Here is a 57,671-nt window from a genome sequence, read left to right as displayed (position 1 = left end):
CACAGTGATGTCTTATGAGCGAGATGTTATACCTGCATATTCCAGCCCGGACATCAGAGTAGATGGCACAAAGTGCGGGGATAGCAAATACCACAATAATGCGAGAGTGCTTAGAGAGTTCGCACAAGCTTATTTAACCCCATGATTGCCTAGCTGCTAGATTGGTAGTCATCCGATTTAGTTACTTTATTATTAATGGTTATTATGAGATTAATGACTGCTGTGGTCGCGACTAATCCCTCTAGAACTTAGACCAAGAACCATACCTAAGCACCAAACCAAGGAGAGAAAATGCAGGTAAGTATTAGGCCCGCCATGCCAAGTGAATTGGCAGCCATTTATTCCTTGGTTATCTCAAACGATGAGTGGACGAAGTTTAACGGCCCTTATTTTCCATACTCACCGCCATCACTAGAAGAGTTTGAAAGCCGTTCGTTTCAACGGTTACTCAATGGATCCGACTTACAGTTGGTGGTTGTAGACGATGTGCCTGTAGGAACCGTCAGTTGTTATTGGGAGTGTGAAGAGACACGTTGGCTTGAAGTCGGAGTAGTCATTTATAACTCCGACTATTGGGGGAAGGGTATTGCTGCGTTAGCTCTTCCTCTTTGGGTATCTTACCTATTCGAAAACAAGCAGATAGAGCGTGTCGGTTTAACCACTTGGTCGGGTAATCCGCGGATGATGTCACTAGCTCTTAAATTAGGCTTCCAGCAAGAAGCTAGGCTAAGAAAAGTGCGTTATTACCAAGGCGAGTATTATGACTCGATTAAGTATGGTCTATTGCGTTCTGAGTGGCTGGAAAGCAAATAGCCATAATTTGAGTTAGCTTGTTGTTTTACTGAACTTTATAAGTCGTGGAGTTCAAAGTAGTCACTTGTGATCTTTAAATCTAAGACGGGCGTATTTCTTCCAGTTTATTAAGGAAGAGTATGCATGATGCTATCTAAAGAGAATGAATCAAGAATTATCGAAATGGCGTGGGAAGACAGAACGCCGTTTGAAGCAATAGAACTGCAATTTGGTTTAAATGAATCGGAAGTGATTCGTTTTATGCGTAGCCATCTCAAGCTTGGCAGTTTTAAGCTGTGGCGTTCACGTGTTTCTGGGCGCTCGACCAAGCATGTAAAACTACGCAGTTCGGACGTTTCGAGAGGTTATTGTCCGACTCAATACAAGCACCGCTAGATAGGGACTTATTTAGTCAGCCCAAATGACTTTGATTGTGGAACAATAAAGGTGGCGCAATGCACTGGACGCACAAAGACCCTCGTAATCATCACTCTCATGGTTGGTTGAAGCATAACGGGAAAGTATACGAGTAAACACCTCCGAGACTTTTCCCTTCAAGGCTATAAGATAAAAAGGAATTTTGATGTTTAAGCTGGAAACTGACAGGTTGATTCTTCGAGATATGAGTATCGAAGACGAGTGTGCCTTTGTTGCGATCTCTCAAGACGCAAAGTATCAGCGTTTCTATGATGAAAGTGATTGCGAACCTAACAAATATCGAGAGCTAACTCAGTTGTTTGTTGCACAGGCTTTGGAAGTACCACGCCAGTCCTATCAGCTAGCTGTTGAAAGCAAAGATTCGGGGAAGTTTATTGGAACCGTTTGTTTACGTCTTGAACGCGATAAACAAGCTTCAATGGGCTGTGCTTTATCGAGGGAAACTCAGGGAAAAGGGCTTTCTATAGAAGCATCTTAAGCCCTCGCTGATTTTGGTTTCTCAGAGTTAGGCATACACCGTATCTACGCCGAAACCATCAGCAAGAACTTGGCTGCGATTAAATTATGTAAGTCACTGGGAATGAAACAAGAAGCGTGTTTTAAAGCTCATCGATTCTTCAAAGGTCAATGGTGGGATACAGTTGTGTTGGCGGTTGTTCGATCTGATTGGGGAAAGGCTTAGTGATGGAAAGTGAAAGGCTCAAATTAACCCCTCCATCATTAAAATACAGCGAAGAGATGTGTGAGGTGATAAATGAGTGCAAGGCCGAGTTTTCCCCATTCTTACCTTGGGTTTCTGATTCTCTAACTAAAGAGCAGCTAGAACTTAACATTCAAGATGCTACCAATAATTTCGCCAACTTTACTGGCGAGTTCTGGTTCAATATTATTGAAAAGCAAACAGGGGCATTTATCGGGGCTATTGGCTTTATGATCAGAGACGATACTGTCCCTTACTTTGAAATCGGCTACTGGTTGCAAACATCAAAAACGGGCTTGGGTTACGTGAGTGAAGCTGTCCGAATTATCGAAGAATATGCATTCACTCAAAAAGGTGCGAAAAGAGTCGAAATTAGGATGGCAGGCTCGAATCTTAAAAGTCAGGCCGTCGCCAAACGATGTGGCTATCAACTTGAAGATCGCTTAGCCAATGATCGACGTTTGCCATCAGGAGATATGGACAGCACGTTCGTTTACGCCAAAATAAGCCATTCTTAAATGTGTGCTGTTGATTCTTAATGTGTGGCACTTTTATTGAGAGAAACCGTAAATTCCCAAGTACTCTGAAAGACCAACATTTAGCGCTTAGTTATCTGGCTCATCGTCTACAGTGACGTCACCATTCATTGAGTTGTAGTCAATGGAAATTCCCGGTACGACTCGATAATGATAGATACACTGATCCGTCTGTATATATTCAGCAATGTAGTCGGTTTCTTCTGGTGAATTGAAACTTGAAATACTAGGTGGATCGAGGAGCAGTGCGCCCCATACCGAAATGCAATCTTCAGCGTTATCTAATCTTGGAGATTCTTCAGGTAAGTGCCATTGCTGGGCTGGATATCCCCATTCATTGAAGTCAAGCTGGCCGGTCGCGGAGTCATCATAGATAGGGACGTTTGTGGAAGCACCGCCACCGTTTGAGGTTAAATTTTTTGAATAGGCAAGATCGACACCTGTTTTAAAAGAGGCTCCAGTGCCTTTTACAACTGCAATATGAGAATCAGTACTTACGTTGAGGAACCTTGGAGCAGCAGTTACGGCGAGTATTCCAAGGATCACAATAACGACAACAAGCTCAATAAGTGTAAAACCGTTCTTTTTCATTTAGCACCTCTTTTTAAGGTCGCTAGTATGCATTATAAGTTACTATTACCAAAGGGAATGTCCTTGTTTTAGTGGTAATTTAAATGCTCAATAATGAATGTTGTGATTAAGGTAACTTATATTTTATAAATCCCATGCGTATGGTTTAAGTGCTGTGTATCTCACTTTGATATTAATTTTAGTTCTATGAAGGTTTGGCAATTAATGAATATCGTTGAAACGGTAAAGCTTCATCTTTCAGACGTTGGTTATCCAGAGGCTAGTGTTAAAACAGGGCTGGTTCGATCTATATCGGCGCTCGTTTTTAAAACCATCAAAAATAAAGATATCTCTAATGTTTTGTCCCTGTGTACTCAATTGCTTGAAGAAAGGGATTGGGCGTTAGGTGTTATTGCTTACGACTGGGCTTTTAGAGTAAGAAAACAATATTCGAAAGAAACGTTTCCAATCTTTGAGCATTGGTTAATGGAGTATGTCACTGACTGGAATGATTGTGATGACTTCTGCACTCATGCGTTTGGTGAGTTACTGTCTCAATACAATGAGTTGTTCGAACTCACAACCAAATGGGTCGAGCATTCGAATTTTGCTGTACGTAGAGCTGCTGCAGTCATCTTAATTTATCCGATCAATCAGAATCGATACTCAGCGTTGGCTCCGCTTTGTGTAGCAGACCTATTGCTAGAAGATGGACATGACCTCGTGCAGAAAGGATATGGTTGGATGCTTAAAGTCCTCAGTAAAAAGGAACCTCAACAGGTTATTGGTTATTTAAACGCTAAGCATGCCGCAATACCAAGAGTTGCTTTTCTCTACGCGATTGAAAAGCTGGACGATAAAACTAAGCGAGAGTTAATGTTACTTTAACCACTGGCACTCCTCAAATCATCATCAGAATCCGGTGTGATTAATTATAACGATTAAATAGGAACCCAAGGTGCAAGAACAAACTAGAGGACTCGATCGAGAAGGGTTCATTCAAAATCTTTATTCGCCAAAGAACATTGCGCCTGAATTTCAAGAAGTGGTGTCAGCAGTCGTTGATTCGTTGCTAAGAGAACTTCCAAGTCAAGTTGATGGTATCTACTTGTATGGAAGCGTGCCTAGAGGAACGGCCATTGTTGGTCGCTCTGATTTGGATGTTTCTATCGTACTCGCTACGCCTGTTGGTCAGAGAGAAAAGGAAGTATTTAACCTACTTTCCGACACCATACCCCAAACCTATCCTCAAGTGACTAAGCTTGATATTGATCCAGGGTCTCTCTCAGAGGTTCTGCAGCCCAACGAAGAATTCCATTGGCAGTTTTGGCTCAAGCATTGCTGCTGTTGTGTTTGGGGGAATGATTTATCTAATGAGTTCCCACTATACAAACCAAGCATTGAAATCGCTCAAGCTCTCAATGGTGACTTGTCTACTTTTCTTGAGCAAATGCCCTCGAGTTTCAAAACAATGACTGATGCGGATGTCGCTAAGGTGATTGGAAAGAAGTTGGTTCGAGTTGCGTATTACTTTGTGGCTGAGCAAGACGGCAGCTGGTACACCAACCTGAGCCAGTGTGCTGCAGTCGCCAAGCGCTATTACTCCAATCAAAGCGACGATATTGAGCTAGCTCATCAATACGCTCTCGGAAATTTGATATCTAAAACAGAAGCTTTTGAATTGTATGAAAGGCTGAGTAAAAAGCTTGTTGTAAATTAAGCATTAACACAAGCTAGAACAACAAACTTAACTACCTTTGTAACGGCTTTAGGAAAATTAGATGGATGTCCACGAGTGTGTTTCTTTTATCATGCTGAAGGAATCGCAGGTATTACTAGAAAAGCGTAGTGAGTCTAGGGAGACCGATCCCGGTTTAATCACTATACCTGGCGGCCATATTGAACACGGTGAAAACCAGGTTCAGGCGCTGTTTCGTGAACTTGATGAAGAGCTTAATGTTGTTCCGATTGATTACCAATACTTGTGTTCGCTTTACCATCCTACGAAGGAACTTCAGTTGATTCATTATTTTATCGTGAGTGACTGGAAAGGAGATATCACCGCTCAAGAGACTGATGATGTTAAGTGGTATTCACTAGGTTCAGCTCCTGTTGGTATAGCAGCCGATGGTATTGCTTTGAAAGAAGTAGAGCGCGTGGGTAGGTATCTTTAGTTTGGATTCGATAAGATGTTTTGGACGTTTTTTGAGGGCTCAAAAACGGTGAAACCCCGATGTTGGTAGCATCGGGGTTTCGAATTTCTAGATTTCTCGACTGGTAAGATCGATTATCTTTTCTATGCAGAAGGCTGGATTAATCCAATCTTATTCCTTGGTAGGGAATTAGATGCGGATGAAGTCCATGTGCTCAACTTTTGGCTTGAACGCGTGACGTTGAACGTCTTGTGGCTTAACCTTAACTTCTGCGCCGTCAATCAGTAGAGTGATTGCTTCGTAGAATTCAGGCTTGTCCATTTGGTTGATCACGTCAGCGTGAACAAGTTCGATAGCTACAGCTTCAGCTTCGCCACCGTAGATTACAGCTGGGAATTTACCAGCGTGACGTAGGCGGCGGCTCGCACCTTTACCTAGTTCAGTACGTACTACTGCTTCAAATTTCATAGTTTTACTCTCAAATTAGTAAAAATTAACTTCACACCTCAATGCGACCTTGAGTGTGTGGTAATGCTTAAACATAAAAGTTCATGCTTAAGCGAGCGCGGATACTAACATCACATTCCAATATGAGCAAGTCAGAAGCCCATCTCAAAGTGAATTTCCTTCGATAATGGGTTCGTTTGGAGATAAAACGTTCGCTAACGCTTGTTTAGCGCATTTTACTCCCTTTTACATCGCAATCCTTATCTATTTATATCACTGCTAAATCATCAAGTTAATGAACGGAAAATGAATGTTTGCCTAAGACTTGGTTAAGTCTTAGTTCGTTAATCTTAGTGTTAATTAAACAGCAGAATGAATAGGTGAAAATATGAAACCGGTAAGCATTGTCGTAATTACGCTAAACGAAGAGAAACGCATTAGCCGCTTAATGGAAGAGTTGAGCGTGCAAACCCACCAAGAGTTTGAAGTGATTGTTGTCGACTCGAACAGTGAAGATAACACCAGAGAAGTGGCGCAAGCTTATGAAAACGCGTTGCCAAAATTAACGGTGCATCACATGGAAAACCGTGGTGTGAGCCTTGGCCGAAACACGGGTGCTTCATTGGCGCAATACAACCGAATCCTTTTCTTAGATGCTGACGTGAGCTTGCCTCGAAACTTCCTTGCGAAAGCGCTTTATGAACTAGAAGAGAAGAAGCTTGAAGTGGCGGGTGTGTACATGAGCTCGAAAGGTTTGCCGCTTGTACACAAGTTTGGTTACGGGCTATTTAACGCAGGCTTGTTTACTACTCAGTTCTTTTTCCCGACGGCGATTGGCGCATGTATTTTCTCGACTAAACGAGCGCATGATGAGATCGGCGGTTTCGATGAAGAGATCGTCCTGTGTGAAGACTGTGACTACGTAAAACGTGCGAGCAAAACATGGCGATTTAGATTCCTGAATATGACCTTTGGTTTTGACCCACGTCGTTTAGACCAAGATGGCGTTGTGAAGACAGGCTCAACTTATCTTAAAGCCAATGTAAGACGCTTCTTCAAAGGCGAAATGCGTAACAACGAGATGAACTACAAGTTTGGTCACTACAAAGAACAGTAAGTATTGAGGTTGTTATGTTTGATGGACTAGGGCTGTTTCTGGGGGCATTGGGTGATGCTCTCATTGGCCCAAACCTATTTGTACCGGGAGAGCCCTTCTTTATCGCAGCGGGCTTTCAACTGTATTCAGGTGCATGGATGGCGTTGGTTTTGGTGATGCTAGGCGGTTTGCTTGGTGACCAACTCAGTTATTTCATTGGTTATAAATACGGTGCTAAGGCGCAACGAAGGCTCATTAAGTTTCGTCCTAAAACCAAAAGATTGATCGCGCGCTGCCGCTATCTGGTTGCTCGTAAAGGCACATACATCATTCTTTTTGCTCGCTTATTAGGGCCTATCGCTTGGGTTGTGCCATTTATAGCTGGCTCGCATCGTGTACCGTGGCGTAATTTTAGTGTGTTGGCGTTTATCGGTTTGGCCCTTGGTGGAGGGCAGTTCATTGCTTGGGGCATGTTACTGGCGCACGGCGTTGAAAACTTCCCGTGGCTTAATAGCCTTAAGATATTTATCTCGGAGCATAATAGCTTGATCGTTGGTGTGTTCGCGGTATTAGTCTTCACCATTATCGGTTACCGAATGAAGTGGCGATGCTTAGTACTTAAGTCTAGTGCGCTGTTGTTGGCGTGGGTATTGTTTGCGAACTACGCTCACTTTTTCTGGAAAGCGGATGACTTTCAGAATCAACCAGAGACGGCTCAAATAAACAAAGTCGACTGGAACTCGGTTACCTATAAAGCGTTCCCCGGTAAATCTTCGTTCTACTCGGCGCAAGCGATCAACGTAATTTATGTTGGAGCAACCCCAAGAGATTTAATGAAGCAATTAGGCTGGATAGAGAATCAAACCTTCTCTCGAAATGAGATTGAATGGGTTGGTTATCTCGCATTGCTTAGAGAAAAAACGCCGCCAGTGTCTGATTTATATTGGCGAGACAAGCCGCAAGATATGGCTTTTCAATTGCCGGGTAACCTGATGAAGCGCAGCCATATTCGTTGGTGGCGTGCAGGTGTTGATATTAAAACTAACCAGCCTCAGTGGTTAGGCGCAATTAGCTATGATGATGGCCTTAAAGTCACGCCTTACTCAGGCATTGTGACCGTGCTTCATAACATTGACCCTAATGTTGATGAAGAGCGAGATCGGCTTGCTAATCAGATACGAACGTTACTACCAGACATCGAGTTAGACAAGTACCCATTAGCAACGGTGGAAGTGATCAATGACGATCATGACTATTACACTGATGGCCGGGTATTAACGATTGGAGCAACGACCCTTAGTGATAATTCACAAACTTTGGATGTTGCTGTGAACGATATATAGAGTTGTATATAAGGTCGATAGAATTAAGCCCTAGCATTACGTTAGGGCTTATTGTGTTTAACTTTTACTTTGCTTGTTCAGCCTTTACTTATTTTAAGCACCAGAGAAGCTTTTAAGCCGCCCATTGAGCTCTTACTGAGCGTTAGGCTGCCTCGGTAACTGTGTGCCATTTCATTTACGATATTAAGTCCTAAGCCTGTTCCTGGTGTGGTTTCATCAAGTCGAACGCCACGTTTGGTCACTTGCTCAAGCTTCTCTTCAGGAATGCCTTGGCCATCATCTTCAATCACCAACTCTATGTTGCCATCGTCGAGTTCATTTGCATGGACGCGAATAACGCTGCCCGCCCACTTGTAACTGTTCTCGAGTAGGTTGCCGACCATTTCATCAAGGTCGGTTTTTTCTACTGCCACTTCAATCTCAGAGTCTAGCTCGTTAATCATGGTGACTTCATTGGCGGCATAAACTTTATCAAACGCCATTGAGATCGCTTCGACACGCTCACAAGGTGAAGACTTCACCGAAAGAATGTTCATTGCACCTGCCATACGAGCGCGGCCAAGGTGATAATCGATTTGGCTTTGAATCTGATTAATGGGCTGTCGTAGCAGTGCCTTGTCATCCTCTGGAAGTCGCTCTATCTCATTTTTCAGAACTGAAAGCGGTGTTTTCAACGCGTGAGATAAGTTACCCGCGTGGTTACGAGCTCGTTCTAATAGTTCTTGATAGTGAAAGAGCAGGGCATTGAGGTCCGAGACTAATGGAGAAACTTCTTTTGGGTAGTTATCGCTTAACCCTTGTTGCTCGCCGTTTCTTAGCATTACCAGTTCGCGTTGCATCTTGCTGAGCGGTAATAACGACCAACTGACTTGAATACCGATCAACATCAGCACGCCAACAAACAGCAACATTAGGATCAACCAGACTTGACCAGTAAGCTCGGTCAGTGTGGATTCTAATGGATCTTCATCAATACCAATGGTGATCGTGACAGGGTCGCTCAGTTCAGGCAGGTAGATATCTTGCTCGATGTAAATCAGCTTTTCTTTCTCTGGCCCTTTGACTGATGTGTGAATCGGTGAACGCTTGATGGTGAGGTCTTTATCCCATAGCGAGCGAGATCGAATGATCTGCTCTTGGGTAGCGGCGCGCCAATAAATACCACTGTAGGGCTGGTTGAACCTAGGATCAGACAGACGCTCTGCCATGATCAGGTTACCACTGTCATTGGTTTCGATATTGGCGGTTAACTCATCCATGGTTAAGCCAAGCTGCTGCTTCATGTCATCGACGAGGTAGTCGTTAACCAGTTTCGGAATCCCGACACCAGCCGCTAATATCATCGCACCTAGCCAAAAAGCCGCAGCAAGGAGCAAGCGGCTTTTTAAACTGATGTTTTTAAGTGTTCGTTTCTTTAGATTCATGCATTTCCAACCTGCCTTTGCTCATCGTAACTTATCGTATTGCGATGATCAGAACAGGCTGTCCACTTAATTAATGGTTGCTCTTGGCGTGATTGACGACTGAGCTATTCAGCATTCAGTTGGTAGCCAAGGCCACGAACGGTTTTGATGATCTTTGGTGCGATTTTCTTACGAATACGACCGATGAACACTTCAACCGTGTTTGAGTCTCGGTCGAAGTCTTGCTTGTAGATATGCTCAACCAACTCAGTGCGCGAGATAACCTTATTTTGGTTATGCATGAAGTACGCAACAACTTTATATTCTAGCGCCGTGAGGCTAACCGCTTGACCTTGCCACAACACTTTAGAGCTGCGTGTGTCTAGGCTTAAATCACCAATTTGAAGTATAGGAGCAGCACTGCCTGACGCTCGGCGTAGTTGAGCACGAATGCGGGCTATCAGCTCGACCATTTCGAATGGTTTAGTTAGGTAGTCATCAGCACCGGCGTTCAAGCCCTCAACACGTTGAGTTAGCGTGTCACGAGCACTTAAGATAATCACTGGCGTGTTGATGTTTTCGTCTCGAATGCCTTTTAATACCGTTAGGCCGTCAAGCTTAGGTAAACCTAAATCGAGGACAATCGCGTCCCATTCTTCTGACGTTGCACGGTAGAGTGCGTCGATACCATCTTGAGAGAGCTCTGGAACCCAGTCGGCCCCCTCAAGTGTTTCAATAATTTGTTGGCCCAAACGAGGCTCATCTTCAACGACTAAAATTTTCATAATTGTTCTTCTAATTTCTTCTAATGACTGTTCGTCGTGCTTAGCTCTTCGTCGTACGTAACTAGTCGCCGTGTTTAATTGCGTCTTTAAAGTTGCGGCCTTTGATCATAAGCATTTCTAACGTCTCAGCGTTGTATTCGACTTTGATGATGTTGTTTTGGTAATTGATTTTTAGTTCATACACCCAAATGTCGTCATCTTCTTCTAGTTCTACTTTAATGATTCTGCCATGAAGATCGTTTTCAACCGCCGCATACATTTCTGAGAAAGGGCGAATGTAGCCTTCTCGTACGGCTTCATAGACTTCGTCTTGATCTTCTTCAAATTCGATACGGGTTCCCGCTTTATGGACATCTTGTACAAGATCATGACCGTTATGATCTAAGTCAGCCCACGCACTAGCGGCGACACATAAGCCTAAGCTTAAAGAAAACATAGAAATCATAACTTTACTAAACATAGCGAATCCTAGAGAAGGTTGATAGCGTTCAGTATAAAAAAGTAATTCTGAACAGAAAGTGAACCTGATGAATAATGAGATTTAGGTTCTCAAAAAATGAGATGTTAACGTTGCTGAAGCTCGTCTTCGAATATCTTGTCTCTCATTTTCCAAAAACGCCCGACTTTACGTGCAATCACGAATTGAGGTGGGCGGAATCTATGTTGGTGAGCAACCACTTTCGTTGGTGAAGCTTCCTCAAAAGGGCGGTGTCTGTCAGCAAGGTGAGGGCGAACAAACTGGTCTTTAAAGTTCTGCTTCTGTTTCTTGGTGGTTAATGACCAAAATTCATGCACTTGTGCTTGGTTTTCGCCACGGTAAGTGACTTTAAGTTGCGACTTACCTTTGTCGCCCTTGAGAACGTTCAAGTCCATCTCTAAACACTCAAACACCAAGGCATCTTTTAAGTTCAGTGCTTCTTTAAGTTTTTTATCTGGGTCGACTAAGGTTGCATCGCACTCATGGCAAATGCGCGCGGCAATGTCGTTGTCAGCGCCGCATTCACCGCAGTATTTGGCTCGGAAGCGATAATTACAGTGCTCGCGCTCGCCCGTGTCTTCATCGGTAAAGTAGCCTTGGCATTTGCGCCCAAAGTGCTCAAGCAAGAAGCCATTGCTGTCTAGCTTGCCCCAAAAGTTATTATTGAAGCCGCACGCAGGGCAAGGGATGGTGATGATTTCACTGTCTGAATCGGGTTTAGGGTCGCCAACCTCAGGTTGGTAGAGGTCGTAACTGTTGCCCGCATAGTCGAGCACCAAACACTCTTTTTTACCCGGAGATAGGCGTAAGCCACGGCCAACGATTTGTTGATACAAACTGATGGATTCTGTCGGGCGCAAAATCGCGATTAAATCGACGTGTGGCGCATCAAAACCTGTGGTTAATACCGATACGTTAACCAAAAACTTGATTTTACGTTCTTTGAAGTCGCTGATAATTTGGTCACGTTCGAGAGTTGGTGTATCACCAATCACAATTGAAGCTTCACCTTCTGGCAATAAGCCGAGGATCTCTTGCGCGTGTCGAACGGTCGCAGCGAATACCATGATGCCTAGTTTATCTTGGGCTAGGTGAATAATCTGATCGACAATCTGTGGGGTCGCTCGTTTCGATTGCTCGATCACCATGTCGAGTTCTGCTTCTTTGTAGCGACCAGTGCTCGCGGGCTTTAACTGCGAAAAGTCATAGCTCAACACGGGTGCATCAATCATGCGTGCAGGAGTTAAGAAACCTTCATCGAGCAGGTAACGAATCGGCAGCTCAAAGATACAGTCGCGGAAGAAACGTGGCTCATCTGAACGCACTTGACCGCGAGTGTGGTATTGATAAATCCAACCCATCCCAAGACGATATGGGGTCGCTGTTAATCCAAGCACCTTGATGCCCGAATTATTCTCGCGTAAGTGAGTGATGACTTTCTGATAACTACTGGTCTTTTCATCGGGAACACGGTGGCATTCGTCGATAACCAACAGCGAAAATTGGTTAGAGAATGAATCGAGATTTCGCACCACAGATTGCACCGAAGCAAACACGACTTGTTGGTCGGTCTCTTTGCGTCCTAAACCCGCAGAGAAAATCGAGCCTTTCAGCCCGTAACCTTCATACTTTTCATGGTTCTGTTCAACCAATTCTTTTACGTGAGCAAGCACCAACACTCGACCTTTCGCAAGCCTTGCTAACTCTGCAATCACAAGGCTTTTTCCTGCACCTGTCGGAAGCACGAGCACTGCCGGAGTTTGGTGTTTTCTGAAGTAATGAATCACTGATTTTACAGAATCAGCTTGGTACGGGCGGAGTGTATACATATCGCGTCTTGTAAGAAGGAAAACAAATAGTGTGAAATAGCTCAACTAATTGAGCAAAGGTGACTATAATACCCGACTTAGATTAGTTGAGGTATTCATGCGTTTAGATAAATTTCTGTGCGATGCATTAGGCGTCACTCGAAGAGAAGCAACACACTTATTAAAATCCAAGGCAGTGACAGTAAATGATGTCATTCAAAAAAGCGGTTCACTCAAGGTAACTGAAGAGTGCGTTGTCGAATGGCAAGGCAATGAACTGAATGTTCACGGCCCACGTTACATCATGCTTTATAAGCCAGAAGGCTTTGTTTGTTCGCATGAAGATGGCGCAAATCGTATCGCGTTTGAATTACTTGATGAAATCAAAATGGACAAGCTGCACTTTGCTGGTCGTCTAGATATTGATACAACAGGTCTTGTATTGATTACCGACGATGGTAAGTGGTCTCACCGTATCACTTCGCCAAAGCACAAGTGCGAGAAGACGTACCGTGTGTGGTTGGTTGAACCTGTTGAAGACGATTACGTTGAAAAATTCAAAGAGGGCATCCAGCTTAAGAGCGAAGATGGCCTAACACTTCCTGCACACCTAGAAGTTCGTGCAGAGCGTGAAGTGCTACTAACGATTCACGAAGGCAAATACCACCAAGTTAAACGTATGTTTGCTGCTCTTGGTAACAAGGTAGAAGCACTACACCGTGAACGTATTGGCGAAATTGAGATGGACGAATCTTTAGAGTTAGGTGAATACCGTTACCTAACGCAAGAAGAAGTCGATTCAATCTGGAAGTAGTCCTTAGCTAGAAGTTGCTCTTAACAAGAAATTGTTCTTAACAAGAGACCACTTTTGCTGGAAATAGCCCTTTCGTTGTAAAGCCGACCATGGATAGCGTCGGCTGATGATGTTGACTGGTACTAGGAAAGTCTCAGCCAATCTTTGACTCGCGTACTCACGCTAGTCCCTAGCTCTATCAGTTGAACATTCGGAGAACCATGCAAACATCGACCTCACAGAGCCAAAGCTCCCAACTAGAAACACCTCAATTAGGCTTAGTGCTGTTTTTGATTCTAGGTGCGATTGGTGCACTTACTCCGCTAGCCATTGATATGTATCTGCCAGCGATGCCGACCATTGCTAAAGATCTTGGTGTGACGGCGGGTGAGGTACAAATCACGCTAACAGCCTATACCGCAGGTTTCGCGCTGGGGCAGTTGCTGCATGGCCCGTTGGCGGATAGCTATGGTCGCAAGCCTGTACTGCTTATTGGTGTGTTCTTGTTTGCTATCGCTTCTATGGTGAGTGCGACAACTCATGGCATTGAAGCGCTGACTTACATCCGTACCGCTCAAGGTTTTGCTGGTGCTGCGGCGGCCGTTATCATCCAAGCGGTGGTAAGAGATATGTTCGATCGTGAAGATTTCGCAAGAACCATGTCTTTCGTTACTTTGGTGATGACAGTTGCGCCATTGGTTGCTCCGATGATTGGCGGTTACTTAGCGTTGTGGTTCGGTTGGCGTTCAATTTTCTGGGTTCTGGCTATTTTTGCGGTGATCGTGATTCTGGCGGTATCGATGAAGATCCCAGAAACGCTTCCTGCAGAAAACCGACAACCATTGCGCTTTAAAACAACGATTCGTAACTATGCTCGACTGTGTAAGAACCCAACGGCGATGGGCCTGATTTTCTCTGGTGCATTCTCATTTTCAGGGATGTTTGCGTTCTTAACGGCAGGTTCATTCGTTTACATCGATATCTATGGCGTTCGCCCTGATCTGTTTGGCTACCTGTTCGGCTTGAATATTGTTGCTATGATCTTGATGACGAGCATCAACGGTCGAATCGTTAAGAAAGTGGGCTCTCACGCTATGCTCAGAGTCGGTTTAACCATTCAACTGTTTGCGGGCTTAGGTCTGTTAGTCGGTTGGATGTTAGATATCGGTTTGTGGGGTATTGTGCCATTCGTGATGCTGTTTATCGGCACACTGTCTACCATTGGTAGTAACTCAATGGCGCTACTTTTAAGCGGATACCCGAATATGGCAGGCACAGCATCTTCGCTTGCGGGCACATTAAGATTTGGTACTGGTTCTGTGGTGGGAGCAATTGTTGCAATGCTACCAAGTGACACTGCAGGGCCAATGGCTATGATGATGGCAGCATGTGCAATACTGTCAGCATTACTATATTGGACATTAGGAAAGAAGGCATAATGTCAAAATACTATATTGAAATTCAGAAGTTAGTGAACGATGCGCTGGGCGAGCTGTATGCTCTGCATAAGTCTGGTAAAGCGATCGACGCACCTATCGCGAACAACCTTTATCTTGTTCGTTGGGTAACAAAAGCGATTAAATCTCAAGCTTATGATCGCGTGATTGTGCCTGACTTAGTTCGCTGGCAGAAACAGGGTCGCTCAAAAGGCAACAACTCTGATTTAACTTTTACCTTTAAACGTATTTCTGCGTTTTACGGACGTTTTTTCCCTGAAGGCGAAGAGCCTAAAACGCTAAAAGACAGTGATGTTGAAGCGTTCATGGACAAAATGTACGAGATGGGTTGGAGCGTATCGAGTGAAGACGAGCTAACGACTGGCGGCAAGATTCAATTCTTCACCGATGGCGAGCACTCTTTTGCTTTATGCGGTAAACAGTGTGACGACTCTTTCGACGGGGAGTTGATGGTTAAGCCAATGAACTGGTTTGTTCGTGGCAACCATGCTGAGTTCATCCAAGCGGCGATGGAAGCGGGCTTCATGCTTCACAAAGTAACGGACTATAAGTCTGCGGTGAAGTATCACGGTGAATACATCGTTTACCCTGCTAACCAAGGCAACCAACTGGCTGAGATCCCAATTAGCGTTATCGGCTAATAGCGGATTCGAGATGAGAGATACGAAGAGCGGAATTATCCGCTCTTTTTTGTCTCTCATAGCGCGTGTCGCTAATTTGCTTTTAATCTTTTCGCATCTCGTCACTCGAATCCCGCATCTGCTTTTAATCCTGTTCTTTAGCCTGCTTCTCAATTCCCTTCACCATGCCTTTAAAAATAAACAGGTGGGCTGGCATCATAGCAAACCAATACAGTAACCCTAGAAACCCCTTTGGATGCCACCAAGCCGAGATATTCAGCTCGCGAGAGTCACCGTGGTCAGAGACAGTAATCTCGAGTCGCCCTAAACCGGGGCCTTTCATACCGAAAAGCAGAGATAAAAACTGATTCTCTTCACAGCGAATGACCTTCCATGAATCGATTTTGTCACCGACTTTTAGGTTGGGCCCTTCTGGCATTTGTCGAACCGGTACACCGCCACCGAAAAGAACATCCAACCATTCGCGTGTGCGCCATAAAGTGTTAGCAAAGAAGTAACCTTGCTTCGGGCTTCCGATTTGCTGAGCAACATGCCAAAGCGATTCCAATGAAGCGCTTGAGGTGATACTTGCGCCTGTTTTCTTCGGGTAATAGCCATACCCAGCTTGCCAGCGTTTGAATGCGGTTTTATCAAAGCCCCATACATTGCTTTTGACAAAGTTTCCTTCAGCGTGAATGGCTTGTTCAACCATATTTTCGAACGAGATAAGCTTCTGAGGGTACTTTTCTCTAATGATGGTCGAACTGGCGATGAAGTCGTGCTTTAAGCCTGCAAGTAGTGCTCTACCTATGTTAGACGGTACAGAAGTCACCACACCTAACCAATATGAAGCAATCTTTGGTGTCAGTAGCGATGTCGCCCATAGTTTGAGTGGACGATCGGCGGTTTTGGCAATATGAGCAAATTGGTTTCGGTAAGAGACAATATCCGGCCCGCCAACCTCAAAGGTTTGGCTTTCGCTAGGCGTGTCTTGTGCGAGTTTTAGTAAATAGTGGTTCAGGTTCTGCAAAGCAATCGGGTTGGCTTTAGAGTCAACCCATTTTGGCGCAATCATAATCGGCAAGTTGTACACGAAATCTCGCATGATCTCGAATGCCGCAGATCCTGGGCCAATGATCACGCCAGCTTGAAGTTCGGTAACGGGTACAGGCCCTTTACGAAGCAATTCGCCGGTTTTCTTTCTCGCTTGAAGGTGCTCTGAATCACCAGTCTGAGGCTGTAAAGAACTCAGGTAGATGACGTGTTGATTCTTTGGCCCAAGAGCAGAAACAAAGTTACGGGCTAAGTTCAGCTCATAATCGATAAAGTCGTGGCCTTCCGCCATGCCATGGACGAGAAAGAAGATAAGATCAAAGTCGGGGACTAAGGCTTGTGTCGCAGCTTGATCGGCCAGATCAAGATACTCAAGCGATAAGCTTTCGTGAGGCTCGGTCCGTGCCTTTAAATAGTCGATATGCCTTGCTGCTGCCGTGACTTGATAGCCTTGCTCAAGCAGGAGAGGGAGGAGTTGCGAACCAACATATCCAGAAGCGCCTAAAACCAGTACTTTCTTCATTGTTACTCCATTTATATCTGTGGTTAAAAACCGAACATTGATATAATAGCGCGATATTTATCTTTATTCATCAATACGTTCCGTTTAGGTATCTCTCTATGTTGCTCTCTTCAATTATTCATCACACACGAGGTGATTTTGTTCGCAGGCTTATTGCGATTGCACTGCCCATCACCTTGCAGAGCATTATGTTTTCAAGCCGAGGCTTGGTGGATGTATTGATGTTGGGCCAACTTGGCGAAGCAGACATCGCAGCTGTGGGGGTGGCGAGCCGAGCGATGTTCGTGACGACCATTATGCTGGTGGGTGTTACCACGGGCGGTGCTCTTCTTACTGCTCAATATTGGGGCGCGGGTAACAGACAAGGTGTGAGAGAAAGCACTGCGCTGACGTGGCTGGTGTCGACACTGTTTGCTTTACTGACTATCGCGTTTTTCGTTTCATTTCCTGCACAAATCATGGGCGTGACGACCGACTCTCAAGAGGTCATCAACTTAGGCGTTGAATACATCGTAATTACGTCATTTAGCATGCTAGCGGTATCGTGTGTCAGCAGTATGGCTGTGGGTTTGAGAGCGATGCACAAACCCGGGCTAAGTACATTTTTCAGCGGTATCGGCATCCTGTCTAACGTGTTCTTAAACTGGGTGCTGATCTTCGGTAACTTAGGCTTTCCTACGCTTGGAATCAAAGGTGCGGCGATTGCGACGGTACTGAGTGGCGCGATTGAAGTCGCGACTTTGTTTGGTTATCTCTATTTCTCTAAGCATTTATTAGCATTTAAGTTTTGCGATATTAAAGCGGCAGCTTCGATTGATAAGGTGGTTCGCTTCTTGAAGCTGTCTCTGCCGACCACGTTTAACTTCTTAGCATGGGCGGGTGGTTTGTTTGCTTACCACGCGATCATGGGGCAATCGGGCGTTCAAGGTCTGGCTGCGCTATCGGTCATGACGCCGGTTGAATCTATCTCATTGAGTTTATTGATTGGCCTTTCGAATGCGGCAGCTGTTTTGGTGGGTAATCAACTTGGTGCGAAAAACAATGAAGCGGTTTACTATCAAGCGCTTGGCTTAACAATTTTGTGTTTCTTAACTAGTATTGTTGTAGCCGTTTTTCTCTATTTCGTTCAAACGCCAATACTTAATGCCTTTAGCGCACTGACGGAAGAAACCAGAGCCCTCTCAGAGAAGTTCATTCTGATCCTCTGTGTGGGTATTGTCATTCGCTCGGTGCCATTGACTGTGATCGTTGGGGTGTTGAGAGCGGGTGGTGATGTGAAGTTCTGCCTCTATCAAGATTTGATTGCTCAGTGGGTGATCGGTATCCCATTGGCAGCCATCGCGGCTATCTATTTTAAGTTTCCACCTGAGTGGGTATATCTGCTTTTCCTAACGGAAGAAGTCCTCAAGTGGGGCGGGTCGCTCTATCGCATGAAAACAAGAAAATGGATTAAAAACTTGATAGGAAGTTGAAGTAGGGCGCACCAATCGCATCACTTTATCGTTGGCGTGTGATCTATCTTTCAAAATACTTCCTCCTAACAGGGAATTAGTGTAGATTCTCCTTCCAAATTCTAACTAATGCGAGCTGTTTAATGTTAAAGCTGTCAGACCTATGTAAAGGCTATGTCGATGGGGGGGAGTTTCACCCTGTTTTGCAAGGTGCTGAATTAACATTAAACCAAGGTGACCAGCTGGCATTAATGGGAGAAAGCGGTTCAGGTAAAAGTACTTTACTGAATCTTATCGCGGGCTTAGACCTAGCGGACTCAGGTGAAATCGCTTTTCCTCACTTCAATATGCACGACTCAACCGAGCGTGACCGCACCGCTTATCGCAGAAACAACATTGGCCATATTTTTCAGCAATTCAACTTACTGCCAACGTTAAATATTGCCGATAACATCCGTTTTTGCCGCCAGTTAAAAGGCTTACCTGAAGACAAAGGTCTCTGGAGACAGATTCTCTCTGCTTTAGATCTTATGCCTTTACTTGGCCGTTACCCTGAAGAAGCGTCTGGTGGCCAACAACAACGTGCGGCCATTGCGCGTGCGCTTTATATGGAACCAAAAATATTGCTGGCCGATGAGCCGACCGGTAGTTTAGATGAGCGTAATGCAGAAGCGGTAATGCGTTTGCTGACCTCTTTGGCTCGTCAATTAGAATGTACGTTGCTGTTGGTAACACACAGTGAAAAAGTAGCTCTGCATATGGATGGTAGGATCCGTCTACAAGGAGGACAACTGCATGTTATGGCCCGTAGTTAAGGCACTACTCGGTCACTATCGACGTTACCCACTGCAGATTATTTTGGTATGGCTTGGTTTAACCCTCGGCGTATCACTTTTGGTTGGTGTTACTGCTATCAACCAACACGCCAAGCAAAGCTATGCACATGGCGAAAAGCTCTTTTCGAATCCTCTTCCTTACCGCATTCGACCAAAACACAACGCCAATAAAATCCCGCAAGGCTTTTATATCCAGCTTCGCCGTGAAGGTTTTCAACAGTGTTCTCCTCTTGATCACCATCGTATCACTGATGAAAATGGCGCAAACTTCATGGTTGTCGGTATAGATCCTGTTTCTATGCTTCAGCTACAACCTGGTATAGCGTTAAAAGATCTCACCGCTTTGAACCTCATGAAGCCACCATATCCAATCCTTGTCAGTGATGATCTTGCTGAACACATGGAATGGCACAACGGCGATTACATCCCTTTGATGGATGGTTCTGAACTTGGTCCTGTGGTTGTTGATCAAAATAATATGATTAATGGTACAAGGTTGATTGCGGATATCTCCTTGCTCCGAATGCTTAAACGCAGTGCTGGGCTTTCAGTGATTGCTTGTTCAGACATGCCCACTGAGAAGTTTGAACGTCTTAAAAATATGTTACCTAATGGTTTGACGATCTCTCGTAGCTCTAAGGCAGAGCTTGAGTCGCTGACCAGTGCGTTCCACTTAAACCTAAAAGCGATGGGTATGCTGTCGTTTGTGGTTGGTTTATTTATTTTCTATCAAGCGATGTCGTTGTCATTTATTCAGCGCCAACCGTTAGTCGGAATCTTAAGACAAACAGGTGTATCGGGCTGGCAATTGGCTAAAGCGCTTTGCTTAGAATTGTTGATATTGGTCGTACTGAGCTGGATCTGCGGTAATGTATTCGGTGTCATGTTAGCCAACCAATTGTTACCAGCGGTATCTTCAAGCTTAGGCGACTTATACGACGCCAACGTTGGCTTAACGATCGACTGGAATTGGCGATGGAGCGGCTACAGCTTATTGATGGCGTTACTTGGTGCGTTTTTAGCGTGCGCTTGGCCATTGGTGCGTTTGCTTAGATCACAACCGATTCGTTTGACCTCTCGCTTATCTTTGATGCGCTTTGCGGGTACAGAGTTTACTTGGCAAGCATTGATTGGCTGTGGCTTCTTGGTTGCCGCTGTCGCTGTGTATCAAGCCCCTCAGACTCAAGAGACGGGTTTTGCGATTATCGCGCTAATGCTGATCAGTGTGGCGCTATTTACCCCGTTTTTGATGTGGAAGTTATTTAACAGCCTCTCTTATTCGTTGCGCTGGGTTCGTGCTCGCTGGTTCTTTGCTGATGCAGCTTCCAGTATGAGCTACCGTGGCGTGGCGACGATGGCGTTTATGTTAGCCTTAACAGCCAATATTGGTGTAGAAACCATGGTCGGTAGCTTTAGAGATACCACTGATAAATGGCTAACACAGCGTTTGGCTGCCGATCTGTATATCTACCCAACCAACAATGCCGCTGCTCGTATGAGTAATTGGTTATCCGACCAACCTGAAGTGGATTCGGTTTGGTGGCGTTGGGAGAAAGATGTGGCGTCTCCAGTTGGTAGCATTCAGGTGATCAGTACGGGTCCTTCTGAAGGTGAGCTAGAAGCGCTGACGATCAAATTAGGTATTCCGAATTACTGGTATCACTTACATCACTCTAAAGGTGTGTTGATCAGTGAATCGATGTCTCTCAAGCTGGGGATTCGCCCTGGCGACTACATTGACCTCTATGACAGTCTCGGCTCTGGTTGGCAGGTTGTCGGTGTTTATTACGATTATGGTAACCCTTACCATCAAGTCATGATGTCGCATCGAAACTGGCTGTATGGGTTTGCAGGGCGGGGTAATGTCGGACTTGGCGTAATACTCAAAGACGATGTGAATTCATTAGGGCTTCGCAGTCGATTGGAAAGCGTATTCAGGCTTGGCTCCGAGCGCGTTTTCGATAACAACAACATCCACAGTCAAGCGATGCGGGTGTTCGATAGGACGTTCGCGATTGCAGATACATTAGGTAACATCACCTTGGTTATCGCCGTCTTCGGTATTTTCTTTGCGACGGTTGCGGGAGAAGTGTCTCGCCAAAGGCATATTTCCTTGCAGCGCTGTTTGGGTGTCTCGGCGAAAGAACTGATCCTGACAGGTAGTTTGCAGTTGTTTGTGTTTGGTCTTATTTCCTCCTTAATTGCGATTCCGCTCGGATTAGCGCTAGCGAGCCTAATTGTTGATATCGTGATAAAGCAGTCTTTTGGGTGGTCACTTGAGTTACAAGTGATTCCTTGGGACTATTTGCAGACATTTGCATGGGCCATGGCAGCATTGATGCTAGCTGGTGCTTTACCAGTGATGAGAATGATTCGGAACACTCCGATGAAGTCACTGAGGGATGCGCTTTAGTATGTTTTTACGGAATACCTCAAATAAGTTAAGACAACGAATCCTGTCTTCTCTGCTATTAATCAGTTTCTTCGGCATCTTTTTAAGTGTTTGGGGTTATTACTCCTATTTCATCGATCCTGGTGAAAAGGGCGTGAATGAAGTTAACTCAATATTGGTTAATGAACACTTCAATGTATTCGAACCTGTTTTGCCAGACCGTAATGTTTCGCTACCACAAGATTTTAAGTTCCACCCAGAGTTTCAGCACGAGTGGTGGCATTACTTTGCATCTTTGAAAGGTGATGATGGTAAAGACTATTCGGTCCAGTGGAGCTTTTTCCGTATCGCAACGGACGAACGTGAAACACCAGGGTGGCAAAGCCCTCAAGTCTATATCTCAAATGTAGTGGTCTCTTCTAAGTCCAAAGTATGGAAAGAACAGCGCATGGCTCGTGGCGGCATTGGCCAAGCGGGAATGACTAATCGTCCATTCAGGCTTTGGATTGATAACTGGAACTGGCGTGCACTCGGCAACACCCCATTCCCAGGACGCCTTCAAGTGCAAACAGACACGTTTGGACTTGAACTCGACACCATTGCAAAAGGGCCCTATGTGCTCAACGGCGATAACGGTTATCAGAAAAAGCACGACTTATTACCTGTCGCGTCTTATAACTTCAGCGCTCCATTTTTATCGTTGAGTGGTGTGTTGAACCTAGACGGCGTTACCAAGGAAGTGGAAGGAACTGCGTGGGTACATAAAGAGTGGGGCAGTGGCTTACTTGGAGTGGGCCAACAAGGTTGGGATTGGTTTGTATTTAACCTCGATGACGGCACAGCGCTGAGCATTAACCGTTATCGTCATAACCAACAGTTGCCTTACATATTCGGGACATTAGCAACGCGCTCAGGCAAAGTTTACCAATTAACGGAATCCGACATTTCCATTCAACCATTGCAAAATACAACGTTGATGAATGGAAGACGGATGCCTTTGCAGTGGATCATTAACGTCCCTAAGCATGATATCAACCTCACAACGCGTATTATACGCAGGGATATGTGGCTTCCATTTGTCATACCATATTGGGAAGGGCCGATTAAGGCGAGCGGGAGTCATGAAGCGACAGGCTTTATGCAGTTAACTGGCTACTAAAAAACACCTAAGGCTATAATTTGATAGCCTTTTTTTATGCCTGCGCCTTTTAGCGTCCCCCAATGAATTGTGCATACAGGTTCGATGATCTCATCTATACTTAATTCATGGTGCATAACAACATTATGGAATATACGACGTATTGTTTAGTATTTGTAGGAAAAACCGAAGTTAAACATCCGAAGAAGTGATTATCTATCAATTAAACTTGGATATAAACTCGTGGTTATTCTTTGTTATTCGTTTATTTAAATAATAAATATAAGGGCGAAATCATGACCGACGTCATCCGTGACTTCTTTAAAATGGAATCTGCTGGCGGCATCATACTAGTCATCGCTGCGGCGATCGCAATGTTTGTAGCAAACTCACCACTGAACGAAATGTACCAAGGTGTACTTCACAGTTACGTTCTTGGTATGTCTGTGTCTCACTGGATTAACGATGGCTTAATGGCTGTCTTCTTCCTTCTAATCGGCTTAGAAGTTAAGCGCGAACTTTTAGAAGGCGCATTAAAGTCTAAAGAGACAGCAATCTTCCCAGCTATCGCAGCTGTGGGTGGTATGCTAGCTCCTGCACTTATTTACGTGCTATTTAACTCAAGTAACCCTGAAGCGCTTCAAGGTTGGGCTATCCCAGCAGCGACTGATATCGCATTCGCATTGGGTATTATGGCGCTTCTTGGTAACCGTGTACCGGTTAGCTTGAAGGTGTTCCTATTGGCTTTAGCAATTATCGATGACCTTGGCGTTGTTGTTATCATTGCACTGTTCTACTCAGGCGACCTATCAACGCTTGCGTTAACGGTTGGTTTCATCGCAACTGGTGTGCTGTTCATGCTAAACAACAAGCATGTAACTAAGCTGAGTGTGTATCTCATTGTTGGTGCAATTCTGTGGTTTGCAGTATTGAAGTCTGGTGTTCATGCAACGCTGGCTGGTGTAGTGATTGGTTTTGCTATCCCACTGAAAGGCAATAAAGGTGAACATTCTCCGCTGAAGCATCTAGAACATGCTCTGCACCCATACGTCGCTTTTGCAATCTTGCCAGTCTTTGCTTTTGCAAACGCAGGTATTTCATTGGAAGGTATCTCAATCTCAAGCCTAACAGGTATGCTACCGCTTGGTATCGCTATGGGTCTATTGATTGGTAAGCCTCTTGGTATCTTTGCATTCAGCTGGGGTGCGGTGAAATTGGGTGTTGCTAAGCTCCCTGAAGGTGTGAACTTTATGAACATCTTCGCAGTATCTGTCCTGTGTGGTATTGGTTTTACAATGTCTATCTTTATTTCATCACTAGCATTTGGCCCAACGAATGTAGAGTTTGACACACTAGCTCGACTAGGCATCCTGATGGGATCTACAACAGCTGCAATTCTAGGTTACTTCCTGCTAAGCGTTTCTTTACCGAAAACAGCAAAGCAACAAGAAGTAAAACTATAATCAGCGGTAGGCTCGTTTAACGGCGAGCCTATTCACTGATTAACAAGCTAACTTCTGAGTAGCAAGACGAGTCACAGAATCATCCTCCCCGATTCATGTGACAGCAAAGAACAAAAAAGCCGTGATAGGGTTTCCTATCTCGGCTTTATTGATCTTATAACTAAGCTGCTGTTGTTCGACACTCGCTCTATGTCACATATAGATCCACATTGACAATGTCACGCTATTTTTCAAGCGTGGTAAATATGGTCCACTCCTCGACGATTTGTTCACTTAACCCTACCACCGTCGCTGTTACCTTACGGTTCAATGCGTGTGAAGTAGGGTCGTCGCCATCGCTTTCTAGGCGCTCTTCACCATAGCCGATAATTCGCACTCGCTCTGGTTCGATACCATTCGACAGTAACTCGTCTTGAACATTGTTTGCTCGTTTTTTTGATAGGTCTAAGTTGTACTCGTTAGAACCCACTTTACTCGCATAGCCTTGTATTTCAATCGAGGCACTTTTGTAGGTTTCAAGAAACTCTGCCATCGTGCTGATCTGGTCTGAGAAGATCGGGTTCACTTCAAATGAGTCATGAGCAAAGAGTATTTTTAGTTGTCTGACTTCTTCCGCAAGAATCGTTTCTCCACAACCATCATTGTCGACTTGTGATGTCTCAGGCGTACCTGGACAGATATCACGAGCGTTCACCACACCATCTCTATCATCGTCTTGCAGGTCTGCAATCTGTTCTGCTTCAGGTGTCTCGATATAAGCCTCTTCCTGCTGGTTTGAACAGGCAAATAAAGTCATCGTTAACACGGGAAGTAATAAGTAAGGTATTTTCATCATTAATACTCCACTGCCGTTGTCCACTCGTCTGGAATGTCGACCAGTAGAGCGTTCAATAGAGAGCCTGTCGCGTTCATTACACGGTATTTAGCGTACTGTTCAGAGTAATGCGCATCTAAGTAATCTTTGCGGGCTTCAAACAATTCGTTTTCAGTGTTAAGCAGATCCAGTAGCGTACGTTTACCGATTCGATATTGTTTCTCATAAGCGATAACGGTTTCTGACGCCGAATCCACGTGATCAGACAAGAAGTTCTTTTGTTGCAACGTCAGATCCAATGCACTCCAAGAGAGGCGAAGGCCTTCTTCAACTTGTCGATAAGCACGATCTCTTAGATCTTTTGCTTTATTGAGTTGGTAAGCTGCAGCTTCTGAATTAGCACTATCGGTACCACCGTTGTAGAGGTTATATCGCATGCGTAGCATCGCTAGGGTCTCTTGACTTGAGCCTTCATCGCCACCTGCATCATCACGCCACGACTGAGAAGCCTCGATGGAGAAGGTAGGGTAGTTCACGCCCTTTGATTGTTTGTATTGGAAGTGGGCTGAATCGACATCTGCGTTTGCAACTTTGATCACTGGGTGTTGGTCTAATGCATCAACAATGGCGTCAGTTAACGACAAAGGAATTTTAGAAATATCGGCTCTTGGGTAAATTAAGCCTAGGGGTTCTTGACCCACCACTCGTCTAAACTGGGTGTGGGTATCGATCAAATTATTCTGTGCGGCCAACAAATTACCATGAGCCTTCGCAATCCTAGCTTCTACCTGCGATACATCAGCTGTCGAACCTATGCCTGAATTCGCTCGTTTCTTTATGTCTTTATAGATTTTCTTGTGTATTGAAAGATTACTTTCTGACAGTGCCAGCACTTCAGTGGCTTTCACTGCATCTAGATAGATTTGTGTTACCTCCAGCGCTTTGTCTTCGGCATCCGCGATCAATTGCAAACGTACCGACTCTGCTTCTGCGGCGGTACGATCAATGTCGTTCAGCGTCGCGGAACCATCCCACAGCAATTGAGTGAGGGAAATCGTCGCTTCCTTTCGTGTTAGATCCGTATCGGGGCCGTTATTTGGTGCAGGGTTTATGCCTTCGTAACCAATACCAGCATCAAGGTCGATGCTGGGCTTGTACGCTCCTCCAGAGGCATCATTACGTTTTTTCACGCTCACATATTCGTTGAAGATGCTTTTTATCTCTGGATTCGTCGCCAAAGTAATAGCAACAGACTGTTCCAGAGTTTGAGCGGTGAGTGGTGTTGAAGCAACTAAGCAACACATAATGGATAATTTAAACAATTTCAAAGTAGCTCTCCTTCTACTTTCAATGTCTCATCCGTTTCCCAACCTACGTTTACCGCTGAATTGAGAGAAGGGTATTAAACGAAGCTTAGGACATTTGCAAAAAAATGCGAAGTTTGTTGATTTTTTTTTGAATGTAAGTCGCTATTGCCATTGACTAATTTTAAAAGCACCAGATTTACCAACTTTTAGTGAGTTGATTATCAATAGTGCCACTACTAGATTTATTGTAGGAAATAGCCACAGCGCAGAGTGGGATTGAATCCGCGTTTGGCGTGTTCTGGGCAGAAGTGGGAATATGGATATGGGAAATATCAACCTAAATATACTAGGTCTTGCTAGCGGGAGTGTAGTGCTCGACGCTCAAGGCCAGGTTAGACGTTTGTCTCCGGGCGAACAACCAGCCGCTAGCGACGTAATTATCAGTTTTGATACTAGTGAAGAGAGTTTACCAAGTGTTTCTGCACGTTTTGTAGATAACCAGGGCCAACAAAATCTGCTAGATACTGATGACGCGATCGCTCAAGTTCAGCGTGCTATTGAAGAGGGATTTGATCCAACGGAACTAGGAGATGAGTTTGATACTGCCGCTGGTGAGGAAGGTTCTAGTTTGACCAACAGCGGTAGGATTGAACGTACTGGGGCTGAAACTCAAGCTGCCACAAATTTTGAAACTGACGGGTTTGAGTCTCAAGGTCTGTCGGAAACTCAAAGTCTTGCTCTTTTTGATATTATCGCCTTTGCGCTTATTTCAGGTGAAACTAATGTTATTGAGTTTGAGCAGGATGAACCTATTGAAACTGGGGGCGCTTTAACGAGTGAAGACCCAGACGTTACCTTTATTGTTAAAGAGGTCGCTGGGGATAATGATCTCGGTACTTTTGTTGTAAACGAAGATGGTACTTGGACCTTCGTGGCCAACAGTCCTTATGATGAGCTTGCGGATGGTGAGCAAATTCAAGACTCGACGACAGTACAAACCTCCGATGGAGGCGAACAAGTCATTACAGTAACGATAATTGGTACTGATGATGTAGCTGTGGCTACTGATGACTCGGGCAGTGTGACTGAGGACATTGATGTAGATGAAATCACCAATCAATTAGTGACATCCGGTCAGATTGTGATTACAGATGTAGACAGCGACACTCCTACTTTTTCAGCTGACGGTGAGTTTAACCTCGTAGGTTCAACAAACGAATCACAGCTAGGTGTATTGAGCATCGACCCTGATGGTGCTTGGACTTACGTAGTTAACAACGATGACGTTCAGTACTTGGATGACGATGAGTTCGTTACTGAAGTTTATACTGTGACAGCAAGTGACGGTACTACGAGTGAGGTGATCATCACTATTAACGGTGCCGATGACCCATCTGATATAACCGTAGGTGAAGGTGATTCAGACACTGGTGAAGTGACTGAGGATGTTAATGTTGACCAAGAGAGCAACAACTTAATTACTTCTGGGACACTAACGATCACCGATGTTGACGATAACGACGTCGCTGCTTTTCAACCAAACGGTGTGTTTAATCCAGAAGGCTCAACCAATGATACCGCGTTGGGTATGTTGACCATTACCGACGATGGTGAATGGACGTACGTTGTAGATAACGATGAAGTGCAATATCTTGATGACGATGAGTTCGTTACCGAGGTTTATACAGTTACTGCGATTGACGGAACCACAAGTGAAGTGACCATCACCATCAACGGTGCCGATGATCCGTCAGAGATTACTGTTGGTGAAGGTGATTCTGACATGGGTGAAGTGACGGAAGATGTCGATGTCGATCCTGAAAGCAATGACTTGATGGCGACAGGAACATTGACGATCACTGATGTTGATGCCAATGATGTCGCTGCTTTTGAACCCAACGGAACGTTTAATCCGGAAGGTTCGACCAATGATACCGCGTTGGGTATGTTGACCATAACCGATGATGGAGCATGGACTTACGTCGTGGACAACGATGATGTGCAATACCTTGACGACGATGAGGTCGTCACTGAGGTTTACACGGTTACTGCTATTGACGGAACCACAAGTGAAGTAACCATAACCATCAACGGTGCCGATGATCCATCCGAGATTACCGTTGGTGAAGGTGACTCTGATATGGGTGAGGTGACGGAAGATGTCGATGTCGATCCAGAAAGCAACGACTTGATGGCGACGGGAACACTGACGATTACTGATGTTGATGCTAACGATGTCGCTGCTTTTGAACCCAACGGAACGTTTAATCCAGAAGGCTCAACCAATGAGACCGCGTTAGGTATGTTGACCATAACCGATGATGGCGAATGGACGTACGTTGTAGATAACGATGATGTGCAATATCTTGATGACGATGAGTTCGTTACTGAGGTTTACACGGTTACTGCGATTGACGGAACCACAAGCGAAGTGACCATCACCATCAATGGTGCCGATGATCCATCTGAGATTACCGTTGGTGAAGGTGATTCTGACCTGGGTGAGGTGACGGAAGATGTTAATGTCGATCCTGATACTAACGAACTTTCAGCGTCAGGTACTTTAACGATTACTGATGTCGACACGAGTGACATGCCCGCCTTTAAACCTAATGGTGTGTTTACCCCTATTGGGTCTACTTATGCACTTGCTTTGGGTATGTTAACGATTACTCCAGAGGGCGCATGGAGTTATGTCGTTGATAACGATGCGGTTCAATACTTGAATGATGATGACACGGTTATTGAAAGATATGTGGTAACCGCGATCGATGGTGTAGAGCATGTTATCGAGATAACAATCAATGGTGTCAATGACGCACCTGAAGCGACCAGCTTTACGGTCGTTAATGATGAGGACGCGATTATACCTATTCTCTTCGATTCTGAAGATGGCGGCATGCCTGATTACATCTCAGATATAGAAGATGACCATGACGACATTCCACTTAATATTCGAATCGAAAGTTTGCCAACCAACGGCAGCCTCTTGTATACCGCCGAAAATGGCGTCACGAGAGAAATTGTACAGTCTGATGTTGATAACGGTGAGTTGTTTGTTCCGAACAATATCAGCTTCGTTGCCGGGCCTGGAGAAATGTTTGAAATGGGCTTTAGTGGCGATCCTGAGGATATGCCAGAGCTTGTTGATGGTTTCTATAATTGGGGTGTGGAAGTTTCACCAACAGAGAGACTTATTACGCTAGATAACGGTAATACGATTACATTAACGATCGAAGATAACAATAATAAACCGTTGAAACAGTATCAAGGTGAGCAACCTCATGTCGGCTTTGGTATCGGTGATACAGACGGTAGAGGCATGAACAAACAGGAGACCTTGGTCCTCGACTTTACTAATAATCCATTAGAGGTTGTTGATTTTGGTTTAGATGGGTTGGGTGGTTCATTTAACACTGATAGCAATGTTTATGTTGAAGTGCTCTATACCTTTGCTGATGGCACGACTCAGACGGAGCAATATCAAAAAGATCCAGGAGATACGGGGAATAGCCAAATTCTGTATGATTTTAGTTATTCTTCACCAGACAATCCGATTGTTGGGATGGAGCTGTCATCGACAGGGGGCAGTTGGGAGTTACGCTATGTCCAAGGTAACGAGGCAGTAACCGAAGACCCGCAGTTTGATTATGTCGCGGTCGACTCTAATGGTGCAGAAAGCACGGTAGAGACGGTCACCATAGATATCGAAGAACCGCAGCAATATAACGTTATTAGTGCTGCGAGTAATGAACCTTTGTATGCCGAGTCAGGCAACGATCTGCTGATTGGAGATAGCGGAAACAACATTTTCACTTGGCTAGACTCTGCGCTCGACAACGGTACTGATATTATTAAAGATTTCGAGCTTTATACAGGTGGTTCTGGGGATCTGATTGACCTCAATGATTTGGTCGAAGACCCTCAAGATGAGACTCAAATGGCAGAGCTACTTGATGCGATAGAGGTCTCTGTCGACGGAGAAGATATTGCGTTGTCCATTCCAATCAATGGAGGGGATGATGTTCAAACTATCGTTGTTGAGGGGATTGCGACTGAACTGGCTGGTTCGGTTGACCTAGGTAATGACTTAGCTGTGCTAGGAGAACTGATAAAAAATGATGCTGCTTAATTAGATAAAGTGAAAGGCTCTAACGCTTAACGTAAGAAAAGCCCTCGATTTCGGGGGCTTTTTTGTATCGAATACCAGCCAAAGAAAAGGTATCGGAATAACACACAAAAAAAAGCCCAAACCAACGTGGTTTGGGCGGATACAAGTATAGGAGTTAATAAGGAAAATGCAGTAATTAAGAAAGCAGTGAGAAGAACAAGTTTGACGGCCTGTTAAACTTCTAAATACGCTGTTTTCTACCTAATTTAGGACTCTCCATTTCCATTTCAGTTCCAAGAAAATTCATTATTTTTTTATTTTTTTATAAACACACAGCGATTCAATCGTTTAGTGCTGAGTTTTATTAACTGGTACGACCAATTTGTGAAAATGTGATGTTGCTTGCTTGTTAAATAAATGTACTAAGCGTATATTTCAAACAGTTGTTTAATACGAGTGATTGAAATGGCACCAAGAAGTACAACCAAAGACAAAATCTTAGATGTGGCTGAAGGCTTATTTGCTGAGCACGGTTTTAATGACACCTCTTTACGTACGATTACGAGTAAAGCGAATGTCAACTTAGCTTCAGTGAACTATCACTTTGGCGATAAGAAGACTCTGGTTCGTGCGGTACTCAATCGTTACTTAGAAGCATTTATGCCAGCACTGCAAGATGCATTAGTGAACTTAAACTTGAACGAAACGTATTCTATGAGTGACGTGTTTGAGTCGTTGAGACAGCCACTAAGAGCACTTAATGATGTTAGGCCAAATGGTACAAGCCGATTCATGTTACTTATCGGCAGAGGCTATACGGATGTGCAAGGACACTTGCGTTGGTTCATTACTACTCGCTACAGCGAAGTACTTTCTTTGTTTACGACATCTGTAATGAAGGCGAATCCGAACCTCACTCAAGAACAGTTATTTTGGCGATTACACTTCACCCTAGGGACTTGTGTATTCACCATGGCATCAAGTCAGGCTCTGGTAGAAATTGCAGAGAATGACTATGACAGAAAGATAGATGCTAAGGCAGTGGTCGATATTCTTATTCCATATTTAGCCGCAGGCATGTCAGCAGAAGAATAAAACAATAAAAAGCGAAACATTCACAACCAATATAGTGAACAAAAGGATCTGAACTATGAGCTCTCTAAGACAAAAATGGGTAAGTGACCCAGCTTTTAAACTCTTTAAAAAAGTACTACCACCACTATCTAGCACCGAGAAAGAAGCGATGGAAGCGGGTAGCGTGTGGTGGGACGGAGAGCTGTTTTCTGGTAAACCAGATTTCACTAAGCTGCATCAATACCCAAAACCTCAGCTGACAGCAGAAGAGCAATCATTCATGGATAATGAGCTTGAAACCTTGCTCGCTATGCTTGATGACCACCAAATTGTAAAAGAAGATCGAGACCTTCCTGAAGAGGTGTGGAACTTCTTACGCAAAGAGCGTTTCTTTTCGCTAATTATTGCGAAAGAGTATGGCGGTCGTGAATTCTCAGCACACGCTAACTCAACTATCGTAACTAAGATTGCGACTCGCAGTATCAGTACTGCGGTTTCAGTAATGGTTCCAAACTCTCTTGGTCCTGGTGAGCTGCTGTCTCACTACGGCACTCAAGACCAAAAAGACTACTGGCTACCTCGTCTTGCTGACGGTACAGATATCCCATGTTTCGCACTAACAGGCCCAGAAGCGGGTTCTGATGCGGGTGGTATCCCTGATGTCGGTACTGTGTGCATGGGCATGCACGAAGGTAAAGAGACGCTAGGTATCGAGCTTAACTGGAACAAACGCTACATTACACTAGCACCAGTGGCGACGGTACTTGGTCTGGCTTTCAAACTGCACGATCCAGAAAAGCTACTGGGTGACAAAGAAGACATTGGCATCACTTGTGCGCTAATCCCGGCTGACCACGAAGGTGTTGTGATTGGTGAGCGTCATGACCCACTTGGTCTTGCGTTTATGAATGGTCCAACACGCGGTCACGATGTATTTATTCCTATGGAATGGTTAATCGGTGGTGCCGATTACGCAGGTAAAGGCTGGCGTATGCTGGTGGAATGTCTGTCTGCAGGTCGTGGTATCTCATTACCCGCACTTGGCACGGCGATGGGCCACTTAACGGCGAAAACGACCGGCGCATACGCTTATGTTCGTAAGCAGTTCGGTATGTCGATTGGTAAGTTTGAAGGAGTTGCAGAGAGTTTAGGTCGTATTGGTGGCTTAACGTATCTACTAGAAGCGACTCGTACACTAACAACTACTTCACTCGATATGAAAGAGAAGCCGGGTATCGTTACGGCTATCGCGAAATATCACATGACAGAAATGGCGCGTACTATCCTGAATGATTCAATGGATATCCACTCTGGTCGTGCAATTCAAGATGGTCCAATGAACTACTTAGCTGCGCCTTACCTAGGTATTCCAGTTGCTATCACAGTAGAAGGTGCGAACATCTTAACTCGCAACCTGATGATCTTCGGTCAAGGTGCGACACGTTGTCACCCATACGTGCTAAGCGAAATGGAAGCGGCAGCAAACCCAGACGAGAAGCAAGGTGCGAAGGATTTCGATAACTTGTTGTTCAAGCATATCTCTCACGCAACTAAGAACACGTTTGGTGCGTTCGGTGCGGCATTGACAGGCTCTAAGTTCATTAAAGCGGATATGAGCGGTCCAACGAAGCCTTACTACCAAGACTTAACTCGCTTGAGCCGTGCGCTTGCAGTGAGTGCGGATTTCGCAATGCTTACACTAGGTGGCGAACTGAAACGTAAAGAGCTTATCTCTGCACGTCTAGGTGATGGTCTAAGTTACCTATACATGGCGTCTGCAGCGCTTAAGAAGTATGAAGATGAAGGTCGTCAACAAGCTGACCTAGACTACGTACACTACGCGGTTCAACACTGTTTCCATAACGCGGCTAAATCGCTACAAGAAGCGTACAGAAACTTCCCGAACAAGATGGTAGGTAAAGTACTTAAAGGTCTAGTTTTCCCTGTCGGTAACCACTTTGAAAAACCAAGTGATAATCTAACGGTACAACTGGCAGAAAGCTTGATGACTCCGGGTGCACACCGTGAACGTCTAACTCACCTTTGCTACATAGGCAAAGAAGAAGAGGATAGTGTTGGCCTAATGGAGAATGCGTTCAATGCGATGTACAGCATCAAGCCTCTCGAACGTAAGATCTTCAAAGCAGTGAAAGAGGGCAAAGTGGCTCGTAAAGGTCTATTGCAAGATAAACTTGCTCAAGCACTGGCGGCAGATGTTCTTACTCAAGACGAAGTTGACCAAATCATTGCAGCAGACAAACTTCGCTACGCAGCGATTCAAGTTGACCACTTCAGTCATGATTACAGTGAAACTTTGACGCGAAAAGAGTTAAAACCTAAGCTAAATAGCGTTGCTTAGATAAAGAAATGACAAAAGGCACCTTATTAGGTGCCTTTTTTTGTTTTTGTCGTAGAAGTTGCAATAGAGGCGTTAACAAATGGTGACTTAGTCAGCAAATATTCACTGAGTGCTCCAACCACTTGCATTTTCGCCACATTTTTACAGAAATTAGATGCCATTTGCGTACGAAACTTTTATCCTTAACCTGATTTTTTAAGGAAGTTGAATATGATCATCAAACCTCGAATTCGCGGATTCATCTGTACTACAACACATCCAGTCGGTTGTGAAGCTAATGTAAAAGAACAAATTGCTTACACAAAAGCTCAAGGCCCAATCGCAAACGCACCTAAACGTGTACTAGTTGTTGGCTCTTCAAGTGGCTACGGCTTGTCTTCACGTATTGCGGCTGCATTTGGTGGCGGCGCTTCAACTATCGGTGTTTTCTTTGAGAAAGCCGGTACTGAGAAAAAGCCTGGCACAGCTGGTTTCTACAACTCAGCAGCGTTCGACAAGTTTGCTAAAGAAGAAGGCCTATATTCAAAAAGCCTGAACGGCGATGCTTTCTCTAACGAGGCGAAACAGAAAACAATTGACCTGATCAAAGAAGATCTAGGCCAAATCGATATGGTTGTATACTCACTGGCGTCTCCAGTGCGTAAAATGCCAGAGACTGGCGAAGTAATTCGTTCATCTCTAAAGCCTATCGGTGAAACGTACACGTCAACTGCGGTTGATACGAACAAAGACACAATCATCGAAGCAAGCGTAGAGCCTGCAACTGAAGAAGAGATCAAAGACACTGTTACTGTAATGGGCGGTGAAGATTGGGAACTTTGGATCAATGCTCTTTCTGAAGCTGGTGTTCTAGCGGACGGTTGTAAGACGGTTGCTTACAGCTACATCGGTACTGAACTAACGTGGCCAATCTACTGGGATGGCGCACTAGGTAAAGCTAAGATGGATCTAGACCGTGCAGCGACAGCGCTGAACGAGAAGCTAGGCCAAACTGGCGGTACTGCAAACGTTGCTGTTCTTAAGTCTGTAGTGACTCAAGCAAGTTCTGCAATCCCTGTAATGCCTCTTTACATCGCTATGGTGTTCAAGAAGATGCGTGAAGAAGGTATTCACGAAGGTTGTATGGAACAGATCTTCCGTATGTTCAGCCAACGTCTATACAAAGAAGACGGCAGCGCGCCAGAAGTGGATGAAGTGAACCGTCTACGTCTAGATGACCTTGAGCTTCGCGAAGACATTCAAGATCACTGTCGTAACCTATGGCCTCAAATCACAACTGAGAACCTAAAAGAACTGACTGACTACGTAGAGTACAAAGAAGAGTTCTTGAAGCTATTTGGTTTCGGTGTTGAAGGTGTTGATTACGAAGCTGACGTTAACCCAGCTGTTGAATTTGATGTAGCTGACATCTAATTCAAGTTATCGAATCTAAACGAAATAGGCGCTCATTGAGCGCCTATTTTTTTGTCTGCTATTTGGTTCAAGAGATTAAGAGCAGGAGTGGGGAAGAAGGCTTGAACCGCTTAAAACAGGTTATAAAAAATGCACTAACCCAAAGTGAATTAGTGCATTTAAAATATCTAATCTAAAGCGCTATAACGCTGAATAAACTAGCTAATGATGATGATAAAAGTACCAGCTAAGGTCATCAATATATTGGCTATCGCATAAGTACCCGCATAACCCAGAGCCGGAATCGTTGAGCGAGCGTGGTCATTTACGATGTCCATCGCTGGAGCGCAAGTTCGCGCGCCAATGATTGCACCGAACAACAAAGCTCGGTTCATCTTCAATACGTAAGCGCCAACCAAGTAAGCGAAGAATACTGGCAGCACACTCACTACTAGGGCAATACCTATTACCTGTGGGCCAACTTGGGTTAAGTGCTCAAATATCTTACCACCGGCGCTCAAGCCGATACCGACCATAAAGAACATCAAACCGAGGTCTTTGACCATGTTCAGAGCACCTTGAGGCACATAACCGAAAGTAGGGTGGTTCGCTCGTAGGAAACCAAGCATGATGCCCGATAGAAGCAGGCCAACCGCGTTACCTAGCCCAAACGATACCTGACCGAATGTCATGGTGATCAAACCAAACAAAATACCCAAAATGAAGAAGCTACAGAAGGCCATCAAATCCGCCATTTGGCTGTGGATTGAGATGAAACCAATTTTCTCAGCTAGGCCGTGCACTCGACTCTTTTCACCACTCACCTGTAGGACGTCACCTTTAGAAAGCACGATGTTTAAGTCCATCGGCATTTCAATCTGAGCACGTACTACGCGGTTAAGGAAACAGCCGTATTCAGACAGGTTTAAGTCTGATAGGCGCTTACCTGCGATACTGTCACTCTTAACGACGATCTCTTCTTCCACGATACGCAGATCGAGAAGGTTACGGTCGAAAACTTCTTTACCGTTACGGAAGCTTGGGTCTAGACGAGCGTGGCTATCTGGGAAACCAACCAATGCGATCTCATCGCCTTCTTGCAGAATTGCATCACCATCTGGATGGGCAAGAATACCATTACGTCGAATACGCTCGATGTAACAGCCTGTTTGGCGATAGATACCCAGTTCACGCAGATTCTTACCGTCAGTCCAAGAGATGAGCTCTGGTCCCACTCGATAAGCACGAATAATGGGCAAGTAAACCTTACGCTGACCTGAAGCGCCTAACCCACGTTCTTGGGCGATTTGCTCTGCCGAGTCGTGTAGGTTCACTTTTTGAAGTTTTGGAATCAAGCGAGCAAACATAATCATACTGATTAAGCCAACCAAGTAAGCCATCGCGTAACCGACTGAAAGGTTTTCGATAATCAGGCTCAAGTCCATGTTTCTTGGTAATTCTGCAAGCCCAGAATTCAGAGCATCTTGAGCACCTACCAATATCGGCGTTGCTGTTAAGGCACCTGCCATCATGCCTGCAGATAAACCAAAGCCTAGGCCAAGGTAATGACTACTGAAATAGGTTAGGGCAATTGCGGTAGAAAGTACCACAAGGCTCAGAATGAGGTAGTGCTTACCGTCTCTGAAGAAGATACCGAAGAAGTTTGGTCCAGCTTCAATGCCAACACAGTAGATGAACAGCATGAAACCAATGGTGAGCGCATCTGCGTTAAAAGAAAAGCCAAGATGTCCCATGATAAGGGAAGTAATCAAAACACCGATTGAATTACCAAGTTGGAGGCTACCGAAACGAATTTTACCAATGGCTAATCCAATCGATAAAACAACAAAGATGAGGAGAATGGGGTTTTGTTCTAACAGAAAAACAACGTCGATATTCACGGTGGTCGCTCAATAATTGGCGTGGAACACAGGGTAAGTTTGAGAGGTGAATTGTATCTAAATATAAATAAATTATAAGCAATATTTTGTTAATTTACTTGATTTTGACCTTATTCTTATTCCGTATGAAAACTGGTCATAAAAAAGCCCGCTACAGTGAGCGGGCTTTCTATAAATCGTACAGTCTAACGCCTAAATGGGTCACCTGTTTAAGGCTTTAGTCTTGATTCTCGTTTGAGAAATCCTAGCTTAGTCGAAAAGACCTAGGTTTTCTTTTGCGTATGCTTCAAATTCTGTGCAGCCGCCGATGTGGTCTTGGTCGATGAAGATTTGTGGAACTGTATCGACAGGTTTACCAACAGTCTTCTCTAGATCAGCTTTGCTGATACCTTCAGCGTGGATGTCAACGTAACGGTAGTTGAAGTCATCGCGTTTAGCTTTAAGAGTTTCAGCATGCTCTTTTGCACGAACACAGAATGGGCAAGCAGGGCGACCAAAAATAACTACAAACATTTAATTTCTCCTAAATACGGGATGAGGCTCGTTAACTCGATTATGTTAACTATTCTTTAGTGAATGCCACTCAAAATTTCATAAAACCAACTATGCCTCAATGCCATGGGGAAATAAAGATGGAATTACCTCTTAATACAATAGGTTTTGTCTATCAGAGCAAATAATGGTCACAAAAAGGATCCATGCTGATTTCTGATGGGTATTCAGATTGATTACCCTTAATTTAAGAGTGTGAATTACCCCTAAGAATACGACATTAATCCATCTTTAATGCGACAAGTTGCACCTCGTCAAAAAAAGCGCATACAGAACGAGGCATCTTAATACTGATGCACTATATAAAGGCTAAATTCCAATAACCAAGAGTTCGCAGTTTTGTTCGGTCATAGGCGCAGGAGGCACCATGTTTCAATTTATGACATCTACAAAGATCATCTTTGGTGATGGAGCACTTTCCGCTTCATTGTCTCTCTTTAATCAATATGGCTACAGCGTGCTATTGGTTACAGGCAATACATTAGAGCGCACTTCAATTGTTACTGACTATCTTGATGCGCAGAGTATGCGTTATCAGCACATTGCCGTTTCCGGTGAACCTAATATCAAAATGGTTGAAGAGGCGGCTATTTCTGCTCGTCGATTTAAGCCAGATATGGTTGTCGCCATGGGGGGCGGTAGCGCCATCGATATGGGCAAAGCGTTGGCTGCGGTTTTACCTAATCAAGGCAATTTATATGACTATGTTGAAGTGGTCGGGCGTAATGTTCCTCTTAAAACCAAACCACTTCCGTTTATCGCAATTCCAACCACAGCGAGTACCGGCGCCGAGGTCACTAAAAACGCGGTGCTGAAATCAGGCCAAGACCAAGTAAAAATCAGCCTGAGAAGCCCAGACATGCTGGCCGACGTTGCGATTGTCGACCCAACCCTAACTCATGGAACCAATCTATATCTATCTGGGCGAGGTGCGATGGATGCCTTTACTCATCTAATGGAAGCCTACGTGTGTGGTGAACCGAATCCGTTAACCGATATGATTTGTGAAGAAGGGCTGCGTAAGTTGAGTGGTTCTGTGGTTAAAGCGTGTGTTTATGATGAGCCTCAAGCGCGTTCTGATCTTGCTTTCGCTTCTATGCTCGGTGGTATGGCGATAACTAATGCCAAGCTTGGCGCAGCCCATGGTTTAGCCTCCGCACTAGGAGGTAAGATTTCTGCGCCTCATAGTGTGATTACCGCGCGTTTAGCGCCGTTTGTGATGTTGGAGAACATAGCCGTTGCAAAAGAGCAGCAAAGAAGCGACATCCTAGCGCGTTATCAGCGAATCGCTCAGATAGTAACAGGTAACGTAGAAGCAATAGAAGAGGAGGCAATTTCTTGGTTATCGGAAGTGCTTGATACGCTTAAGTTACCCAACTTGTTGGAATTTGGTGTCTGTGAAGCCCAGTTTGATGAGGTGTCTGCCGACGCGCTCAAATCAGTGGCGATTAAAGGAAACCCTTTGCCGCTTAACCAAGAGAGGCTCGTGCATATTTTGAAGCAAGTATGCGAGAAGTGCAGTTGTAGAGAAGGGCATCATGAGGGAGCTTCAATGAATCAAATTGGGCAAGAGCCAGCTGTCGAGTCGAGCTTTACCATTATCAATTCTTATGCGTCCGAAAACAGCGTGGTTGAGAAGGGCAATAGTTGGACTATCTAACGGTCTTAAACTTGTTCGTTGTATAAGTCATTTTATACAGACAAATAAAAACGGAGCTCTAGGCTCCGTTTTTTTAATTCAACTTGTTCTCTGGTCATCTGTTTTCAGTTCATGACTAAGCAGATTAGAACTGAGAGTACTTCTCGTAACGTGAATCACGAAGTGACTCTTTGACGCGCTTTAGGTTCTCTCTGAAACCAGAACCACGACGTAGCGTAAAGCCTGTCGCTAGCACATCGATAACCGTCATCTGAACAACGCGACTTGCCATTGGCATGTAAACGTCAGTGTCTTCTGGAACATCCAGAGAAATAGACAACGAGCTCGCTTTATCCAGTGGAGAATCTTTTGCTGTGATAGCAATAACTGTCGCACCGTTTTCACGCGCTAAGTTTGCAATCTCAACTTGGCTTTTAGTGCGGCCAGTATGAGAGATCAGAACAATAACGTCGTTATCACTGCAGTTAATGCAGCTCATTCGTTGCATCACGATGTCTTCGAAACATGTGATTGGGATATTAAAACGAATAAACTTGTTTTGAGCATCTTTGGCGACAGCAGAAGAGGCACCCAGTCCGAAGAACGAAATGCGTTTTGCTTGAGTCAGCAAGTCAACAGCACGGTTTACTTGCATCGCGTCTAGACTGTTTTTAGCAACGTCTAGACAAGCCATAGTTGATTCGAAAATCTTATGCGTATAAGCATCTGGACCATCATCTTCTTCAACATTACGGTTCACGTAAGGTGTACCGTTTGCCAAGCTTTGAGCTAGGTGAAGTTTGAAGTCAGGGAAGCCCTTTGTGTCTAATCGACGACAGAAGCGGTTAACTGTAGGCTCACTCACGTCAGCCATTTTAGCTAAGGTAGCAATGCTAGAATGAATTGCAGTTTGAGGGGAAGCCATAATTACTTCGGCTACCTTGCGCTCAGACTTGCTGAAATTTTCCAGGTTTTTTTGTATTTTTTCTAATGTATTCATAGTGTTCACAAGGGTATAGAGAACAACTTGCTAGTTAATATCTTTTACCAGGGGGTATGGCTGAAGCGAATATCAGTAAACACAAAGCCGATGTATATTCGGTTTCGTAAATACTGCTGCGTCAAATAGATATCAAGCTAACTAGCACCATAGAGTCAGTATAAACCCAACATACTATTTACTAATACAAAAACAGGGCATGAATGCTTAAGAATATGACAAACCTCAACAAAATTTTAGAAAACTACAGAATTGGAAGAGAGTTTGAGCAAAAAGAATGCAAAATGGGTATGAACTGACAGCTTAGTTACATCAAAAAGAAAGAAATTTTCAATTTGATGCAACTAAAATTGAATGACTATGCGTTGATTTGCGTAACCAGTTTGTTGATTTTGCCCATCAAGTTTGGTGCTAGTTTAGAGATCTCACGCTGTTCTTCAAGCACTGACGAAAGAATGTCATTGCCTGTTAGTGGGTTTGCTAATACCACGCGGAAAACGATGATTGGCTGATGTACCCATGCTTCAGGGTTTAAGCGTGTACGTGACACGAAAGACTTACCTGTTTCACGCTGCTTCTTCTGAATAAACTTAGTCAGCTCATTGAGCAACTCATTCAGTTCGACACGATGTTCAGGCTCAGCTTTAAGCAGTGCCGCTTTGACTGACTCAGGGACATAGCGATAAGTCAGTAGGCAAAGCTCAGGTTCTGAAACCAGCTCGAAGTCGCTCTGATCTTTAATTAGGTCGGCAAAGTAGCGCGCTTTGTTGATGCTTTGGTCGATCAGCAGTTCATAACCTGGGCGGCTAATGATGTGCATTGCGGCGTAAACCAGCATTGCCATACCTGAACGAGAACCTTCTAACGTATGGCTGCCTAAATCTTTTGAGCCTTTACGAAGAATGTATTGAGCATGATGTTCAATCGCAGTCATCGCATCTGGCTTCTTAAACAGAACCATACCCGCACCCATAGGGATATAAAGCTGTTTATGCGCATCAATCGTGACTGAATCCGCCAGTTCAATACCATCAAGTAGGTGACGATGATTGTTAGACATCAGAGTCGCACCGCCCCAAGCTGCATCAACGTGGAAATGACAATCGGATTCGGCACACACCTCAGCAATGTCTCTTAGCGGGTCGATATTACCGGTTTCGGTTGTACCAGCCACACCAATGACGGCGAAAGGTTTGATCTTGTTCTGCTTGAGCTGCTCGATCTTGAGTCTTAAATCATCAGTACAAATACGGTTGTCGTTATCTGTTTTAACAGACACTAGACCTTCTTGACCAATACCAAGGACATCCGCGGCTTTTTTCAGAGAGTAGTGGCCACGTTCAGAGACTAAGATGGCAAGGCCTTCGTAGTCGTAGTGCTTCATGGCTTTAAACAGGCCTTCTTTTTCTACACCTTTGAACGAACCTTGCGCTTTTAGTGCGTTGTTACGTGCAACCCAGAGCGCTGTAATGTTCGCGATGGTACCGCCAGAACAAAACGCACCTAAAGAGTGGTTTGCGCTGTGCATCCAACGAGAATAAAACTGGTCACTATCTTGATAAATCAGGCGATGTAACATGCCCAGAACTTGACGTTCTAGGGGAGTGAAAGCTTTTGAGGTCTCGATTTTTACTAGATTCTGATTCAACGCAATCATGATTTTTGAAAGCGGCATCAGGAAGTACGGCAACGCAGAGGTCATATGGCCAATAAAACTTGGCGAAGACGTGTGAACCGAATGAGACACAAGAGAATCGAGGAGATGCTCAGTATGTTCAGAAACAAACTCAGGCTGCTCTGGGATATGAGCATTTGAAAAATCTTTCTCAATTTCACGTAGCGGCTTTTCTTCAGCCACAATATGTTCACGTAAGAATTGATTCAGGTTTCGTGAAAGTTTGTCTTCAATTTGAGTGAGTGTTGAATCTGGGCCTTCAGGTACCGTGAAGATACGTAGAAGACTGTCGAAGCTAACATCTGCTGTTTTTTGTTCCGTAACCATAGCAAGCGAGTTATTTTTCTAATATTGACGCGAGCGGGACAATCTAAACGAAAACGGGAACAATGTCCCGTCTTAATTATGAAATCCAACTTCTCAAAAAAGCATATTAAATGCGGGGTTATTTACACTTAATCGCTTCAAGTTTACTGATCGACTGATTGTAACGCTGCAGCGCTGAGTCGATTTGCTTAGGGTGACTAAGCAGCTCTGCAAAGGCAGAACGTAGTTCGTAGTTTTGAGCGTGAGGCGTTGATTGGCGGTCATCGAATGTTGTTTTCGCGATTTTACCAAGCTCATCATCACGTGTTGATAGCGTTTTAATGTCGTGTTGCTCAAGTTGCAACCAACCTTCTACAGGTTGCTCTGTTGCCACTTTGCTTGAGTCGTTTACTAAGTAGTAGTGAACCGCAGCACGGTTAAGCTCAAAGTGGTGCTTACGACCTTCTAGGAACCACTCACTCACTTCTGTTAGCTCTGGATATTGCTCAGAGGTTAATGCAGCAAGGTCGGCATACCAATTCAAAGAAGCGTCGATGTACGCATCATATTTTTTTGCTTGGCACTGGTTTGTCTCAGACATTGAATCTGCTGCAAAAGAGAAAGTAGAAGTTGAAGCTAGCAGTAATGCGACGCAAAGGCGTTTCATAGTGGTTCCTTTTGTAAGTTTATTCTTTTTATAACTTTGTCGTTACAGGTTACCGTGATCGTTATTTGTTGAGCAATGACACTTAGTGTCTTTTTATTTCGGTAACTGTATCGGTGTCTTGGGCATTGGTATTCGAGTTGCATTCTAATCTAAAACAAACGCTATTCCTGCGATCTAGTTAGCAAGAGATACAAAGAACAACATCAATATCGGAACAAGCAAGCTGAGGATAAAGCCACTGACGATAGCGATAGGCACACATCTAACGCCGCCTGTTGTTTGAATGACCGGTAAGGTGAAGTCCATCGCAGTCGCACCAGCATAACCAATGGAAGTGCATGGGTAGCTGCGAATTAGCACTGGAATCAGTACCAAGGCAACTAACTCTCTTAACAGCTCAAGCATGAAAGAAGCGCCACCATAGACAGGACCAAAGGCGTCACCCATTAAGATACCAGCCAGAGAGTACCAACCAAATCCAGAAGACATTGCCAAGGCTTTGAACAGAGGGATATCTAGGATGTAAGCCGCGATTACACCACCTAACATTGAGGTGATGATAATGGTGATTGCGATAACCATACCGTGCTTGTTGAGTAAGATCTGACGAAGTGTGAGTCCGCTATTACGCAGCTGAATGCCGATAAAGAATAGAAGAACAAACAGAATCCATTCGCTTGCGGTATCAACCCAATCAAGGCCAATAGGCAGCACTAAGCCAGCGATTAGCCCTGAACCTACCACTAAGATGAGTTTTGCAGATTCCATCGCCATAGAAGAGAGGGGAAGCTTCTTCTTGCTACTGTCGGTTTTGAGTGGTAATAACTTATCAATAGCGGGCAGTGCCATTAGGTTACATACGCTTAAGCAGACAAAGAAAGTGACGGTATATAGAAGGATTGTCTGCAGGTTACTGCCTAGGTTATCGAGGGCGGCTAAGCTTAGTCCCATTAACGCCAGAATCACGTAGATCAACCGCGATGTTGAGCGGTTGATAAATTCTAATGTCTGAGCGTTCGAAATTGCAAAAAGATACCCCACGACGAGTGGCGCAAATATAAAGATCATCCCTGTAAACATGCTTTCCCCATTGCATTTACTTCATATTACACTTACTTGTAATTTAACAGTGACTTAGAAGCCGCTAGTATTGATCACGTCGCTTAGCTTTGCATTAAAATCATGCTTGCTCAAGTTGCTTAATTTATAGAGCACCTCTGCACCTGTCACGTTAAGTTCAACTTCGTGATCATCGATGTTCTCATCCTTGTTTCTGAACATCAGCAGGTGGTTAGCGATTCGAGCTATATCTAAGTAAGAGACTTCACGCTGTTCGTGGTTATTGATGGTATTGCTGCACACATCAATAAAATCGCTGTCGAAGCCCCAACGGTTAAGCACCAATTTACTGGTAGCAGAACATTGGCCTTGGAAGATTTGTAGAGCGATGTCGTGATCTAGGTAATTGCCATTTTCGAGGTAGAGGTGGTATTCGCTAACCAAACAGAACAAACCAATATCAGCCAGTAATCCAACAAGCAGCGATTTTTCATGCTCAAGGTAACGGTATTCAGTAGGGGAGAGCTCTTTGAAGCTGTTGGTAACAAGCACCATAGTAGCGCCCAGCTCTTTTGATACAGAAGCGCTCTGAACCAATACCTTATTACATTCTTTACTGAGGTTGACTGAGTGTTTGAGTTGCTCAATAGCCTGAGCCGTCACGATGTCACGTACTCTTAATATGCCAAGGCGCGACACCGCCGTCATAATATCAACACAAGTAATATTACGTCGGTTAAAGACCACAGAGTTAGCCACACGAATGACAATAGCAGCGAGGCCTGGGTCTTCGAGTAAGCACTCGGCAACGTCAGCAATCCCAGTTGATTCAAGGGTACAAAGCGATTGAATCTTCAGTACAACGTTAGGGATAGGAGGAAGTGTTATTTTTCCCGCTGAGATAGAATGTCCAACAAGTTGGGCAAACTCTGATTCTAGACCCTTTAAGAGAAGAGTCTTATTTTGAGGTAGCCAGAAAAACGATAAATGATTCATATAAAAAGTAAAAACAGGTCTGTCCTGCCATTTTACAAGCCACGATGCTGCGAGGCAATACTCACCCGTCTACATAACCTTTAATAATTTGAACCGGTGTATCACTAGGTGTCCAAATTCAAGCATGGTTTGATAGTTTACTGTGAAGTCAATCATGAAAAACCGGAATACTCAATTGATTGATGTGAACTAAGTCCAGACTTATTTTTCTTTTCGAAGTATGATTTATTTAAAGGTGAAAAACGAAACCATAATATTCACCTATAGAATAACAAAATAGATTTAAAATTTTCGCATAACAAGCTGCTTGTCTGGTGATCAACCTAATCGGGGTAATTTGATTAAGGATCAACGGATATGACCGAGACAGCATTTATTAATTACGTGAATCAATTTGGTGAGCATCAAAAACGTTCTATGTTCGGAGGTATTGGCCTCTTTCAAAATGACGCTATGTTCGCTTTATTGAGTGAAGGTTGTTTATTCATTAGAGGTGGAAAATCATTAGATAAAAAACTGACCGATCTTGATTGTGAAAAGTATCGTCATGTAAAGAAGCAGACAACAGCAACCGTAAACTATTACGACATTACGGATCTGTTTACCTGTGAACATCCTGAATTGGATAGTATTATTCGTACTTCAATCGATAATTCAATTCAGCAGCGTAGCTTCAAGAAGTCATCAGCTAGCCGTAGATTAAGAGATCTACCAAACATGCAGCTTACGTTAGAGCGCATGGTTAAAAAGGCGGGTGTGGATGATGTTTCAATGTTTATGCAGTTGGGCGCACCTGAAGTGTTTAATAAGGTTCGTGAAGCGTACGGAAACGATGTTGACCTAAAATTACTTTGGAAATTTGCGGGTGCAATTGATGGTATTCACTGGAAACTATTACAAGAGCCACGCAAGCAGCAATTACTGAAGAGCTGCCACTAAAGAAGTTTACCTTATATGCTTAAGATTACTGTTAATAAATAAAAACCGAGGAATGTCCTCGGTTTTTTTGTTTCTGTCTTAGCCGGATTTCTTAAAAGACTAAGTATCAAAAGACTAAGTATCAAAAGGCTAAGTGCTCATAGAGAGCTTATTTGCTAGGGCTTGAGCTTTAAGTATTAGTACTTGAAGCGAGCAGTGAACATAAGTTGGTCACCGTAGAAGTCGTTAATACGAGCTTCAGCACCTAAAGAGAAAAGCTCTGTAGAGTGGAAACGCGCGTAAACAGAACCTGTCCAATCATCGTTGTCATCGATAGAAACGTAACCACCTTTACCACCAACTTCTAGTTGTGGACCAAGCCATTGGCGAACACCAATGTTGATTTCCATACCGATATCAGTAGAGCTTGAGTTCTCAGGTTGAACGATACGAGCTAGCATTTCACCTGTTAGGTCTGCCCAGTTGTTTAATGGAGCGTGGAAACCAAGACCTACAGCTGAGTCGTAATCGCTTTCAAATTCTGAATCGATACGTGCTATAGCGTGAGCGTTCGGGTGAATGGACTTACTGAACGCACCACCAAATGTTACTGGGCTAGCACCGATACGTGCTTCAAAGTAATCATAGTTAAAGTTGCTCATTACCTGTGGTTGTTCATCAACAGCTAGTGCTTGACCAGAAGCCAATAGCATAGCGGTAGTAAGTAGAATTTTGCGCATAACGACCGTAAACCTATATTAGTGTTAATTCCTTTGGTTTGAGACAAATCGGCAAACCATAAACATTGAGACAGTTTAATCTAACTCACGGAAAAGTAATCCTTTAAAATGTAAAACCTTACTCATTTAGTTAAAAAACAAGCAAATTAAGGATCAGTATGTAACGGAGATCTCATGTTTAGGGCGAATGAGAAAAATAGACGAGCGAATTATCCAAAATTTGTATGCATTCGGACGGTTCTTATATCGGATGCCGCTTTTCTCAGTATCCATTAACCAATCAGTGCTATTCACCAAAACTGGTGCGTTTATCCGCCATTGAAGTCAGTATGCGCTCGGTATCCAAGATCGAAGTCCAGTTAAGCAATTGCTTGTCGTTGGCAATGACATAGTCAGTCAATTGTTGAGTAATCGTGTCTCTCAGTTGGTCGCCTTGCCAAGGTTTTGAAATATAGAAATCAAGTGCTGCGTTGTTAATGGCTGTGACGGTATCTTCTAGCCCAGCTTGCCCGGTGAGCAACAGCTTACGCGTTGGTTTAGTAGCGTCGTGTTGGTTGAGTTCGATCAGAAAATCAATGCCGGTTTCTTCTGGCATGATGTGGTCGCATAAGATTAACGCGAGCTTAATACCATCTTGGCCCATCTCTTTGATTACTTGTTTGGCTTCATCGACCGATTCTGCACCTTCAACGATAAAGTTTTCTTCAAATACCGCCAAGTCTTGAAGCACACTGTTGAGAACTTCCGGTTCATCATCGACACATAAAATTAGGTACTTATTCATGAGGTGCTCCTTCTTGTTTGAATGGAAGCCACACTTGCATGTTTGTATGGCTGCCTACCTCTGACTCCACCAAAATAAACCCTTGATGAGCCGAAACGATTTGTTGAGAAATGGATAACCCAATCCCTAAACCAAAGTTGCCTTCTTTTTTAGTCGTGAAATTTGGGTTGAAAATGGTGTTGATGTCTTCTTTGGCAATGCCGTGGCCAGTATCGGAGATTTGCACCACAAGAAACGCGTCGTCGCCTTTTGTCTGTTGAGAAGTGGTGATGGTCACTTTTCCTCGTTCAGATAGGGCATCGAGCGCATTGGAGATAAGGTTGGTCCACACTTGTTGCAGCGAGAGCGACTGGCACAATAAAGGCGGTAAGTCGGTATCGTAATGCTTTTCGAGTTGGTGGTGTTTAAGCCTGTTTTCGAAGATCACTAAGGTATCTTCAAGCCCTTCGTGGATATCTGTGTAGTGGCGAACTTCTTCATCTTCTCTAGCATAGCTTTTTAAGCTTTTGACCATATCGGCAATACGCTTGCTGCACACTTGAATTGAGCGGATAGAGTTTCCAACATAATGGTAATGCTCTAAGTCATTGAGCAGCTCTTTGCCTGCGACAGGGGACGCCTTTAATGTGTTTAGAACCGTAGAGTCTTGGCTTAGGTTTAGTCTCACGGCTTTTTTTGCTAAAGCACGGTCATTAATCGTCGACGTAAGATGCTTTACGAGCTGTCTTTCTTGGGCTGTTGATAGTGGCTTAGCTAACTTTGAATGTGCCAGTACGTCAGTCCCTTTATTGGACTCTGGAACGGATAGGTTTGCCAATATTTGGTCGAGATGGTCTGACAGAGTTTCGATGCTTCTTAATATGGCAGCAATCGGGTTATTCAGCTCATGTGCGACTCCCGCGACTAGCTGCCCGAGCATCGCCATTTTCTCTTTCTCGATCAGTTGTTGATGTGCAGACTCTAATGATTCTAGTGTCTGCTGCAGTTTGATCTTATTGGTGATGCTGCGTTGCAAACGTCGATTAAAATGACGGAGCAATAGATTGGTAAATAAAGGCAGCAGGGTATTGTTTGAATGCATCACCTGAGCAAAGCTATCTTTATCCAGTTTGATAACGCTAGTCTGCGTTAGGGTGATCGCCGTAGAAAACGAAGGCTCGCCTGTTACAAATGACATCCCGCCAACAATGTTCCCTTTGGAGTGACGTACCACTTCCCGCTGTTGCCCAAGTTCATCTTTCTTATAAAGAGCTGCTTCACCCTCAATGATCAGCCATAAAAAGCGATTGTCTTCGCCTTCCACAGTGAGTAGATGCTCGGGGGAATAGTCACGAATGGCCTTAGTTTTGTCATCTTTTGAAAACACATCTTGTAAGGCACTGACGACACGTTCTGCAAGGGCATTATCAGAAAGCTGGTGGTAGTCGTGAATGAAACCCGATTGGAAAGAGTGAATCTTTTGCTCAATGTGCGCTCTGAGTAAGCGTTGTTGATCCAATGCATCGCTGTAAGAGAGCAGGTTTTCTGAGTCGTATTGGATAACAAAAGAGGTCAGCTCTTTTTGCGCTGATTTGAACAGAACCTGATCTTGAACCGGTTTGGTTAAACAGTGGTTGAGCCTACCTTCATTCACAGCGGTTAAAATGGATTGAATGTCTGACGAAGCGCTGACTAATATCGTTCTTGCGGTATTACTATGGGGCAGCTGTTGAAGTTCAATCAGGAATTGCACGCCATTAAATTCAGAATGATGATGAGTGATCACCAAGGCAACGGTTTGGTTGTGATCATGAATATCTTCTAATGCGTGATGTGCGTCTTCTATGTTCTCGGCAGTATAAATATCGAATACAGAAGCCAACGGAGCCAGCTCCGAACGTATTCTTTCAATGCTAACCGGATTATTGTCCAAACAGATAACAGCGTATTGATTCACAGCTCAACCTTAATAGTAGCGACGTCTTTAGCCTAGCAAGAACCGCCGAATAAGGATGAGAGCTAGCCGTTAATTTATTGAGGCAATCGAAGTATCGAGCAATAGACTGATTTAACTCAATGTTTCTTGTTTGCTACTGATGGGTTAGACTAAAAAAAATAGACACGTGTAGAAAGAGAACTCATGGAACAGTTAAGAAAAATTGGTGCTATTGGCGGAGCAATCTCACTGGCACTTTGTTGGCCGCTAGCGGTTGGGCAAATTGGACAAAATGCGATTACCGATGGCGTTGCAAAGCTTAACAATTCAAGCATTCAAGCTGAGATCGTGGAATACGATAGAGGTTACTTGTCTTCCAACGTAACCACTCGTTTAACTGTGACGGATGAAAACCTGAAAGAGCAACTTGCGATTGATGGGTTGCCGAGTGAGTTTGTCATAAATAGTGCGGTTAACCATGGTTTGGTGAGTCTAAATGCACTGTCGACGTTTGAGAATACCGATATTCTGCCTTTAACTCTGACCACTAGTACTGAGCTAAACGGCAACACTGACTTTAACTTTGAGTTAAGCCAGTTCAATCACCAAGGTTCTGATGAGAATGGGACTTCGGTCTCGATCACTAAATCGAATCTTTCTGGCCATGCGACTGTTTTAGGCCAAGTTGATTACGAGCTTTCAATCCCTTCAGTTCAAATTGATTTTGAAACCGGTGAAGAGGTAACGCTGTCTAATCTGAAAGGTGTGGGTTCAGGCCAACAAGCGAAAGGCTACTGGTTAGGTACTCAGAATTTTACTATCGATAGCTTCTTGGTTTCAGATTCTGCAATGCAGCCTTTCATGACCATTGAAAATTCTAAGTACGATTTTGAATCACATCTAGATGAAGCAACTAAGCGTCTGCGCAGCAACCTCAAGCTGGATATCGCAAATATCGAGACCAGTGAAGGCCAGTTGAACAACCTAAACGTCGATTTTGAAATGTCGAAGTTGGATAGCGAGTCGTTTGAGAAAATCTTTGAGATTTACCAATCTAATCCTGTGATGACGCAAGAAGACGTTGCAGAGATCATTCCATTTATCGATATCCTGTTTGCTAAAGGTTTCGACCTTTCAATGAACAACATGTCGTTAGAGTTAGGTAAGGGACAGTTCGAATCTAAGTGGTTGGTGAGCGTGCCGGAAGGGACCGAAAACATCAGCAGCAACCCTTCGATGATCATGCCTGCATTAACGGGCAACGTTCACTCTAGCTTCTCAATTGAACTTGTTGAAGAGTATCCATTCATTCGTGAAGGTATCGATGAATTGCTTGTGATGGAAATGATCAAGGAAACAGACAGTGGTTATGAAATCAGCGCTGACTTAGAAAATGGAAACCTAGTGTTCGAAAATGGACAAGAAATTCCATTAATCGCTCTACTTATGCCGGTTTTTGTTCAATAAACAGAGCAGGCGTGAATACTGATAGGGTGATTTAGCAGGTTAAGCTTAAACATTTTATACGGTACAAAACAAAAGAGGTCTTAAGACCTCTTTTGTTGTTTTTATGTTGGGTAAAACATGGTATTACTTGCATAGTTATTATTTAGCAGGAGCAATCATCCCCATGGAACTTACATTAGATAACGTATTCAACTTCAGTGCTGGCCCAGCTGCACTGCCTAAACCGGTAATGAAACAAGCGCAAGCGGACTTTATTGATTGGAATGGTTTAGGGACTTCCGTGATGGAAATCAGCCATCGCAGCAAGGAATTTATTCAAGTTGCTGACGAGTCCGAACAGGACCTACGTGATCTTCTGAACATCCCAGACAACTACAAAGTTCTTTTCTGTCAGGGGGGCGCTCGTGCTCAATTCGCTGCTGTTCCTCTAAACCTTTTAGGTGATGCGACGAAAGCGACTTACATTGATGCGGGTTACTGGGCAGAAAGTGCAGTGACTGAAGCGAGCAAATATTGCGAAATCGATGTATTCAACGCGAAGACGTCAATTGATGGTAAAGCAGCGGTTGTTCCAGCTAAAGATTGGAAAATTGACCCGGAAGCTGCGTATGTACATTTCTGTCCGAATGAAACCATCGATGGTATTGAAATCAGCGAGCTTCCTCAAACGGATAAGCCAATCGTAGCGGATATGTCATCTAACATTCTGTCTCGTAAGATTGATGTGTCTCAGTACGGTGTTATCTACGCGGGCGCGCAAAAGAATATCGGCCCTGCGGGTATCTGCATTGCAATCGTACGTGATGATCTACTCGAACTCGCAAACGACGTGTTGCCGAGTATTCTGAACTACAAAGTACTTGCTGAAAAAGACTCAATGTTCAACACACCACCAACGTACGCTTGGTACCTATCAGGCCTTGTGTTCAAGTGGCTGAAAGCTCAAGGTGGCGTTGAAGCGATGGAGTTGGTGAACAAAGAGAAAGCAGCGCTGCTTTACGATGCAATCGATAGCTCAGCTTTCTACAAAAACGATGTTCACACTGCAAACCGTTCTAGAATGAACGTGCCGTTCCAACTGGCGAAACCTGAGTTAGATGGCAAGTTCCTAGAATTGGCTGATGCTGCAGGTCTGAAATCACTGAAAGGGCATAGAGCATTAGGTGGAATGAGAGCTTCACTTTACAACGCAATGTCTCTGGAAGGCGTTCAAGCGCTGGTTAGCTTCATGAAAGATTTCGAAGAGAAATACGCTTAATCGATGATAGGGCTTTGACTGATAAATTGCTTATTTGATTTTTATTGTGTCGAATGCACCGAACGAGATAGATGCCGCTTTTGCGGCATTTTTTTTGTCGTTAATAATAAAGGGTATGGTATGTTGATTTATTGTAAGAACAGTCATCCAGAGATATGACGGATGTATCAGAATGAGCAGACCTTTCTCTTAAAGCGAGAGTATCAACTGTTATTTACGCACTTTTTACTATATAACGTGCCGCCCAAAGCTAGGTCTCTAATCATGAGCAGTGAGCGATAAGCCGCATCGCCCGGTTTATTGATGGGCGATTAAAATCCAACGTCTAATTTTTACCACAAGGAACCAAGTGTGAGGTTATTGAGTCTATTTGCGATGCTATTTCCGGCCGTTGCTTGTTCGTCCACACTTGAAATATGGGCTGGTATTAATTATGAAACGGCCGATTATGCAAAAGAACATATCGAAGCGATGACTGATCATCGTGTAGAAATTCGTTCGTTTGACGTCAATAGTATTCGTTCTGAACTGCTTGTTGCTGATCCTAGAGACAATACCTTTCCCGATGCCATCTGGGTTCCTTCTGACTTCTTAGGTCTAACTGAATATATCGATTTAGCGACGCTTCCTGATGCTTGGGTCGATACCCAACGCTATGAGAAAAAAGCGCTCGATGCAGTGGTCATCAACGGTGAGCTTAAGGCGTTACCGGTTGGTATTGGAAACCAAGTCGTTCTGTATTCGAGCAAGCCTCAAGCGCAAGTCGTGACATGGGAGAGCCTAATTGAACGCTCTGCTCAGTCCGATCAAGTGAGCGTGCTTTTTCCCAACCCAAACATGTACTTCTATCTAGCTTTCTATCAGCTTTTTTCTGAAGACTTATTATCGTCGAAGAATGTTAATGGTGAAGGGTTAGTTGCTATCTTTGATTTCATCGACATGTTGCAGCAGAAAAAAGTCATCGAATCATCGTGCAGCGATATTTGCGCGAGGCAGAGGTTCATCAATGGGGAAGTCGAGTTTTTGATTGACGGTGATTGGGCGTTCAGCGAACTCGATGCCGCCTTTGGTCGAGATTTGTACATCAATTCGTTGCCGACCTATCGTGGTGAAAGTATGTCTTCATTTAGTGGCGCAAAGGTTTTTGCTGTCACGGAAAAAGGCATGCAAAACCCAGATAAGAAATTGGCTTTGAAAGAAGTCGTTCAATACCTGCAATCAAACAGTTTCACCTATTTAGCTCACTCGAGTGCCATGGTTTCGCCGTTTTATGAGGTTAATCAACGCCGTGTTGAGGAAGGTAACCAGACACTTTCAAATATGTACGATGAGTTTCAAGCATCGCAAATGATGTCGAGTGACTACAAGATGGCGATCGTTTGGGAGGCATCGGCTCGGGCGTATCAGCGTTACAAGTCAGGGATGCCAAAGAGTGAACTGCATAAGTTTTACAATGATTTTGTTCAATATTACTCGGCGAATATGAGGGTAAGAGATTGAAGCTATCATTAAAATACACCATGGGCTTGGTGTTGCTGGCTTGCTCAATGCTTCCTGTTTACCTAGCGGGACAGTTGATTCTCAATAAACAAAACCAAAGTTCTTTAGAGCAAAAAGAAACCAAGCTGGACAACTCTACGACCGGTATTCGTCAAACCGTACAAGAGCAAATTAAGCTGACGGCGAGCCTAACTCAATGGTATTCGCATGACCGATCATTGATTAAAGCGGGTGGTAATATCTTTTTCTCGAGTGTTGTTTGGGACAAGATGGATAGCTTCAATGCGCTAGCGGAGAGTGTGTCCGCGACTTATATTCTGGACCAAAACTGGAAGCCCATTTATGACAGCAAAGGCAGCTTGTACCATTTTGAGCAGAGCCAGTTATTAGAAAGCTTGAAGCGTCCTCAATCGGTTTATGGGCAAGGGAAATTGTTCCACACCGAGTTTACCGAAACTGAAGTGGCGGATAATGCCGCTGCAGGTATCGCTTTTGTCGCGCCGATTTTACCTTATCGTTTGATAGAAGGTTCTACATACACGCCGCAGGGTTATCTTGTGGTTCTTATGGGGTATGACAGACTTAAGACTAAAGTGACGCCTTTCCTTTATCAAAATGAGTCGGTTGAGTTTAACTATATTGATTCAACGGATGCTCAATCTTCTGAACAAAGTGCGAACATTATCTCTATCGACAGCACATTCTTTACCGACAAATTGGTACTGAACGTCAAACATCATATTTCCGACAGTGAGCGTTTATTAGAGATGCAACAAGCTCAGGTGGTCTTTGTCAGAATATTGGTGGCGACGCTTGCCATCGCGATTGTGTTTGCTCTGTTCCTAAGCCGCTGGTTCTCAGGGCAGTTAAACCTGTTGGCTGAATCTGTTACGTCGTATTCGCATAACCAGTCACCGACTCATAGTGTGGATGAACATCGTTTTACAGAGTTCGTCACGCTGAGTCGTTTATTGGAAACCTTGTGGGGTCGCATACAATACCAAGTCCGTGAGCTTACAGAAAGTAACGATAAACTCGAAAGGTTTAATGTTCTGCTAGAGGACTTAGTTGAAGAGAAAACCAGCAAGTTAACGTATTCGCTCGCGCGTGAAGAATCCCAGAAGCATCGTCTTTTGAAGATCGTTCAGTTTGCATCATCAAGACACGCGGCTGAATATCGGTTGATTCCTCAAATGGTCGATCAAGAGTTAAAGACATTACTTGTTCAACATTCGATTCAGTTTCATTTTAACCGGACTGGCGAGGCTGACCTGATACTCTGTGACTCACAGGGGACGGCGATCGGGTATTTTTGTTCAAGTTCATTTGATGTCCTCAGTGAAGAAGATCTTCTGATTTTTGACATGTACCAAAAACAGTTAGCTGGTTGGCTAGAGCTCGAAAATATTACACGGATTAACATGCCGACTGGCTGTTTGAATCGTAAAGCTTTTAATGAAGATCTCGAATTCAGTAAACGCAGCATTAACGACAATCAAAATCAGATTTCTTTGATCATTATTGATATCAATGGCTTGAAAACGACCAATGATGTTCATGGGCATGAGATCGGGGATGAGCTGATACAGCGCTGCGTAGACGTAATCAGCCACGAATTGACACCTGCCAGTAATCTATACCGTTTGGGTGGAGATGAATTTGCGGTGCTTACCTTAACGTCTGGTGAGTCGAGTTCGCTCAATGTCGCAAAGATGACTGGGCAGTTGTACATTGCTCAGGAGCAACAGGCAATCGAGACTAAAGCGGGTATCTCTATTCCTGTCAGATTCTCGATTGGTGCAGCCTCTAGTGATTCAACAGACGTTGAGCAATTGTTCTCAGTCGCTGATGAGAATATGTATCAGCAAAAGCGTCTTTATTACCAAACGTTGTCTGTGGTTGGGAAGTAATAATGCCAATCACGCTGACAAATAGCGATCACGATTTTCGACGTCCATTAGAGCGGAACTGCTGCGGTGTGACGTTATAATATGTTTAAACGCTTATGGGAAATGCGCTTAGTCGGGCCAACCGTTGCTTAAACACAGACGATAAAAATGAAAAAGCCCACCAATGGAAGTTGATGGGCTTTGTGTTTGTATTTAGCTTACGTAACCCAGCTAGAGCCAGAAACTCTTCAGAGGCATCTCAGAGTCAAAGTGATGAGCAATTTGCGCTTGGAGTAGCTCAGCGGTCGCAATAGCGTCAGTTAATGCATGATGCGGCGTGTAGTCGGGCAGATGGTATCGACGACGACTCTGACCCAGTCTCACTGAAGCTGGCTTCTTACCTTTCAGCTTGTTCCACAAGCCGCCAGCCAGTTTATTTTGGATCTGAGATTCAATCTCCAGCGTGTCGAGGACTGGGAACTCAATGCCTTCACCGAGTCGCACTTTCAATGCATTGTCCAAAAAGTCACGTTCGATACGACGATAGTGAACCACAGGGATATGTCCCGCCATTGATTCTAAGATCTCGCCCAACACTTCACTAAGGTCTGGCGCATCAATGATGTCATTGTGAGTGATGCCATGAATCACGACAGACTCTTCTTCAAGTTTCTGTTTTGGTCTTAGAGTCCAGTGTTTGGCTTGTCGCAAGTAGATGCGATTGAGCGTAAATGGCACTAAACCAATGGTAATGATGCCGTCTTTGTTTGGGTTTAACCCCGTTGTCTCAAAGTCGACAGCCAAAAACATCACTTCTGAAAGTGGCGTATCAGGCGCAGGAAGAGGCTGGCTATAAAAGTGCTTTAAGCGCTCGTCTCTCGCTCGTTCAAGCTTCTGAGCAAACTTAAATGGCCAATCGACCGCAGGTGATCTGAATAGTTTGTTCATAGGCCCTACTTAAACTTGTTGCTGGCTTGATAACGGAACTTAAGGAAGTTTTGCGCATTACTTAATATTTGGAATGCATCCTTTAGGTTACGTCGTTCGAAGTCAGACAGGTTCTCTGGCTCGATGTTGTTATCAGGCTCGATGTTGTTGTCGACATCGTGTGCTTGGTGGCGAATACGAACCAGAGAGATAAACTCCATCGCATCTTTCAGATCTTGAGCTCGGCCTTTTGGCAGAATACCGGCGTCAATAATGTCATCTAAGCGTTCGAACGAGTTCTTAGAGCGAGACGCTACCGCGAGCGAGTGAACACGAATCAAATCGGCGAGTGGCGCAGTACCACGACGCTTAAGGTTGATAGAGTTGTTGTGACGGCCATCTTTCTCCATCACGAAATCTTTGAAGAAGCCGAGCGGAGGTGTACGGTTGAGTGCGTTACGTGCAAGACACGCCAAGAAGCGATTGTTCTTACGTGCGCGTCGAACAATAAAGCTGTTCAATTGCTCGGCCCATTTCAGACGACCATAAACGCCATCTAAGTCGAAGAAGATTGAAGCATTTAACAGTGCTTTCGGGTTTGGATCATCAATCCAATCGGCAAAGCACTCTTCCCATTGTCGACGAGTCATACGCCACGTTGGGTTAGTCGCCATGATATCGCCAGTACAATACACATAGCCACACTGATCTAAGCCATCACAAATAAAGGTCGACAGCTCCTCAAAGTATTTACCGTGCTTTTTCTCGTCGTAGGTATCATCAAGAATGATTGCGTTATCTTGGTCGGTAACCAGCAGCTGCTCATCACGCCCCATAGAGCCCAGTGCGAGGAAACAGTAAGGAATAGGCGACTTGCCCAATTTCTCTTCGCCCAGTTCGATAATTCGCTGCTTAAAGCTACGACCAATTACCGACATTGCAGTACCCACCATGTGGGCGTTGGCATCTTCGTTAACTAAGCGCACAAAGCTGTCTTTTACTTGCTCGGAAAGTACCTTCAGATCTTCGATACTTTGTTGCTGGAAGATACTACTTACCAATAACAGCGAGTTTTGAGACTCATAACGAACAATATCGGTCGCTTCGATAATACCAATCGGCTTCTTATCTTTAAGCACTGGTAAA

General features: G+C 44.3%; 48 protein-coding genes and 2 pseudogenes (2 of these 50 running past the window's edge). 29 read left to right on the top strand and 21 right to left on the bottom strand.

The features are described from left to right. The 6 genes and pseudogenes from F0229_RS02380 to F0229_RS02355 form a co-directional block, all read left to right on the top strand. A protein-coding gene (locus F0229_RS02380) for a hypothetical protein (protein ID WP_171732154.1) crosses the window boundary here: on the top strand, positions 1–145 show its 3' portion. It extends 668 nt beyond the left edge of the window; 145 of the gene's 813 nt are visible here — the last part of the coding sequence; the start codon falls outside the window, past its left edge; its stop codon occupies positions 143–145. Positions 146–291: 146 nt separating this feature from the next. Next, positions 292–813, top strand: coding sequence for a GNAT family N-acetyltransferase (locus tag F0229_RS02375; protein ID WP_017065383.1), 522 nt, complete (start codon positions 292–294; stop codon positions 811–813). Positions 814–936: 123 nt separating this feature from the next. Further along, a complete protein-coding gene (locus F0229_RS02370; RefSeq protein WP_017065384.1) occupies positions 937–1,188 on the top strand; it encodes a TIGR03643 family protein in 252 nt (83 codons plus the stop codon). 38 nt (positions 1,189–1,226) lie between these two features. Continuing rightward, a pseudogene (locus F0229_RS02365) lies at positions 1,227–1,325 on the top strand (DUF3465 domain-containing protein); the annotation flags it as partial. 50 nt (positions 1,326–1,375) lie between these two features. After that, a pseudogene (locus F0229_RS02360) lies at positions 1,376–1,912 on the top strand (GNAT family N-acetyltransferase). A 2-nt stretch (positions 1,913–1,914) separates the two neighbouring features. After that, positions 1,915–2,448, top strand: coding sequence for a GNAT family N-acetyltransferase (locus tag F0229_RS02355; RefSeq protein WP_171732217.1), 534 nt, complete (start codon positions 1,915–1,917; stop codon positions 2,446–2,448). Positions 2,449–2,535: 87 nt separating this feature from the next. Here the strand turns inward: F0229_RS02355 and F0229_RS02350 are convergent, their stop codons facing one another. Beyond that, entirely contained in the window at positions 2,536–3,057 is a 522-nt protein-coding gene (locus F0229_RS02350; RefSeq protein WP_017065388.1) for a type II secretion system protein, read from the bottom strand. A 204-nt stretch (positions 3,058–3,261) separates the two neighbouring features. Here F0229_RS02350 and F0229_RS02345 point away from each other — a divergent pair, with 204 nt between their 5' ends. The 3 genes from F0229_RS02345 to F0229_RS02335 all read left to right on the top strand — a co-directional run bounded on the left by F0229_RS02345 (position 3,262) and on the right by F0229_RS02335 (position 5,210). After that, on the top strand, positions 3,262–3,924 hold the full coding sequence (locus F0229_RS02345; RefSeq protein ID WP_171732153.1) for a DNA alkylation repair protein: 663 nt from the start codon (positions 3,262–3,264) through the stop codon (positions 3,922–3,924). A gap of 70 nt (positions 3,925–3,994) precedes the next feature. Beyond that, positions 3,995–4,756 (top strand): nucleotidyltransferase domain-containing protein, encoded by a 762-nt coding sequence (locus F0229_RS02340; protein WP_171732152.1) that lies wholly within the window; start codon positions 3,995–3,997, stop codon positions 4,754–4,756. Positions 4,757–4,817: 61 nt separating this feature from the next. After that, positions 4,818–5,210: an NUDIX hydrolase gene (locus tag F0229_RS02335; RefSeq protein WP_017060354.1), complete on the top strand. Its 393-nt coding sequence runs from the start codon at positions 4,818–4,820 to the stop codon at positions 5,208–5,210. 168 nt (positions 5,211–5,378) lie between these two features. Here F0229_RS02335 and rplY read toward each other — a convergent pair whose 3' ends face one another. Then, on the bottom strand, positions 5,379–5,657 hold the full coding sequence (gene rplY / locus F0229_RS02330; protein WP_017060373.1) for a 50S ribosomal protein L25: 279 nt from the start codon (positions 5,655–5,657) through the stop codon (positions 5,379–5,381). A 367-nt stretch (positions 5,658–6,024) separates the two neighbouring features. Here rplY and F0229_RS02325 point away from each other — a divergent pair, with 367 nt between their 5' ends. Further along, on the top strand, positions 6,025–6,753 hold the full coding sequence (locus F0229_RS02325; RefSeq protein ID WP_017070601.1) for a glycosyltransferase: 729 nt from the start codon (positions 6,025–6,027) through the stop codon (positions 6,751–6,753). 14 nt (positions 6,754–6,767) lie between these two features. Further along, the gene (locus F0229_RS02320; RefSeq protein ID WP_171732151.1) at positions 6,768–8,075 is read left to right on the top strand and encodes an LssY C-terminal domain-containing protein; all 1,308 of its coding nucleotides are present in this window, start codon (positions 6,768–6,770) and stop codon (positions 8,073–8,075) included. Positions 8,076–8,152: 77 nt separating this feature from the next. Here the strand turns inward: F0229_RS02320 and F0229_RS02315 are convergent, their stop codons facing one another. From F0229_RS02315 to F0229_RS02300, 4 genes are all read right to left on the bottom strand, one after another. Beyond that, positions 8,153–9,499, bottom strand: coding sequence for an ATP-binding protein (locus tag F0229_RS02315; protein ID WP_171732150.1), 1,347 nt, complete (start codon positions 9,497–9,499; stop codon positions 8,153–8,155). Positions 9,500–9,603: 104 nt separating this feature from the next. Beyond that, on the bottom strand, positions 9,604–10,263 hold the full coding sequence (locus tag F0229_RS02310) for a response regulator transcription factor (RefSeq protein ID WP_017060377.1): 660 nt from the start codon (positions 10,261–10,263) through the stop codon (positions 9,604–9,606). 61 nt (positions 10,264–10,324) lie between these two features. Next, on the bottom strand, positions 10,325–10,723 hold the full coding sequence (locus F0229_RS02305) for a PepSY domain-containing protein (RefSeq protein WP_171732149.1): 399 nt from the start codon (positions 10,721–10,723) through the stop codon (positions 10,325–10,327). A 104-nt stretch (positions 10,724–10,827) separates the two neighbouring features. Beyond that, positions 10,828–12,570 carry a DEAD/DEAH box helicase gene (locus F0229_RS02300; RefSeq protein ID WP_171732148.1) on the bottom strand — a complete coding sequence of 581 codons (1,743 nt, stop codon included), beginning with the start codon at positions 12,568–12,570 and terminating at the stop codon, positions 10,828–10,830. A gap of 97 nt (positions 12,571–12,667) precedes the next feature. Between F0229_RS02300 and rsuA the strand changes: the two genes are divergently transcribed. From rsuA to F0229_RS02285, 3 genes are all read left to right on the top strand, one after another. Then, on the top strand, positions 12,668–13,363 hold the full coding sequence (gene rsuA, locus F0229_RS02295; RefSeq protein ID WP_017060380.1) for a 16S rRNA pseudouridine(516) synthase RsuA: 696 nt from the start codon (positions 12,668–12,670) through the stop codon (positions 13,361–13,363). A gap of 200 nt (positions 13,364–13,563) precedes the next feature. Beyond that, positions 13,564–14,781, top strand: a complete 1,218-nt coding sequence (locus F0229_RS02290; protein WP_017060381.1) for a Bcr/CflA family multidrug efflux MFS transporter — start codon at positions 13,564–13,566, stop codon at positions 14,779–14,781. After that, positions 14,781–15,440: a DUF2913 family protein gene (locus F0229_RS02285; protein WP_017060382.1), complete on the top strand. Its 660-nt coding sequence runs from the start codon at positions 14,781–14,783 to the stop codon at positions 15,438–15,440. The genes F0229_RS02290 and F0229_RS02285 overlap by 1 nt, the downstream gene beginning before the upstream one ends. Positions 15,441–15,564: 124 nt before the next feature. Here the strand turns inward: F0229_RS02285 and F0229_RS02280 are convergent, their stop codons facing one another. Next, entirely contained in the window at positions 15,565–16,995 is a 1,431-nt protein-coding gene (locus F0229_RS02280; protein WP_171732147.1) for a DUF2867 domain-containing protein, read from the bottom strand. A 98-nt stretch (positions 16,996–17,093) separates the two neighbouring features. On the opposite strand from F0229_RS02280, the gene F0229_RS02275 reads away from it, so the two are divergent. From F0229_RS02275 to nhaA, 5 genes are all read left to right on the top strand, one after another. Further along, on the top strand, positions 17,094–18,467 hold the full coding sequence (locus F0229_RS02275) for an MATE family efflux transporter (protein WP_171732146.1): 1,374 nt from the start codon (positions 17,094–17,096) through the stop codon (positions 18,465–18,467). 122 nt (positions 18,468–18,589) lie between these two features. Next, positions 18,590–19,261, top strand: coding sequence for an ABC transporter ATP-binding protein (locus F0229_RS02270; protein WP_017060385.1), 672 nt, complete (start codon positions 18,590–18,592; stop codon positions 19,259–19,261). After that, positions 19,242–21,695 (top strand): ABC transporter permease, encoded by a 2,454-nt coding sequence (locus F0229_RS02265; protein ID WP_017065398.1) that lies wholly within the window; start codon positions 19,242–19,244, stop codon positions 21,693–21,695. The genes F0229_RS02270 and F0229_RS02265 overlap by 20 nt, the downstream gene beginning before the upstream one ends. Further along, positions 21,685–22,833 carry a lipocalin-like domain-containing protein gene (locus F0229_RS02260; RefSeq protein WP_017070605.1) on the top strand — a complete coding sequence of 383 codons (1,149 nt, stop codon included), beginning with the start codon at positions 21,685–21,687 and terminating at the stop codon, positions 22,831–22,833. Before F0229_RS02265 ends, F0229_RS02260 begins: the two co-directional genes overlap by 11 nt. A 275-nt stretch (positions 22,834–23,108) precedes the next feature. Further along, on the top strand, positions 23,109–24,275 hold the full coding sequence (gene nhaA / locus F0229_RS02255; protein WP_010441484.1) for a Na+/H+ antiporter NhaA: 1,167 nt from the start codon (positions 23,109–23,111) through the stop codon (positions 24,273–24,275). 223 nt (positions 24,276–24,498) lie between these two features. Here the strand turns inward: nhaA and F0229_RS02250 are convergent, their stop codons facing one another. Then, positions 24,499–25,110: an OmpA family protein gene (locus tag F0229_RS02250; RefSeq protein ID WP_017070607.1), complete on the bottom strand. Its 612-nt coding sequence runs from the start codon at positions 25,108–25,110 to the stop codon at positions 24,499–24,501. Further along, positions 25,110–26,417 (bottom strand): TolC family outer membrane protein, encoded by a 1,308-nt coding sequence (locus tag F0229_RS02245; RefSeq protein WP_171732145.1) that lies wholly within the window; start codon positions 26,415–26,417, stop codon positions 25,110–25,112. Before F0229_RS02245 ends, F0229_RS02250 begins: the two co-directional genes overlap by 1 nt. 301 nt (positions 26,418–26,718) lie before the next feature. On the opposite strand from F0229_RS02245, the gene F0229_RS02240 reads away from it, so the two are divergent. From F0229_RS02240 to fabV, 4 genes are all read left to right on the top strand, one after another. Then, complete coding sequence (locus tag F0229_RS02240; protein ID WP_171732144.1) at positions 26,719–30,528, top strand: VCBS domain-containing protein; 3,810 nt, start codon at positions 26,719–26,721, stop codon at positions 30,526–30,528. Between the two features lie 444 nt (positions 30,529–30,972). Then, entirely contained in the window at positions 30,973–31,602 is a 630-nt protein-coding gene (locus F0229_RS02235) for a TetR/AcrR family transcriptional regulator (protein ID WP_017065403.1), read from the top strand. A gap of 55 nt (positions 31,603–31,657) precedes the next feature. Then, positions 31,658–33,940 (top strand): acyl-CoA dehydrogenase, encoded by a 2,283-nt coding sequence (locus F0229_RS02230; protein ID WP_171732143.1) that lies wholly within the window; start codon positions 31,658–31,660, stop codon positions 33,938–33,940. A gap of 210 nt (positions 33,941–34,150) precedes the next feature. Beyond that, a complete protein-coding gene (fabV, locus tag F0229_RS02225; protein ID WP_017065406.1) occupies positions 34,151–35,353 on the top strand; it encodes an enoyl-ACP reductase FabV in 1,203 nt (400 codons plus the stop codon). Positions 35,354–35,550: 197 nt separating this feature from the next. Here fabV and F0229_RS02220 read toward each other — a convergent pair whose 3' ends face one another. Together F0229_RS02220 and F0229_RS02215 are read right to left on the bottom strand one after the other, a co-directional pair. Continuing rightward, positions 35,551–37,233, bottom strand: coding sequence for an aspartate:alanine antiporter (locus tag F0229_RS02220; RefSeq protein ID WP_017060395.1), 1,683 nt, complete (start codon positions 37,231–37,233; stop codon positions 35,551–35,553). 249 nt (positions 37,234–37,482) lie between these two features. Then, positions 37,483–37,746 carry a GrxA family glutaredoxin gene (locus tag F0229_RS02215; protein ID WP_009847069.1) on the bottom strand — a complete coding sequence of 88 codons (264 nt, stop codon included), beginning with the start codon at positions 37,744–37,746 and terminating at the stop codon, positions 37,483–37,485. Positions 37,747–38,152: 406 nt separating this feature from the next. Between F0229_RS02215 and F0229_RS02210 the strand changes: the two genes are divergently transcribed. Further along, positions 38,153–39,445, top strand: coding sequence for an iron-containing alcohol dehydrogenase (locus F0229_RS02210; RefSeq protein ID WP_017060396.1), 1,293 nt, complete (start codon positions 38,153–38,155; stop codon positions 39,443–39,445). A gap of 124 nt (positions 39,446–39,569) precedes the next feature. Here the strand turns inward: F0229_RS02210 and F0229_RS02205 are convergent, their stop codons facing one another. From F0229_RS02205 to F0229_RS02185, 5 genes are all read right to left on the bottom strand, one after another. Continuing rightward, entirely contained in the window at positions 39,570–40,424 is an 855-nt protein-coding gene (locus tag F0229_RS02205; protein ID WP_004734686.1) for a MurR/RpiR family transcriptional regulator, read from the bottom strand. A 358-nt stretch (positions 40,425–40,782) separates the two neighbouring features. Beyond that, positions 40,783–42,426: a pyridoxal-dependent aspartate 1-decarboxylase PanP gene (gene panP, locus F0229_RS02200; protein WP_017060397.1), complete on the bottom strand. Its 1,644-nt coding sequence runs from the start codon at positions 42,424–42,426 to the stop codon at positions 40,783–40,785. 118 nt (positions 42,427–42,544) lie between these two features. Beyond that, the gene (locus F0229_RS02195; protein ID WP_017066066.1) at positions 42,545–43,072 is read right to left on the bottom strand and encodes a hypothetical protein; all 528 of its coding nucleotides are present in this window, start codon (positions 43,070–43,072) and stop codon (positions 42,545–42,547) included. Between the two features lie 174 nt (positions 43,073–43,246). After that, positions 43,247–44,152 (bottom strand): lysine exporter LysO family protein, encoded by a 906-nt coding sequence (locus tag F0229_RS02190; protein WP_017071961.1) that lies wholly within the window; start codon positions 44,150–44,152, stop codon positions 43,247–43,249. 54 nt (positions 44,153–44,206) lie between these two features. Next, positions 44,207–45,127: an HDOD domain-containing protein gene (locus F0229_RS02185; protein WP_017066065.1), complete on the bottom strand. Its 921-nt coding sequence runs from the start codon at positions 45,125–45,127 to the stop codon at positions 44,207–44,209. A 357-nt stretch (positions 45,128–45,484) separates the two neighbouring features. Between F0229_RS02185 and F0229_RS02180 the strand changes: the two genes are divergently transcribed. Continuing rightward, entirely contained in the window at positions 45,485–46,066 is a 582-nt protein-coding gene (locus tag F0229_RS02180) for a TfoX/Sxy family DNA transformation protein (protein ID WP_017060401.1), read from the top strand. Positions 46,067–46,242: 176 nt separating this feature from the next. Here the strand turns inward: F0229_RS02180 and F0229_RS02175 are convergent, their stop codons facing one another. From F0229_RS02175 to F0229_RS02165, 3 genes are all read right to left on the bottom strand, one after another. Then, a complete protein-coding gene (locus F0229_RS02175; protein ID WP_017065409.1) occupies positions 46,243–46,785 on the bottom strand; it encodes a hypothetical protein in 543 nt (180 codons plus the stop codon). A gap of 286 nt (positions 46,786–47,071) precedes the next feature. After that, positions 47,072–47,569 carry a response regulator gene (locus F0229_RS02170; protein WP_171732142.1) on the bottom strand — a complete coding sequence of 166 codons (498 nt, stop codon included), beginning with the start codon at positions 47,567–47,569 and terminating at the stop codon, positions 47,072–47,074. Continuing rightward, entirely contained in the window at positions 47,562–49,505 is a 1,944-nt protein-coding gene (locus F0229_RS02165; RefSeq protein WP_171732141.1) for an ATP-binding protein, read from the bottom strand. Before F0229_RS02165 ends, F0229_RS02170 begins: the two co-directional genes overlap by 8 nt. A gap of 183 nt (positions 49,506–49,688) precedes the next feature. Between F0229_RS02165 and F0229_RS02160 the strand changes: the two genes are divergently transcribed. From F0229_RS02160 to F0229_RS02145, 4 genes are all read left to right on the top strand, one after another. Beyond that, complete coding sequence (locus F0229_RS02160; protein WP_171732140.1) at positions 49,689–50,951, top strand: DUF945 family protein; 1,263 nt, start codon at positions 49,689–49,691, stop codon at positions 50,949–50,951. A 163-nt stretch (positions 50,952–51,114) separates the two neighbouring features. Next, positions 51,115–52,209 carry a 3-phosphoserine/phosphohydroxythreonine transaminase gene (gene serC / locus F0229_RS02155; protein ID WP_171732139.1) on the top strand — a complete coding sequence of 365 codons (1,095 nt, stop codon included), beginning with the start codon at positions 51,115–51,117 and terminating at the stop codon, positions 52,207–52,209. A gap of 375 nt (positions 52,210–52,584) precedes the next feature. After that, positions 52,585–53,709, top strand: a complete 1,125-nt coding sequence (locus F0229_RS02150) for an extracellular solute-binding protein (RefSeq protein WP_171732216.1) — start codon at positions 52,585–52,587, stop codon at positions 53,707–53,709. 20 nt (positions 53,710–53,729) lie between these two features. Continuing rightward, positions 53,730–55,619 (top strand): GGDEF domain-containing protein, encoded by a 1,890-nt coding sequence (locus F0229_RS02145; protein ID WP_171732215.1) that lies wholly within the window; start codon positions 53,730–53,732, stop codon positions 55,617–55,619. Positions 55,620–55,829: 210 nt separating this feature from the next. On the opposite strand, the gene F0229_RS02140 is transcribed toward F0229_RS02145, so the two are convergent. Both F0229_RS02140 and F0229_RS02135 read right to left on the bottom strand, forming a co-directional pair. Continuing rightward, complete coding sequence (locus F0229_RS02140; protein ID WP_017060409.1) at positions 55,830–56,546, bottom strand: 3'-5' exonuclease; 717 nt, start codon at positions 56,544–56,546, stop codon at positions 55,830–55,832. Between the two features lie 5 nt (positions 56,547–56,551). Continuing rightward, positions 56,552–57,671: the 3' portion of a DUF294 nucleotidyltransferase-like domain-containing protein gene (locus F0229_RS02135; RefSeq protein ID WP_017066062.1), read on the bottom strand. It continues 770 nt past the right edge of the window; only the last 1,120 of its 1,890 coding nucleotides appear in the window; its start codon lies beyond the right edge, outside the window; the stop codon is at positions 56,552–56,554.

It is taken from the genome of Vibrio sp. AIC-3, from assembly GCF_013114515.1.
Classification (GTDB): Bacteria; Pseudomonadota; Gammaproteobacteria; order Enterobacterales; family Vibrionaceae; genus Vibrio; species Vibrio crassostreae_C.
This window is presented reverse-complemented; position numbering and strand designations above follow the sequence as displayed.

Coding starts and splice junctions, on each gene's coding strand:
- F0229_RS02285 (WP_017060382.1), top strand. CDS start 14,781: ATGTCAAAATACTATATTGAAATTCAGAAGTTAGTGAACGATGCGCTG.
- F0229_RS02205 (WP_004734686.1), bottom strand. CDS start 40,424: ATGAATACATTAGAAAAAATACAAAAAAACCTGGAAAATTTCAGCAAG.
- F0229_RS02185 (WP_017066065.1), bottom strand. CDS start 45,127: ATGAATCATTTATCGTTTTTCTGGCTACCTCAAAATAAGACTCTTCTC.
- F0229_RS02170 (WP_171732142.1), bottom strand. CDS start 47,569: ATGAATAAGTACCTAATTTTATGTGTCGATGATGAACCGGAAGTTCTC.
- fabV (WP_017065406.1), top strand. CDS start 34,151: ATGATCATCAAACCTCGAATTCGCGGATTCATCTGTACTACAACACAT.
- rsuA (WP_017060380.1), top strand. CDS start 12,668: ATGCGTTTAGATAAATTTCTGTGCGATGCATTAGGCGTCACTCGAAGA.
- F0229_RS02150 (WP_171732216.1), top strand. CDS start 52,585: ATGCTATTTCCGGCCGTTGCTTGTTCGTCCACACTTGAAATATGGGCT.
- F0229_RS02180 (WP_017060401.1), top strand. CDS start 45,485: ATGACCGAGACAGCATTTATTAATTACGTGAATCAATTTGGTGAGCAT.
- rplY (WP_017060373.1), bottom strand. CDS start 5,657: ATGAAATTTGAAGCAGTAGTACGTACTGAACTAGGTAAAGGTGCGAGC.
- F0229_RS02195 (WP_017066066.1), bottom strand. CDS start 43,072: ATGAAACGCCTTTGCGTCGCATTACTGCTAGCTTCAACTTCTACTTTC.
- nhaA (WP_010441484.1), top strand. CDS start 23,109: ATGACCGACGTCATCCGTGACTTCTTTAAAATGGAATCTGCTGGCGGC.
- F0229_RS02355 (WP_171732217.1), top strand. CDS start 1,915: ATGGAAAGTGAAAGGCTCAAATTAACCCCTCCATCATTAAAATACAGC.
- F0229_RS02375 (WP_017065383.1), top strand. CDS start 292: ATGCAGGTAAGTATTAGGCCCGCCATGCCAAGTGAATTGGCAGCCATT.
- F0229_RS02275 (WP_171732146.1), top strand. CDS start 17,094: ATGTTGCTCTCTTCAATTATTCATCACACACGAGGTGATTTTGTTCGC.
- F0229_RS02270 (WP_017060385.1), top strand. CDS start 18,590: ATGTTAAAGCTGTCAGACCTATGTAAAGGCTATGTCGATGGGGGGGAG.
- F0229_RS02190 (WP_017071961.1), bottom strand. CDS start 44,152: ATGTTTACAGGGATGATCTTTATATTTGCGCCACTCGTCGTGGGGTAT.
- F0229_RS02335 (WP_017060354.1), top strand. CDS start 4,818: ATGGATGTCCACGAGTGTGTTTCTTTTATCATGCTGAAGGAATCGCAG.
- F0229_RS02280 (WP_171732147.1), bottom strand. CDS start 16,995: ATGAAGAAAGTACTGGTTTTAGGCGCTTCTGGATATGTTGGTTCGCAA.
- F0229_RS02315 (WP_171732150.1), bottom strand. CDS start 9,499: ATGAATCTAAAGAAACGAACACTTAAAAACATCAGTTTAAAAAGCCGC.
- F0229_RS02145 (WP_171732215.1), top strand. CDS start 53,730: ATGGGCTTGGTGTTGCTGGCTTGCTCAATGCTTCCTGTTTACCTAGCG.
- F0229_RS02175 (WP_017065409.1), bottom strand. CDS start 46,785: ATGCGCAAAATTCTACTTACTACCGCTATGCTATTGGCTTCTGGTCAA.
- F0229_RS02325 (WP_017070601.1), top strand. CDS start 6,025: ATGAAACCGGTAAGCATTGTCGTAATTACGCTAAACGAAGAGAAACGC.
- F0229_RS02350 (WP_017065388.1), bottom strand. CDS start 3,057: ATGAAAAAGAACGGTTTTACACTTATTGAGCTTGTTGTCGTTATTGTG.
- F0229_RS02235 (WP_017065403.1), top strand. CDS start 30,973: ATGGCACCAAGAAGTACAACCAAAGACAAAATCTTAGATGTGGCTGAA.
- F0229_RS02265 (WP_017065398.1), top strand. CDS start 19,242: ATGTTATGGCCCGTAGTTAAGGCACTACTCGGTCACTATCGACGTTAC.
- F0229_RS02345 (WP_171732153.1), top strand. CDS start 3,262: ATGAATATCGTTGAAACGGTAAAGCTTCATCTTTCAGACGTTGGTTAT.
- F0229_RS02160 (WP_171732140.1), top strand. CDS start 49,689: ATGGAACAGTTAAGAAAAATTGGTGCTATTGGCGGAGCAATCTCACTG.
- F0229_RS02300 (WP_171732148.1), bottom strand. CDS start 12,570: ATGTATACACTCCGCCCGTACCAAGCTGATTCTGTAAAATCAGTGATT.
- F0229_RS02310 (WP_017060377.1), bottom strand. CDS start 10,263: ATGAAAATTTTAGTCGTTGAAGATGAGCCTCGTTTGGGCCAACAAATT.
- F0229_RS02230 (WP_171732143.1), top strand. CDS start 31,658: ATGAGCTCTCTAAGACAAAAATGGGTAAGTGACCCAGCTTTTAAACTC.
- serC (WP_171732139.1), top strand. CDS start 51,115: ATGGAACTTACATTAGATAACGTATTCAACTTCAGTGCTGGCCCAGCT.
- panP (WP_017060397.1), bottom strand. CDS start 42,426: ATGGTTACGGAACAAAAAACAGCAGATGTTAGCTTCGACAGTCTTCTA.
- F0229_RS02305 (WP_171732149.1), bottom strand. CDS start 10,723: ATGTTTAGTAAAGTTATGATTTCTATGTTTTCTTTAAGCTTAGGCTTA.
- F0229_RS02370 (WP_017065384.1), top strand. CDS start 937: ATGATGCTATCTAAAGAGAATGAATCAAGAATTATCGAAATGGCGTGG.
- F0229_RS02210 (WP_017060396.1), top strand. CDS start 38,153: ATGTTTCAATTTATGACATCTACAAAGATCATCTTTGGTGATGGAGCA.
- F0229_RS02240 (WP_171732144.1), top strand. CDS start 26,719: ATGGGAAATATCAACCTAAATATACTAGGTCTTGCTAGCGGGAGTGTA.
- F0229_RS02320 (WP_171732151.1), top strand. CDS start 6,768: ATGTTTGATGGACTAGGGCTGTTTCTGGGGGCATTGGGTGATGCTCTC.
- F0229_RS02260 (WP_017070605.1), top strand. CDS start 21,685: ATGCGCTTTAGTATGTTTTTACGGAATACCTCAAATAAGTTAAGACAA.
- F0229_RS02250 (WP_017070607.1), bottom strand. CDS start 25,110: ATGATGAAAATACCTTACTTATTACTTCCCGTGTTAACGATGACTTTA.
- F0229_RS02215 (WP_009847069.1), bottom strand. CDS start 37,746: ATGTTTGTAGTTATTTTTGGTCGCCCTGCTTGCCCATTCTGTGTTCGT.
- F0229_RS02290 (WP_017060381.1), top strand. CDS start 13,564: ATGCAAACATCGACCTCACAGAGCCAAAGCTCCCAACTAGAAACACCT.
- F0229_RS02140 (WP_017060409.1), bottom strand. CDS start 56,546: ATGAACAAACTATTCAGATCACCTGCGGTCGATTGGCCATTTAAGTTT.